Here is a 57,671-nt window from a genome sequence, read left to right as displayed (position 1 = left end):
TCGGTAACCCACTCGGAAACTTCCCTGGTTCCGTGACACAAGGTGTTGTATCTAGTGCGGACCGTTCGATTCCAGTTGATCTCGATCAAGACGGAAACCCAGATTGGCAAGCTGAAGTCATCCAAACAGATGCAGCGATCAACCCTGGTAACAGCGGTGGTGCTTTAATAAATATCTCCGGTCAGGTGATTGGAATCAACTCTTCTAAAATCGCACAGAACGAAGTAGAAGGAATCGGGTTCGCCATTCCATCTGATGTGGCAAAACCGATCATTGAAGACCTTGAGAAATATGGTGAGACACGCAGACCTTTCTTAGGCGTTAACATCATCCCGCTTTCTCAAGTGAACACGTATCAGCGTGAGCAAACACTAAAGATCCCAGACAGCGTAAAAGAAGGTGTCGTTGTTATGGAGATCACGTCAGCTTCACCAGCAGCGCGTGCGGGTATTAAGGAAATGGACGTTATTGTCGAGATGGGTGGAGAGAAGATCAAAGACCCAATCGCTCTTCGTAAGTTCCTTTATACAAAAGCGAAGATTGGTGATGAGGTGGATGTGACGTATTACCGTGATGGTAAGAAGAAGACCGTGAAAGTTGAATTGAGCGGCGGGAAGCAATCTCAATAAAAGTGGGAAACAGGGGGCTTTAGGGTCTCCTGTTTTTTTATGTTAGATGGTGCTTAGGTGACTTTGAGAGTGAGTTAATTTTCGTTACAGGTTGCTCGCTTTCCGCGGGGCAGGCGGTGAGCCACATTCGTACGTTTCACTCTTAAGTGTCTCACCTGCCCACCTGTCCCGCAGGAGTCTCGCACCTTACACTACAATCAACTTATCGGTGAAGGAAAATAAAAGATAAAGAGAAGAAAAACGTCCCCACCATTTAAGAAAAGAACTAATAGTTGATTCAACATGTGGACAACTTTATTTAAGCGGATTGTTTACACATAGCTGTAAATTCGTTAGTGTAAGAAGAAGGATTGTGGATAAGTTAGGAGTGAAAAGATTTGGTTATTATTTGCTGCAAAGACCATGCTGAGCTTGCGATTGACATCATTGTGGATGAGTTTGAAACGCCACCAGTTGTAGAGTTACTAACAGAGAATGACGAGTTATCAACAGGTTGTGAATACTGCGATAACAAAGGTGCATATAAAGTATCGAACATATGAACGCCTACAAGATATAGCACTAATTGTGCATATGTGGATAAGTTCTGGGGATAACTTATTTGAAAGGAAGTTTTCAACAAGTGAATATTTCAATCGTTTCCGTAGGGAAATTAAAAGAAAAATACTTAAAACTAGGTATTGATGAATACTTAAAGCGACTAGGACCTTATGCAAAAGTAGAAATCATCGAGGTTCCTGATGAAAAAGCACCTGAAACACTAAGTGATCAAGAGATGATCATGGTAAAAAACGCTGAAGGTGAAAGAATTCTAGCAAAGATCGGCCAAGATGTTCATGTGATTGCAATGGCGATCGAAGGAAAGGCTGTTTCATCTGAGGATTTGGCTAAGAATTTAGATCAGCTTGCGACTTATGGGAAAAGCAAAGTGGCATTTGTCATTGGAGGGTCATTAGGGTTAAGTGATGCTGTCATGAAACGTGCGAATGAGAAGATTTCTTTTGGTAAGATTACTTATCCGCATCAGTTGATGAAGCTTGTTTTGGTGGAGCAGATTTATCGTGCGTTTCGGATTAATCGAGGGGAACCGTATCACAAATAATTATTTCTTAAAGAAACAGCACCTAATAAAGAAGGTGCTGTTTCCTCTTGCATATTGTATTTTTTTAGTATTTAACTATTTGAAACAGGATACTTCAACCCATTTTTCTTAATCTTATCTTTAATAATTGTTTCAACATCCAAATCCAGTTCATTGCAGAGCATAAGTCCGTAGATGAAAACATCAGCGATTTCTTCTTTAATATTTTCAATGTTTTGTTCTACAGCCTCTTCACTGCTTTTCCACTGAAAATCTTCTAATAGTTCAGCTGCTTCAATGGAAATAGAAATAGCAAGATCTTTTGGATTGTGGTGAGGTTTCCATCCTCTTTCATCTCGAAATTCATTGATAGCGTTTATTAGCTGCTTAATTTCATTCATGTTGTTCATCCCTTTTAAGTTTGTTTGTTTAGTATCTAGCTTTAATACTTACCCCGATCTTCCGCAGCTACTTCTGCCTGACGAGGTGACAAATCCTGATAAACAACTGATTTTTTCAGTCGTTCTCTAAAATACTCATTTAAATCTGGATCTGTACAGAAGATGAAACATCCCTTTTGTCCTCTAGTCATTAGTGTACGGTATGTATTCCTAATAATTTGATCTGCCAGCTCATGAGCTTTTTCTGGATTTTCTTTTGCTAGCGTCTTAATACCTTTAAGAGATTGATCAGTTTTTGCGCGTTTTGTGTAGTCGGTCATTACCTGGTCATCCTGAAAGGCAAGGTCTGGCCCAATAATAACACCTACATAATCAAATTCAAGTCCTTGAGATGTGTGAATACAGCCTGCTTCAGAGACAGAATCCTGATGTATTGCCCATATACTGTCAGAGAGGTTCCAGCTGATATTAAAATTATATTCCGGAATAACAATGTCTTTATGAAGAGTATTCGTTCGGCCATTTTTTGGCCACTCCCAGCAGTAACCGGCAAGCATACGTGATTTATTGTTTTTCTTATTTAGCTCTTCAATTTCCTGCAGCATATTATTCGGGTCATCGTACACTCTAAAATCATAATCAACGCCTCTATCATTTGCATTCGCCGTTTTTCTAATTTGAAGTACGTCATCCAACCAGGCCATATATGCATCAGATCCATCACATCGAAATTGTGAAGTGAGTTTGCCTTGTACTATTTCAGCATCTAACTCATTGGCAAACTTTTTAATTAAATCTATACTGCCAATATCTTTTAGAGTCACTTTTTGGTTTTCATCTATAAAGAAAATAGTAAATTTAGATGAATGGATTACTTCTTTTATCTGGTTTTCGCCTAAGTTGCTGAACAATCCTGACTTTTCATTCAAACGATGAGCTTCATCTACTATGAGTACGTCAAACTCATTTTTTTCTGATTCATAGAAACTGCCTGAACCTTTAAATAGATTATCGATTTGTGTTTTCTTGATGGTGCCTTTCAGTTTAGAAGCATAAACGCTACGTGGAGCTGAATTTTTTGAGACATATAATGCTGTTAAGTCTTCATTGATAAGATTGACAAGAAGATTTATAGCCATAACGGATTTCCCGGTTCCTGGTCCTCCTTCAATTACCATTACTGTCTTCTGATTGCTTTTGATACTCTCAATTGCTAAGTGAAAGGCATCTTCGTAAAACACTTTTTGTTCATCAATAAGCACAAATTCTTGATTACCTTTTAATAAGCTTGCGAGTGAATTTTGTAAGGATTTAGACGGCCGAATTTTACCTCGCTCAATCTGATAAATCAATTGGTTATGGTCACCGTAACGAACATATTTCTTTATAAAATCTCTTAATTTCTGTATCTCACCTTTTGCAAACACAGGTGCTTTAGCGAGATGATCTGAATAGTGAGGATCCATCAATGGGTCATTTTCTAACTTTCGATAGTTATGTAAATAGGCACACGGTTTCAATGCAATATGTTGATCTTGTACATTCTGATTAAAATCTTCAATTAAAGCAGCGTATGACCAAGCTTGATAAGATGGATGCGTGACCGTTCTCATTTTTCCTCCAAGATAGGTAGACACAAGTGCATCTTTAGACGTTACCTTTTCAACCTCAGACCATTGTTTTAACTCTACAATCACCACATGATCTTGAGCACCGTCATGGCCAGCTATTAAAAAGTCGACACGTTTAGATGTATTTGGAATCTTGAATTCTATCGCGACAGATGTATCATCTGGAATCTCGTTATCCTGCATCACATTTGACATGCGGTGAAGAGAATTCTCCCATGAGTGGATTTCACTTTTAGAAGTACGGCCGATTTTCTGTTGGTATGACTCGTAAAGACGTTCGACGAGAAGCTCGTTTGTAACATCGGATATAAATTCAGTCTTGGTCGCTTCGTAAATAATCAAGTTAGCGTCACCTCTTTGGAATTCTTCTCCATATATTTTATCACTTTACTAAAAGGAACAGAGTTATCATTCAAAAATTTGTAAAAGTTTAATGTGAGTATAATTAAACTCAGTTTTATTTTTATTTGATGGGTTTTGTCGCTTTTATGATAAAATAATACTTGCATTTTACATATTTTTCTATTTAAAGAATCGATATAGGAGAGATCATCTTGTCCAAAAATAGTTTAACAGAAAGTAAAATAACTCAAGTATTAGATTGGGCCTATGAAAAAGCAGTAAATGGATTACCTGGAACCGACACGGCAGCAGAGCTAGCAGAAAACTATTTAAGAAAGCATACTTCTGTAGATGATGCTATTGATAGCTTAATCCGATGGCAAAATGCTAAAGGTGTAACAAGTGGTTTTGTAACTGGATTAGGAGGTTTAATAACATTACCTGTAGCCGTTCCATCAAATATTGCATCAGTTATGTATGTGCAAATTAGGATGATAGCTACTATAGCCTACATGAGAGGTTACGAGTTAAAAGATGACCAAGTAAAGACTTTTGTATTTGTATGTCTGACTGGACAAGCTGCTACAGATATTTTTAAACAGGCTGGAGTTAAATTCGGAACTGCTATCGCTAAAGAGGCCATAAAAAAAATACCTGGAGAAGTTATAAAAGCAATAAATAAAGCTGTAGGCGTCAGATTAGTAACGAAATTCGGAGAAAAAGGAATTATTAACTTAGGAAAAGCTGTACCTTTAGTAGGTGGATTAATTGGCGGGGCGGTTGATGGTATAGGTACTAATACAATAGGAAAGACAGCGAAGAAAGTATTTCAATAGGTAAAGGGTGTGTTTGATTGGACACAATTGTTGATCTACAGATAGTAAGCAAATCGTTTCAAAAGAAAATGATCTTAGATAATGTATCGCTTTCAATTCCACCTAACAAGGTAACGGCAATTGTCGGAGCAAATGGTTCGGGAAAGAGTACATTGTTGAAGATGATTGGCGGAATAATAAAACCTGATAGCGGTCAAATCCTATATCGGAACGATCCGCCTATTAAAATTGGTTATGTACCTGAGCAAACCCCTGTGTTTTTACCTTTTACACCGACTGAATATCTCATACATATGGGAACGATTAGAGGATTACCTATTAAGTGGCTGAAAAAACGTATTGATAGCTTACTTGAAGTTTTTCACTTGGAAGACGAAAGAAATACTCGAATCACTCATTTTTCAAAAGGAATGAAACAAAAAGTTATTATTATGCAAGCAATGTTAGAAGAATCTGATTTGTTAATTATGGACGAACCGCTTTCAGGCCTGGATTTAAAGGCACAAAATGATTTGGAAGAGTTATTAATTTCCTTAAAGAAGAGCAATATTAGTATAGTTTTAACGTGTCATGAAACCAAGCTACTAGAAGAGGTTGCGGACCAAATAAATGTCATTCAAGATTGTAGGATTATTCAAATCGATAATCAACAAGAACATAGTGAACCTTTAAATAGACTCGTATTCGAATTACCGAAAGCTGTTTCCATCGATGCATTGAAACATATTATTACCTATGAAAAGGAAATTGATGCCGGAAGAAGATTGATAGAACTGAATGTGAGTCAAAAACAAACAAATAAAATAGTTAGTGAATTTCTGGACCGCGGTGCTTTAATAAGGCTGTTAGCGCCTTTACATAAGAGAGAAAATGAATTCTTTAAGCAGTTTTAAGGAGGAAATTTAAACAGTGAAGGGTTTGATTTTATACCACTTTTCCACTTATTTCCGAACATATAAGTATATTCCGCCATTTTCAGTGTTTATTATGATGCTTGTAATTAACTATACCTACGTACCCAATCCAATCTTAGATAGCTACGCTTATACTTCAATTTTGCTCTTTTTTATTATGGGATGGTTTACTATTACTATTTTTCATGCAGAGGATGAGGGGCAAAAAAATATTACTATAATGCATCTTAAGAATAAGAAGACATATTATATTGCACTTGAATTAGTTTGTATACTAATCAGTGTGGTACTAAGTATTTTAGCTGTTTTATATCCTGTTACTTTTAATGCCTTTTCCCCAGGATTAAATAATGCTCATATTGCTATGGGATTTTTAGCACATTTTAGCCTGGCTATCCTTTCTGTAGCACTTTCATCTTTTTTTACGAGAGACCTTGTGAGAAGTAATGCAAACACTTGGTGGGGTGTAAGTAGTGTTCTTATAGGAACATTAGTAATAGCTGTGGCAAAAATCGAGATCCTACAATTTATTAGCTGGATTACACCACCTTTACGTTATTGTTTGGAAATTATGAGTATAGATGACAATCAAATAAATGTATTTCCTGTTCAGGCTTATGAAAAGTTTGGATGGATTATACTTTATAGCTTGTTCTTCCTATCAATTTTCATAGCTTTCGTACAAAAAAGAAGAGTGCAATGAAGGGTAAGAGAAATGTTCCTATGCATCTTTAGGCTTTGGTCTGTTAGTTTCAAGCCAACCCAATATTTATGAGCAAATGGTAAAAGTTAAAACCTTTAACCAGTATTGTACAGTTGACAAAACCTCAACTCCGTAATAGTATTGAAAATTATATTTAGAACTACTAAAAACTTATAGATAGCAAGCTATGATCGCTGTAGGTCGTATTACAGCAGGAGCAGCTTCTGGAGAGACCGCTTTGTTAGCGGCGCCGAAGGGTTCACCATCTCAGGCAAACGGACAGAAGAGTATTGAATTTTGACATTGTTGTGCCTGTCATTTATAGCGCAGTGAATGCTTTTTTCATATTCTAATGTACAAGAGATTGGAGATTCTTCCAGTCTCTTTTTTTTGCGTTTGATTTGCATCTTAGAAGGAGGATTCATACGTGTCACAGCAAGAGTTGAAGAGAGATTTAGCTAACCGCCATGTGCAGCTGATTGCCATTGGCGGAACGATTGGAACTGGGTTATTTTTAGGTTCAGGAAAAGCGATTCAGCTTGCCGGACCGTCTGTTATATTTGCTTATTTAATCGTTGGGATCGCGTTGTTTTTTATGATGAGAGCGTTAGGAGAACTGCTGCTTTCAAAGGAAGGCTATGAGTCGTTTACCGATATTGCGGAGGACTATCTTGGTCCGCGAGCTGCGTTTATCACAGGATGGACGTATTGGTTCTGCTGGATCATGACAGCGATGGCCGATGTGATTGCGGTCGGTGTCTATGTTCAATATTGGTTTGACATACCGCAGTGGGTCCCGGCGATTGTCTGTTTGCTTCTTTTACTTGGGCTGAATCTGTTAACGGTAAAGCTTTTCGGGGAATTGGAGTTTTGGTTCGCTTTGATCAAGGTGATTACGATTCTAGCGTTGATTGTGATTGGCGTTGTCCTACTCGTCATTGGTTACCAAACGGATGCGGGTACAGTCTCTATAAACAACCTGTGGGATCATGGAGGTTTGTTTCCTAACGGGATGACTGGGTTCTTACTCTCGTTCCAGATGGTCGTGTTCGCGTTTGTCGGAGTGGAGTTGGTCGGAGTGGCGGCAGCAGAAACATCTGATCCTAGAAAGAATATTCCATCTGCGATCAATAAGATTCCACTTCGAATTCTATTTTTCTATGTGGGTGCATTGATCGTGCTGCTATGCATCAATCCTTGGACACAATTGAACGCGACGGAAAGTCCATTTGTTAAAACGTTCAGCTTAATAGGAATTCCGCTTGCAGCTGGAATCATTAATTTTGTTGTGCTAACTTCGGCGGCATCTGCTTGCAACAGCGGGTTATTTTCAACGAGCCGCATTCTATTCACATTAAGCAAGAGTGAGCAGGCTCCTCGATCTTTTAAGAAACTAACGAAAAATTCTGTGCCTGGAAACGCGCTTTGGGTTTCGGCTGTTGTTGTTTCAGTAGGAGCGCTTCTCAGTAAGCTACTTCCAGAGCAGGCTTTTGGCATCGTAACGACCATCAGTGCCATCTGTTTCATTTGGGTGTGGAGCGTGATCTTGATCAGCCATATTAAATACCGTAAGACACGATCTGATTTGCACAAAAAGTCGGCGTTCAAAGCACCTTTTGCTCCATTCATTAACTATGTGGTGCTTGCGCTGTTCGGGATCATTTTAATTGTGCTGCTCGTGGCAGAAGCTACACGTCCGGCGTTATTGCTGACACCCATTTGGTTTATTTTATTATTTTTCTTGTATGCTTTTAAAAAACCTATGCTGAAATAAAAGGATTGGTTATTTGGAATGCATCATTGATCTGGATCTTTAGAGACATCTTACATTTTATAAGTAGCATCTTTAAGCAGGTGATAAGCAGGAAGCGACGAATTTTCCTTTAGAGTTAATTACAAGGAGGTTTTTTAGGGTGAATTTGTCAAGAAATCGGAGAACAGATACTGCTTCAAAAGTCATCCCAGTTCCACCTCAAATCGTCTATCTAGCTATTATAAATCCGGATTCACTCATTCAATGGCTTCCGCCTGAAGGGATGTCGGGTAAAATTGATACCTATGATTGCCGTGAAGAAGGAGCTTATAAAATGACGCTTACGTATGAATTGGATGAGTTGATTCTTGGCAAAACGTCGGACAACACCGATGTGGCGGAAGGAACATTTTTGGAGCTGGTCCCAAACCAGCGAATTGTCCAATCTGTTAACTTCAATTCCGAAGATCCTGCTTTCTCGGGTGAGATGATACAGAAATGGATATTGGAAGATGTTTCGGGAGGCACTAATGTTACCATCGTTTGTGAAAACGTACCAGAAGGTATTCGTAAGGAAGATCACGACACTGGACTAAGGTCCACGTTAGAAAATCTTGCTGCTTTTACTGAGAAATTGTAAACAGACACATGAAATTTATCGGATTAACAAGTCAGAGATTTTTTTAAATCTCTGGCTTGTTTCAGTTATTCTATTCATCAGCGCGTATCTTTTAGTTTTTTAGTTTAGGGGCGCGGGGACGGTTCTCGTGCTTCTTATTATATTATTAGATGGAAAGGTAAATCCTTTAGTGTTTACAGTTGTAAGTTAGGAAGCAGCAGAACCGTCCCTTTGCTTTCCCTACCGCCTCGCACTCCATCGATTTATCAGTCCAACTAGATGACCATTTACGAAAATAACCCCAAGGATAATGATTGCTCCACCTAGAATACTGGTATAAATAACCTTTTCATGTAGAAGTAGCACGGCTGCTATCAGTGTAGAGACTGGTTCAAGGTATAAGAAAACAGATACTTGAGTGGCCTCCAACACCTCTAATGCTTTTGCCCAGTACCAGTAGGCAATACCGGATACAAAGACTCCAAGGAAGATAAGATGAGCCCATTCTACTCCATCTAGAAGAGTAAGCTTTTCCCAGCTTTTGTTCTGATAGATGAATGGGAGAGTAAGCAAAAGTCCCAAAGTACTCATGTAAAAGGTGAGGACCAATGCAGGCAATGGCACTTTTAGGCTTTTTAGTAAAACTGAATAAATGGCCCAATTTAAGGTACTGAGAACCATCAGTAGATACCCGATGTTGATCGAGAATCCTAATGACCTGTCTCCACCTACTGTTGTGACCAGCAACACACCACTAATGGCCAAAATAATTCCAATAGCCTTTGAAAATGTCATCTTTTCATGCAGAAAGACCATGGAAAGAACGACGGTGAAAATCGGGGATAACGTAATGAGCCAGCCTGCAGAGGATGCATCAATGGATAAAAGCGCGCTTGCCTGAATAACTTGATGAAGAAAAACACCAAGAATCCCTAATACGATTAAGTGAGGGATATACTGTATCGGCAGCTTCATGGAATGTTCCTTTTTTACAAGGATAAGTACTAATAAAAATAATGCACCTATACCAAAACGGATGACCAGAAGAGTAAAGGGATCAAGCTTGTCCAGTACCGCTTTAGTCGAGACAAAGGATATTCCCCAAAGGCTGATGGACATGGTGGCATACAATGAGGCTCCTAGCATTTTTCGAAATGAAATCATAGATAGGCTTTCCTTTCCCAGTCAATTGTTCTACCATCTTATGCTTGTCCTCGAAAAAACATGAGGATGAGAAGTTAGCTAGGGTCAAGAAAGTTCTTGTGAAACGAGGGGAAGGAAGCGGCAGAACCGTCCCTTTGTTTCATGAATCCATAAATAAAAGGGCAGAAACGCATTTACTCCTGTGTTTCTGTCCTTTTAGCATGTAAGGCTATCTTAAATTACAGCATTAAATCAGCGATATTTGATGAAAATGTCTGCTGTCTTTCATTTCACGAATGGTGTGAGCTATTTTTTCTATTCCGGGTTGTATTTGATGTTTTTCAACTTGAGAAATGCACAAGCGAATGAGGTTATCTTGATTAAATTCAGGCAGAAACATTCTTTCGCCATCATCAAGTAAAAGGTGTTGTTTATTTAATTGAGTTGTAAGCTTTTTGGCTGATACGTGAGGAGGCAAATAGATGGAAAGGTAAAAACCCGTATCAGGCTTCGTATAGTGCGTCCCTTCAGGAAGTAACTGTTCACATGCCCTTTTTAGTTCATTTATCTTATGAAAATAGATGTCCTTAATCTTTTTCAGGTGGTTGTAATACATTCCGCTTTTTAAATAAATGTCTAATGCACCTTGTGAGAGAACGGGACTGTTAAAGTCGGCACTAAACTTATTACGCAAAAAGCTTTCGATCATGCTGTTCGGCAAGACAACACTCGCAATTCGGAGCCCGGGGAGAAAGACTTTTGAAAAGCTTTGTATATAGATGACTCTTCCTAATGTATCAAAAGCGAAAAACGGATCGGCTTTCTTATCACGCTCTAATTCGCCTAAAAAATCGTCTTCTACGATATATACATCATATTTAGCTGCCAGCTCTACGATTCTTTTCTTCTCACTATTTGTATAGGAATGGCCAAGAGGATTCTGAAATCTAGGAATGACATAGAAGAACTTAATCTCGTTATTTTTAAATATAAATTCAAGACGTTCTAAGTCGATCCCGTTCATGGATAGTTCAATGCCAAAGGTCTTCACTTTGTTAAGTTTAAGCGTTTCAATCATCCCGAAATAGGTTGGTTGTTCTATTAAAATATTCTTTTTGTTGTTAGGAAAAGAGAGGGAAGTTAATATATGAATCGCTTGCTGTGATCCGGAAACGATGACGACATGGCTAGGATCGGTAAACACTTGAGAAGATTGAAGATTTTTAGTAATTTGGGTTCGCAATGAAGGAAGACCTTGTTGATCGGTATAGGTGAAAATTTCTTCTTTATAGTGTTCGATCGCTTGATTTAAACAGTGTTGAAATTCTGTGTAAGGCAACAGCGTTTTATCCGGTCCAGCAGATAAGAAATCAATAACTTCGGGCTGATCTTCAGAACGTCGAAATTCATTAACGATATAATAGCCCTTTTGAGGCACCGTATAAATCAAATGCTCTTTTTCCAGCTCATTGTAAGCTTTGATAATTGTATTCTTGCTACAGTTATACCTATCAGATAGCTGCCGGATAGAGGGCAGCTTATGGCCGGCTGCTAGTTTCCCGTCTATTAGCTGCTGCTTAATGGCCTCTAAAATGATCCTGTATTTTGGACTCAATCGTGCTTCACTCTCCTCTAACTGTACCCTGACAGTGGATGAAAACAGCGATAGTATCATCTATCACGTTCTAATAGTATGTGATTATATCCATTATAGTCGGGGAGGAAGGAAATTGGAAAAAGAAAAGATAGGGTTATATCTAGGCTTAGCAGGTGTGATCTGCTTTAGCCTTACCTTGCCTGCGACGACTATCGCTGTTGAAAATTTCGGGACGACGGTCGTTGGGTTAGGAAGAACGGTGCTTGCTGCATTGCTTGTAGGGATCATACTGATTGCAAAACGGGAAAAAGCGCCTAATCTACAGCAGTTTAAAAGCATCCTGATTGTTGCAGCAGGTGCAGTTTTAGGTTTTCCTTTACTCACTTCATGGGCAATGAAGACGCTGCCGGTTTCACACGGCGCGGTGGAAGTAGCGCTATTGCCATTAGCAACTGCCGGCATCGCTATGTACAGAGCAGGAGAGAGACCATCTGTACGGTTCTGGATATCTAGTATGATTGGTTCAGGAGCAGTTATTTTATATGCAGGTTCTTTAGGCTTTGGTTCTCTTCAAGTTGAGGATGCAGGAATCTTAGCTGCCGTCATCATCTTAGGTCTTAGTTATGCAGAAGGAGGCAAGCTGTCAAAGGAGATCGGAAGCTGGCAAGTCATTGCATGGGCTATCGTGATAGGAGCGCCTTTTTTTGTCATTCCAGTAGGGCTGAGTATTTCTGCCGAGATGTTACATGCTCCCGTACAAGCTTGGGGCAGTTTAATCTATTTGGCGGTGGTGAGCCAGTTTTTAGCATATGTCGCCTGGTACGCGGGCATGGCATTAGGGGGAATTGCGCGGATTAGCCAGCTGCAATATTTACAACCGTTTCTGATGATAATGTTTTCAGCCCTTTTTTTAGAAGAATCCATCACGACGATGACAATCGTCACTGCTATCATTGTCGTCGTTTCTGTATACATGGGTAAAAACGCACCGATATCTAAGTACCAAATAAGTGCAAAGATTAGTGAGACAAGAATGAGCAATAAGGGATAAAGAGATCAATATTAAGAAAAAACACCTAATCCAGCTTGTCCCTAGCAATGTTTTGCCTCAGACATCTGATTAGGTGTTTTCATTTATCTATGCTTTTAATTTAACATCAAATCGATCAGCGTCCATCACTTTTACCCAAGCTGCGATAAAGTCACGTACGAATTTTTCTTGGTTGTCATTTTGCGCATACACTTCAGCGAGAGCGCGAAGTTCCGAATTAGATCCGAACACAAGATCAAAGCGAGATGCTGTTCGTTTCACTTCTCCTGATTTACGGTCGCGGCCTTCGTACTCGTTAAAGCCTGTTGATTTCCACTCTACGCCCATGTCGAGCAGGTTTACGAAAAAGTCGTTCGTTAACGTGCCAACGCGGTCGGTGAATACTCCTTGTTTCGTATTCTTATAGTTTGTCCCAAGAACACGCAGACCTCCGACGAGGACTGTCATTTCAGGTGCAGAGAGACCTAGTAGCTGTGCTTTATCGACGAACATCTCTTCAGGGCTTGTACTATATTCTTTCTTTTGATAGTTGCGGAACCCGTCTGAAACGGGCTCTAATACATCAAACGTATCGGCATCCGTTTGTTCAGGCGTTGCATCTCCGCGTCCAGGTGTAAATGGAACTGTCACATCAAAGCCTGCATCTTTTGCTGCCTTTTCAACGGCTGCACTTCCGCCAAGAACGATTAAGTCGGCTAGGCTCACCTTCGTGTCGAGCTGATTTTGTAGATCTTGATAGATTCCTAGAACTTTCTCCAGCTGCTCAGGTTCGTTTGCTTCCCAACTCTTTTGAGGAGCTAGACGGATGCGTGCACCGTTCGCACCGCCGCGCATATCAGAAATGCGGTACGTGCTTGCTGAAGCCCATGCGGTTTTTACAAGCTCGCTCACGGTTAATCCTGTATTCAGGATCTTTTCTTTTAACTGCGCAATGTCAGATGGTGATAGATCGTAATCTACACTCGGAACAGGGTCTTGCCAGATGAGATCTTCGTCTGGAACCTCAGGACCTAAGTAACGAACTTTCGGCCCCATGTCACGATGAAGCAGTTTGAACCACGCACGTGCAAAAGCATCGGCGAATTCATCTGGGTTCTCGTAATAACGACGAGAAATTTTTTCATAGTCCGGATCCATACGCAATGCCATATCAGCGGTTGTCATCATCGTCTTCACGCGAATGGAAGGGTCTTCTGCATCAGGAGCCATATGCTCTTCTGACATATCAACAGGACTCCATTGATAAGCGCCTGCTCTACTCTTCGTTAACTCCCACTCGTAGCCGAACAGAAGATCAAAGTATCCGTTATCCCATTGTGTAGGGTTCGACGTCCACGCTCCATCTACACCACTTGAAATAGTGTCGCGGCCTTTTCCACTGCCATGACGGCTCAGCCAACCAAGTCCTTGTGTTTCGATATCTGCTGCTTCAGGGTCGTCTCCTACAAGAGACGGATCGCCTGCACCATGTGCTTTTCCGAACGTATGACCACCTGCGATAAGTGCAACCGTTTCTTCGTCATTCATCGCCATACGGCTGAACGTATCACGAATATCACGAGCACTTGCGAGTGGATCAGGCTTTCCGTTCGGCCCTTCCGGATTTACGTAGATCAGACCCATCTGAACTGCAGCAAGCGGGTCTTCCAGCTCACGGTCACCAGAATAACGGTTGTCCGCTAACCATTCTTTTTCCGTTCCCCAATATACATCTTCTTCTGCATGCCATATATCTTCACGTCCGCCAGCAAAACCAAACGTTTTTAGCCCCATGGATTCGATAGCTACGTTACCAGTGAAAACAAGTAGATCTGCCCATGAGATCTTGTTGCCGTACTTTTGTTTGATCGGCCATAAAAGACGGCGAGCTTTATCTAAGTTTACGTTATCTGGCCAGCTGTTTAGAGGTGCGAAGCGTTGAGAACCTGATCCACCGCCACCGCGTCCATCAGCTGTACGGTATGTACCTGCAGCATGCCATGACATACGGATGAAGAAAGGACCATAGTGACCATAATCCGCCGGCCACCAATCCTGGCTGTCCGTCATCAATGCATGAAGATCTTTTTTCAGGGCATCGTAATCCAATTTAGAGAATTCTTCACGATAATTAAAGTCGTCTCCCATCGGATTCGATTTTTTGTCATGTTGGCGAAGAACATTTAGATTGAGTTGGTTCGGCCACCAATCCTTATTTGTCGTACCATGAGGAGCTCTAGATGTCGTAATCGCACTATCTTTGTGGTGGGTGACAGGACATTGACCTGCAGACGTGTGCTCTTTTTGATCGGGCTTGTTGTTGTTTTCCATTACAATTTCCCCTTCCTTTTTTGGAACTTAAAATTGCAAAACACGAAAAGCCAAGATGTTAAATATTTGATTATTATGATAACTCAATTATAGAGGACAGGTAGGTGGATTCAAAGCGTAATGCACTTTTGATGTTCACATTAAGGATTATGTATAAAACGATTGCTCTGAAAGAAATCTAGAGCCTTAACTAACTATGGTAAAATGAACAATAACTATAAGAAATGAGGACCACCTAGATGTCTAAATTACCAAACTGTCCGAAATGCAGCTCTGCTTATGTGTATGAGGATGGAGCTTTTCTCGTTTGCCCCGAATGTGCTCATGAATGGTCTCCCGAAACAGAGAGTCAATCTGACGAAAAAGTTGTGAAAGATTCAAACGGAAACATCCTTCAAGAAGGTGACTCTGTATCTGTTATTAAAGATCTTAAAGTCAAAGGTACATCTTCTGTGATTAAGATCGGCACGAAAGTAAAAGGCATTCGTCTCGTTGAAGGCGATCATGATATTGATTGTAAGATCGACGGATTTGGCGCGATGAAACTGAAATCTGAATTTGTAAAAAAGATATAGCATGTTTGAATAACCACCATTCCCCGGTGGTTATTTTTTTTCGCGAATTGAGCCTGCCTAACTCGTTAATCCCCGTCCTTCCAGTATTTAACGCTTATTTTTTCTCAAAAAAAGATGGAGAAACATAAATAAAAAAAGGTTAACAATCGAATACTTAGGGTATTTAAAGAAAGTATGTGTGCATAAAAATTTTAAATTCAAACTTTGTATTCTACTATAGTAATTATTCATAGATTGGTCGCAAAAGGAGAGGCAGAATGAATATACATTTTGAACAAAAGAAGCAGCAATTAGGTATTCGGGAAATTTGGGGAAGCAAACAGCAAACCATTTCTTCTGTCTGCTTTGATTCCAGAAACGTAACCAATAACTCTTCCTTTGTCTGTATAACTGGAGAACAATTTGATGGTCACACCTTTATCGAAAGTGCTATCGGGAACGGTGCTGTTGTGGTGGCTGGTGAAAATAAAACGATTTTAAAAGAGGCGAGCGAAGCCTATCGTGATGTTACATTCTTACTCGTTCAGGATGCTCGTGTATTTATGGCTCAATTGTCTATCCTATTTAATAACCGTATACATGAAAAATTAATTACAGTTGGTATTACAGGTACGAATGGTAAAACGACGGTCGCGGCGTATGTTAGATCGTTGATGAACCTATGTGGTGTTAAATCCGGTTCGATTGGAACTACCGGTATGATTTCCTCAACAGGAAACCTAAATATGAAACAGTCTACACCAACAACACCTGAAGCACCCGATCTTCATCACATCTTCAAACAGTTTGTAGAGAATGGAGATCAACTCGCTGCGATGGAGGTCACTTCTGTAGGAATCGAACAAAAAAGAACGGCAGGCATCCAATTTGATGTAGCGATTCACACAAACTTATCGCCAGAACATTTGGAGTTTCATCATACCTTTGAAAACTACAAACGAGCGAAGTTGAAGTTATTTAAACAAGCTAAAAAAGCGGTTGTGAACATTGATGACGAGGGTATGGGGAAAGAAATCGTACAACTATTTACAGGTCCTTTGCTAACGTACAGCATGAATGAAGAGAGCGGTGCAGATGTGATCGCAACGGATGTTAAACAGGTAGCGAACGGTACTTCATTCACTTTATCACTTCAAGGAAAACGTTATTCTGTAATAACACCTTTTTACGGATCTTATAATATCGCGAATCTGCTTTCTGCAATCTGTACAGGTTTGCATATCGGAATTTCATTAGAAAAAATGCTTCATGTTCTACCTGAAATGACAGGACCTGAAGGAAGATTTGAAATCATTCATAAGCAAAAGCGCAAGATTATTTTGGATTACGCGCACACACCGGTTGCATTACAAAACCTTGTAACAGAAGTGAAAAAGCTGCCATACAGTCGACTGATTGTGTTAGTAATGGGAATAGGTATTAGAGATAAAGAAAAGATGCCCAAAATGGCGGAAACGATTGAGAATCAAGCAGATGAAATCGTCGTATCTGTTGATCATCCAGGATACAACGACCCGAGTGAGATCGTTGGTCACGTGATGAAGGGATTCAAAAATCCAGACGCACCAAACATTCACTCAGAACTTACCCGTCATGATGCAGTGATTAAGGCATTGTCTCTGAGTGAAGAAAATGACATTGTTCTTCTCACAAGTGGCTGCATCAATGGTGCTCAAATTGTTAAAGGAGAGAAGATTCCTCACTCTGATAAAGACATTATTGCAGACTTCTTTAGAAGTAAAAAAGTTGCGAAGAGTGGGAGAATGTTTGCTTCTTCTAAGATAAAATGGGCTGCACCCAAAAAGCGAAACATTCTGTAAAAAAGATAGAAAATTTTAACCCCGTTATCGTGATAGCGGGGTTTTTAGTCGTTGTTTTTACAGTAAACGAAGCATCAAACACGCTGATTTTACAGTTATATGGCATAACCCCTGAACAAGCCGGGTATTGGTTATTACTTACAAAATGTCGAAGGAGCTGACAGCGTGAATACACTTTTCTTAGTTTCTTTTTTAGTGAGTTCCATTGTGACAGGTGCGAACTCGAGCGAAATGGCCTTGAATCGGACGAGCAATGAAGTAACGCAGAATGAAGAGGAAACACAAAGCATTTCTGAGCCGATCGATACGGAGAAACAGCAAGATGCTGTTTTGAAATTTATCAATGTGGATGTGGCAGCAGTCTCTACCTACGAAGTACAAGCCTTTGATTCTTTGGCTAGCGTTTCAGGCGGAAATTATACAGACGACGAGACCATGTATTTGGAGTTGGTGGAAACGACGATCCCTGCCTATGAAAAAGCAGTGGCAAAAGCGAAAACCATCGATGTTCAAGGAGAAGAATTAGTAGGAATGAAGAAGCAAATCGTAAAAGCTACCGAAACTTTTTACGAAAGCTTAATTCTGCAGCGACAAGCGTTAGAACAACAAGACGAAAACCTGATGACACAGTCTAATCTAAAATTAAAAGAATACTTTCAGTTGGTAGATGCTTATCACGCAGAGATGGAGTTGTTGAGCAAAAAATACGAAATTGAATATAAAGACGCTCCTAGTAAGCCAGAGCAATTGGAGCAAACAGAGGAAGGCGATTTCTTGTAATTGCAAATGAAGTGGGTTTTAGTTAGTGCTAAGACATAGACTTCTATAAGACTCCATGTATAAGTTGCTTGGAGCGTAAGGTGTGAGACTCCTGGGGGCTCACCGCACGCCCCCAGGAAAGCGAGCATACTGAAGCGCAAAAGCAGCCTCTCTCAAGACTTCTAGATATAACAAAAAAGTAGCTACCCTGTAAAAAGGATAGCTACTTTTTCTTAATATGCCTGTGATTCAATCGCTTCTTCATCACGCATTGAAAAAACTTCTTCGCAATCGTTAACGCGTTAAACAAGTCCTACTCGCTAAACGGCGAGAGCATCTTTATAAATTCCCGAGTCGCATACGTAACATATTTATCTTTCTTTTTTATAATACCTAGCTTATAAGGTAGTGAAGGATCAACGATCGGAATGGCTTTAATCAAATTTTGGTCTACCTTTTTTGCGATGGATTCTGGAAAGATAGAAACTCCTAAGTTCTCCCCGATCATGCCGCTGATGAAGTCCCATTGTGAGCTTTCATAGGAAATCTTCGGATGAAATCCAGCTGTAATACACTCTTCGATTACACGATCATGCAGGGTGAAGCCTTCTTTAAAGATAATAAAAGATTCTTCCTCCAATTCTTTCATCGATACTTTTTCTCTATTCGCGAGTGGATGTGAGTGATGAACAAACAACATGAGGTGCTCGGTTAAGAAAGAAACGATCTCGAGTTTATCTTCATTTAAGGGCATGACGACAACCCCGAGATCTAAGAGACCGTCATTCACTTCTCGCTGCACACGATTCGCCCCATGTTCAACGAGCTGAATCTGTATTTCAGGGTAAGAAGCTTTGAATTTCTTGATGATTTTAGGGAAAAATAAGAAGCCGATCAACGGGGGAATCCCAATTTTGATTTTCCCTTTTTTTAAGTTCATTAAGTCGTAAAGGTTAGATGATAGATTGTCCAAAGACTCTAGAATCATCTTGCTTTGCTCAAACACGATTTCGCCGGCTTCTGTTAGTTCAATCTGTCTTGAAGATCGGTCAATCAGTTCCATCTCAAGTTCATCTTCTAAACTTTTTACCATTTTACTGAGACTAGGCTGAGATAAATGCAGTACAGTAGAAGCTTTCGTGAAGCTTTTATGTTTGGCTACAGCATGAAAATAGGTCAATTGTCGAATATCCATATGGAGAACTCCATTCTATAACTTTTGTGCATACTATCTATAGTTATAATTCATTTTACTTAATAAATACACAGGAGTAAAATGTCCTTCGTGCAATGAAAACTTTTGAAAAGTAAGTGCTAATAGATGAAAGCGCACTCTTTCTATATAAAAAAGGAGGAAAGATTTTGATTAGTATCATAATAGGTCTGGCTCTACTCATGTTTTTTGCCTACCTGGGCTGGTCGATCATCTGGGTCGCTCCAATCGTAGCGGGTATTGTTGCTCTGATGAGTGGTTTAGACTTGATGGACGCGTATACCAATACGTATATGACCGGCTTTGTAAACTTCGCGAAAGCGTGGTTTCCGATCTTCTTGTTAGGAGCCGTACTCGGTAAATTGATGGAAGATACGGGAGCTGCTAAATCGGTTGCGATTCAGTTCACGAAGTTTATTGGTGAAAAACGAGCAATTCTCGGAGTTTTGGTAGCATCAGCTGTCTTAACTTACGGTGGCGTAAGTTTGTTTGTCGTTGTGTTCGCCATCTATCCGATCGCGTTGGCATTGTTTAAAAAAGCAGATATCTCTAGAAGATTGATCGCACCTACGATTGTTCTTGGGGCATTTACGTTTACGATGACTGCTGTACCAGGAACACCGCAGATTCAAAACTTAATACCGATGAACACGTTTAAAACGACGCCAATGGCGGGTACCATTATCGGTATTGTAGCTACGCTCATCATGGCAGTCGGCGGATATTTCTGGCTGAAGTTCAGAGAGAACCGTCTAACAGCAGCTGGTGAAAAGTATACAGAACCAAATAAGTCAAAAGAGAATGAAGATGAAAATGAGGAACACCTTCCAAACTGGATTCTTTCGTTAGTCCCTTTAATCGTTGTTGTTATTTTACTTAATTTCTTAAAAATCGCTCCAATTCCTTCGTTGTTAGCGGGAATTCTGGCTATTCTTCTTATCAATATCAAGCAATACAAAACGTTCATTCCTTCTATGAATGAAGGTGCCAAAGGTTCTGTAATGGCGATCATCAATACGAGTGCCGCGGTTGGATTTGGTGCGGTTGTAACGAGTGTACCTGACTTTGACCGAATTACTGATTTACTTTTAGGAATCTCAAGCAACCCACTTGTATCTGAATCCTTAGTCGTACAGCTTTTAGCAATGATCACTGGTTCAGCTTCTGGTGGTATGGGAATCGCGTTAGAAGCTCTTGGTGGAACATACTATGACTTATCTCAGTCAACAGGCATGAGTCCTGAGGCATTCCATAGAATGGCATCCATTGCATCTGGTGCATCGATCTTGCCTCATAACGGAGCATTGTTAACTCTTCTTGCGGTAACACAGTTATCGCATAAGGAAACATACAAAGATGTATTTGTAGTCGCTTTAATCATCCCTACCATTGCCGTAATTGTTGGAATCATTATGGCAAGCATGGGAATTATATAAAAACTTTTTAGGAGTGAGTATAGTATGGTAGAAAATAAAGTAGTCGTTATTACAGGTTCTGCAAGTGGTATCGGATTTGAAATCGGAAAAACATTCGCTCAAAACGGAAGCAAAGTAGTTTTAACAGACCTTAATGAAGAAGGCGTTAAAAAGGCTGCAGAAGAATTAAAAGGTCTTGGACTTGAAGCGATTGGTCTTAAAGCTGACGTTACAAGTGAAGAAGACATTAAGAGCATGATCGAAACAGCTCACAAAGAGTATGGCCGTGTTGACGTTTTGATCAACAACGCTGGTCTTCAGCACGTTTCACCAATCGAAGAGTTTCCAACAGCTAAATTCGAACTCATGATCAAAATCATGCTAACTGCACCATTCATCGCAACGAAGCATGTAATGCCAATCATGAAGCAACAAGGTTTCGGCCGTATCATTAACATCTCATCCATCAATGGTTTGATCGGATTTGCTGGAAAAGCGGCTTACAACAGTGCAAAGCACGGTGTAATCGGTCTTACAAAGGTTGCAGCCCTTGAATCAGCAGCAGAAGGTGTTACAGTTAACGCACTTTGCCCAGGTTATGTAGATACACCGCTTGTTCGCGGTCAAATGGAAGACTTGGCGAAAACAAGAAACGTATCACTAGATAAAGTACTTGAAGAAGTTATCTATCCATTAGTTCCACAAAAACGTTTGTTAGAAGTTAGCGAGATCGCAGACTATGCGATGTTCCTATCCAGCGACAAAGCGAAGAGTGTAACAGGACAAGCAATCGTTATCGATGGCGGTTATACAGCTCAATAATATTAAATTTCGATGAACCTCAGCCAAGTATTTTGGCTGGGGTTTTCTTTATGGATCTGAAGTGAGTGAGTGTGGAAGGTCGCTCCGATTTAATAGGCTTGATGGTATATGGATAGGGGATAAGAGTCGAATATTGTCGACTCGTCAATATATGAATAAAACTCGTGAAATTATGACCGATACTAGCGGAATTAATACCAATATTTTACGAATCAAGTCTGGAATTTCGGAATTTTTCTCTGTAGATACCCCTTGTGGTATCAACTAAAATCACTCATAAACCACCAAAAATATTCTACCTCATTTTGTAGAATATGAGTCGCAAACACAAAATTGTGACCTTAAACGAAAGAAAAAACCAACTAAAATCATCATGTTTTAGTCGGTTTTATCTTTAGGCTCAATTTGACACCAAAGCAAGTATCATGCTACAGCGCATCTCTAACCACTTTCTTATAATAAAGAACAGACAGCACCCCAAAGATTGAATAGAGGATCGTATACACGACCATGACGATGATCATGGGTGTCCAGAGTTCAGCTCCGAACAGGAACCAGCCAGATTGTACGGCGAAATAGCTGTGAAGCAAGCCGATCAACAGTGGAATGCCAAAATTAAAGAGCTGCTTAAACTGAATACCTTTCAACAGATCACTTTGTGTGTACCCTAGTTTTCGCAAAATCATATAGTTTGGTTTTTCACTTTCTCCTTCATCCATCTGCTTGAAGTAGAGGATACACCCTGAGGTGACAAGGAAAGTCAGTCCTAAGAAACCTACGATAAACATCATGAGTCCCATGTTTTTCTTTTGATTTGTGCTGATTTCATGACGAGATTCGTTGTCTAGCTTTTTGTATATTCCTGTGGATCTAAATAATTCATCCGCCTTTTCTATTTGTTCTTCATTTTTTATGTCTACCCCGATATAGAGCGTTGATTCCTTCTGTACCTTAGGATCAATATCTTTTTTCAACTTCGTAAAAATAGCATCATCAACGATGGCGGTAGGAACACCTCCAGCTGTAAAATACCAGGATACGGGGTAATCTTCCTTTAAGCCTGTATAACGTTGAGTGATCGTTTCTGTTTTTCCATTTATTTTAATTGTTCCAGAATTCTTTAAAGGCATAAATTTTTGAAGCAGGTCGTTATAGCCGGTGAAAACCACTTCGTCCGGTGAGAGATCCATGCCATCGACTGATTTTTCGCTGATTAAAGGAAGCGGCATCGCTTTTGGATCGATAGTGAGTTCATTTAAGCTTCGATCAATAAGCTGTGAGGCGTTTACCGTCACCTGGATGACTTCAATCGATTTTTCAGAATAAGGAATTTCGTTTTTCCTCAAAGCGGCTTGAAACGTATCTGCTGACTCTCTATTAATGATTGAAAAGTCATGCGGAACATTATTTTCAGCCGTCTTCTCTGCAGAATAGTACGAAATGTAGGCAAGGCATAACAAAGCGATCGAGAGCGCTGATACGGTTGTAATGATCATGAGCAGAAGTGCGTTCGACTTCATGCGGAACATAACAGATGCGAGTGACATCACTTCGTTAATGGACAGATATCCACCTTTTCTCTTTCTCGCTAGGTTTAAAAGAAAACTAACAGAGCCTTTATAAAAGAAGTACGTACCTAAAATGACGGCAGCCAGTATGAAGATCATTGCTCCAAATAATTGAGGCATCGTTGTAAAATCGCCGCCAAACAGTTTGGAAGATACGATATAACCTGTCGTGATCAGAACAAGACCTACGATTCCCATGACCATCTCAAAGCGAGATAGTTTTTTCACTGTAATTTCTGTAGAAGAAGTGACACGAAATAAAGATAAGATGGTCTGTCTTTTAATGAACGTGTAGTTCATGATCATGATCAACAGATAGATCGCGGTAAAAACAAGAACCGTTTGTACAAGCGCTTGTGGTGAAAATCGTAATGATGCGATGGAATCAACACCAGTCGTCTTGAACAGAACGAGAATCATTAATTTTGAAAACGAAAATCCTGCAAAGATTCCGATCAACAAGGAACCAAAGTAGAGGAATAAGTTTTCAATAGAAAGAATGCGAAAAATCTTACCCTTAGTCATCCCGATTAATTGGAACAATCCAATTTCTTTGCTGCGTCGTTTGATAAAGATGTTGTTCGCGTAAAGTAAAAAGACCGAAACGATCACGACTAGTAAGATAGAAGCGGCTCGAATCGCGGCTTCACCTTTTACAGTACCTTCAACAGAATCCATCGATGGATCATATTGCAGCGTCACAAAAGCAAAATAAAGGGCAGAACTGAACACTAAAGCAAAAACATATAGATAATAATTTCTTAAGTTTTTCTTTAAGTTACGAAAAATGAGTTGATTAATGTTCATGTTGAACACCACCTAAAACACCTTGCGTTTTCATAATATCCTTAAAGAAACTTTGCCGATCCTGTTCTCCTTTCATAAGCTGCGTGTAGATTTGTCCGTCTTTTATAAAAACAACACGACTGCAATAGCTTGCTGCTACAGGATCATGCGTCACCATAAGAATCGTCGCTTGTCTATTTTGGTTAAGGCCGCTTAGCTTGTTTAGAAGGTCAGACGCAGACTTGGAATCGAGTGCACCGGTCGGTTCATCCGCAAAGATGATACTTGGGTCATGAATGAATGCACGAGCCGCAGATGTTCTCTGCTTCTGTCCACCAGAGATCTCGTTCGGATATTTATCTTTTATCTCCGAAATACCGAGTTCTGTTGCGACTTGCTCAAACTTCTTTTCAGCTTCTTTTTTCGGTGTTTTGGTTATCGAAAGCGGCAGCAGAATGTTTTCTTTAACGGTTAGAGTATCTAAAAGGTTGTAATCTTGAAAGATAAAGCCAAGGTGATTCTTTCTGAACTCTGCCAACTGCTTTTCTTTCATGGCTGTCATCTCAAACGAGTTGATATGAATTGTCCCTTCGCTCACTTGATCGATGGAGGATAGGACGTTCAACAATGTCGTTTTACCAGAGCCAGATGCTCCCATGATGCTGATGAACTCACCTTTTTCAACGGAAAGATCAATGCCTTTTAGGACGTGTTGTTTATTATTTTTATTTCCATAGCTCTTATGAAGCTTCACTGCTTTCAATATACTCATGATTTAATACCCCTCTCTTATAGTTTCATTATAGAAAGCATTTCAGCTCTTTTCCTTCTGTTCACCGAACAAAACAGAAAAGCATGTGACACTTTCGTCACATGCCCATCGTTTGATCAAACTCATTTCTTTTTGGGAAAGCGAGCGTAACGGTTGTTCCTTCATTCCGCGTTGACTCTATAGAGAGTTGAATATGTAAGGAGTCTGCCGCTTTTTTGGCTAAATATAACCCCATGCCGGTTGAAGCTTGATCCTGATGTTCCGTCGTTGACGTGAATCCTTTATCAAAGATACGAGGCATATCCTTTGTGTCAATTCCACGACCAAAGTCTTGAATCGTTAAATAGTTTCTGTCATTTGAGTTGTAACTGTTAATGATAATCTCTGAAGAACGACTGTATTTCACGGCATTCGTTAAGATCTGACGAATGATAAAAGCTAACCATTTCGCATCGCTTAATACATGGGAAATTTGAAGATCAAAATCAAACCCAATCCCTTTTTGTATACACCACGATTGCAGCGTTTTTAGTTCGGAAAAAAGCAGCGTCTCAAGCTCCGTTACCTCCATATAAAGATCGTTCTTAATAAAAGGAATCCTTTTTTGATGAAGCTGTTGATCGAGAAGAAGGTGGATACGAAGCCACTCGTGTGTCAGATCTCCTTTTAATGGCGTATCGTCCATCCGCTGAATCATGAGATGCATGGCCGTCAGCGGTGTCTTAACCTCATGAATCCACGCTAGGAGATCGTCCTTTTCCTGTTCGACAAGCATACGATTTTCTGACGCTGTTCGTTTTAAATGCTTCGTTTGTTCGATGATGCTGTTTTCAACAATATGTTCAAAAGGTGAAGAAGGAGATGACAGATTAGAAAGATCAAAATCATTATCCCTCTCTTTAAGCTGGCGGAAGAAGGCTGTTTCCTTCTGATATCGATAAAAAAGAAAGATAACAAAGACGATTAGAGAAATGAAAACAACATAGCCAACAGCAGAAAGGGGAATCGATGGATCGAGATAGGCGATCAAAAGGAAAATGATCTGCTGTAATAAAAACAAAAAAATCCAGCTGCTGCGTTCGATTAGATAGCGCTTGATCATACAGAATCCTCTTCTACGGCCCTATAGCCTTGTCCCACTTTGGTCTCGATGAATTGTCCGAGTTCAATGTCGTCTAGTCTTTTTCTTAAACGATTCACATTCACGGTGAGGGTATTGTCACTTATGAACTTTTTATCGTCCCATAAGCTGTTAATGAGATTATCACGACTTACAATCTTATTCTTTTGCTCGATCAGGAGTTTCAGAATGAACACTTCATTTTTTGTAAGTTCAACCGAACCCTTCTTGTTCGTTACTATATTCTTTTCATAATCGATTTGAGCGCCGCACCACGTTTTGAGACTAACGGTGTCTGTATTGTAATTATAAACACGCCTGAGAATGGCATGAATCTTTGCGATCAATACTTCAAAATGAAACGGTTTTTGAACAAAGTCGTCTGCACCGAGCTGCATGGATAGGACCATGTCGCTCGGATGATCACGCGAAGACAGAAAGATGATCGGCACGTTAGAATGCGATCGAATATTTCGGCACCAATGAAAGCCATCAAACTTCGGCAGCTGTATATCGATGACAACCAGGTCAGGTTTAATATCTGTAAACTCCTGCATCACCCGTCCAAAGTCAGTAATGCCATATACTTCATAGGACCATTGTGATAATCGTTCTTTGATCTCGCTGAATAGCGTGTAATCATCTTCAATGAGCAAAATTTTAAACATCATTTATCACCACATCATTACTTGATATGTTTTTTAGTGTATAGCAAAACTTGGATATTTTCTAGGATGTGCATTTCTTAATTGGTTTTCATATGCTTCGGAGCTCTTGAAAGTGGTTGGTTTCCACTTCAGATCGCTCGCTTTCCGCGGGGTGTGCGTTGAGCCTCCTAGCGCTTTGCGCTGTTAGGAGTCTCAACTGTCCCACTGATCCAGCAGGACAAGAAAGGCTACGGCAGCGACACATCGCACGAAGAAAATTTGAAGTTTAATTTTCGAGGAGTCTCGCATCTTACGCTCCAACCAACTTCACAATGATGAAGGGAAAAGCGATGCAAAGTTACAGCAGAAAAAAGATGCCTTCTGTATATAGGCATCTTTTCTAAAAAACTTATGATGTTACAACCTCACTCATCAAAGCGTGTGTATTTCCTTCTGAATCCTTAAAGAACACCATCCATGTTTCCGTACTCTCCATCTTAGCGACGATATGAGGGGAGTCTAGGAAGGTTATCTCTTTGTTCTTAAGTTCTTTATAAGCTTCTGTTATGTTTCCTACATGAAAGTATATAACGGAGCTCGCTCCTGCAAATTCTTCTTTTTCAGGAAGGGTTAGAAGTATTCTTAGACCGTTACAATCAAAAAAGGCCATATTATCGGTGCTAAAAAGAAGTTGTAAGCCTAATACGTCTTTATAAAAGTGTATCGAGCGTTTAATATCTAGAACGGGCACAGCAACTTGTCCAACTTTTTGAATGACATTAGTTTGAATTGTCATGTTAATCTCTCCCTTATCATTTTTCTTCTTCATCATAAACCAGTAGTGAAACCTATTTCTTATCCGAAATCACCTTTTTACGATATTGAAGAGGAGAGATACCCATATGTTGTTTAAATAATCTGCTGAATGAAACAGGGTTATTCAAGCCGATTTCATAGGCGATGTCAGTCATTGAGGATTCGGAAGTCTTGAGCAATGCTATTGATTTAGCGATCCTTAATTCTGCGATATGCTGAAAGGGTGTTTTTTTATAAATGTTTGAGTAATTTCTTAGCAGATGATTAGGAGATAAGCATGAGATTGCTGCAATCTCATCTAGCGTAAGTCCTGTATCATAAAAGGCTCTTATGTATTCATGTGCTATGCTGACCCGTTTATAAATTTCTTCACGAGTCGATTTACGTACTAAATTTAGACGATCAATTTCTTTATAGGTTTTCATTTGTTCTTTTAATAGCGTGGTCATAATGGAATGAAATTGTTCATCTAATATGCTTGAATCATTTTGGTACTGATTTGTCATGTATTTTAATAGACTCATTTGGTGAGTGAGCATCTGGCTTTGTTCATAGGATCTTTCAAAAAATGAAGCAGATGTATTGTTTATAAAAGGATCATCTAATAATTGGTGGTTGGAATCTGACAGATTGCGAAATACATCGTTTGCAAAATCTTCTTGAAAAAAGACACAGAAAGATTCTACTTCTTTTTGTTCGTCTATGGTTATGGTGTAGGGACCTTGGTTGAGTAGCAGGTAATTTCCTTCGTCAACAGCGAAATATCCTCGATTGGTTTTGTAATAAGCTTTTCCGTTCGAAAAGGTTTTAATAGAGAGAAGTCCAGTGCCATCCCAATGAAATTGTGCGCTCTTTGCATGAAGAATGTAATTTGATTTGCGTACGTTTTTTTCTGCCATATGATGACTCCTAAAAGAGATAGTTATAAGGAAATTATACCTTATCTATCAAAATCTAATAGAAAATATTAATCATTGTTCCACATGAAACAATGAAAAAGAAGGTGATATTTTCACCTTCCAACGTTACTTAACCGATCTTTGCGCCCTCAAATCGAGTGGCGATTGGATTTACTTCTATTTCAATCGTTGCGCCTGATGGGCTTGAAGCGACTACTTGAACCTCATCGCCTCTTCTTAACTCGACGAGTGATGAAGTAGCTACGATTGCATTTGGAGAAGTAATTGTTTCTTGATTACCTGCAACAATTTCACCATTCACTCGAATGCCAACGAATGCAGAATACGGTGTTCCTGTATAAATCGGCAAAAAAATACTAGCTGTGAACGTATAAATGCCGTTGCTCTTTGGAACAAACGTTGATGTGTCTGGATTGTATTCATTATTGCTATCAAAAACTTCTACGGGATAGATCACTTGATTTGGTGTGGAGCCTAAAATAAATTGAAACAGATCTTTAACCGCTTTAAATGCGGAAACTTTTTGGCAAGGCTGAATCTTTCTATGCTTGCACTCACAATCTCGTTTCATATGTGCGTACGGATTTTGATCATAATGGTCGTACATACAAACTTTCCCTCCTATTTTCACTCTAATCTAGAAACTAGATCAGAGAATAATCTAATAGATTATTACTAGTAGATTATGCGGACAAGTTGTAAGTGGTGTATATAAATAGTGTAGGGGAAGGTGTTTTACTAGAAAGAATAAAAGAAAGCGATTAGAGGGTCCTAATCGCTGTTTAAAGGTGGCATTGTTTACTCCTAGCTAATCATATTTCACCACAGGCCATTTTTCTTTTCGAAGGGAATTCATGAGTTCAGGACTAGCGTTCACATTCGTTTGCACGATTTCTTTAGGTGTTAGAGCCATCCATTGGTTTAAGGACACATCTGCAAAACGGTCACTTTTGAACATTTCTAAAAACCATAAACTTTTATTTCCTGTATTCTGCACATAATGACCGAATGCAAACGGAACATATCCCACATCACCAGCTCTTACGTCAAACGTTCGTGCCGTTCCATTTCCAGCGAAAGCGGTCATCCGCCCTTGACCAGCTAAATAATATTGCCACTCATCATTATTCGGATGCCAATGCAACTCTCTCATTCCGCCAGGTTTTATTTCTACTAAAGCAGCAGCGATTCTTTGTGAGATCGGGAAGTTCGTAGAATCTACGATACGAACGGTTCCGCCGGGTGTAACGAGTGGTTTTTGAGCCATTAAGCGGTGCGTGAAGCTTAACGGAACCGTTCCATATGGATCAGCTATAGCTTGTGTTTCAATGGGACCCGGAACGGTAGACTGATAGATATAACGTTGTTCAGTCGGAATGTTCGCAAATGCGCTCTCAGGTATACCGAAGTTTGCTGAAAGAACTTCTTTCGGTGTGTGTGCAAACCAATCTGAAATAGAGAATGTGCTGAGATCAGAGAAATTCCCATCATCGAATACTAGTAAAAACTCACAGCCTTCTTCAAGTCCTTGAATCGAATGAGGAATGCCGGGAGGGAAGTACCAAAGATCGCCTTCACCCACATCGGCGATAAAATTCCGGCCGTTTTGATCAACCGATGTAATCCGAGCACGGCCTAAAATCATATAAGCCCACTCCGCTTCTTGGTGCCAATGAAGCTCCCTTACACCACCTGGGGTCAGACGCATGTTTACACCAGCAAGCGTCTTTGCGACAGGAAGCTCACGAACCGTAATCTCTCTCGACCAGCCTCCAAAGTTTAATTGCATATGTGTATCCGAATAGGAAAATCGTAAGTTCGGTACAGTTCCAGCATCTGTTGCAGGAGAAACTAACATATCCGGATTTTGTATATCACGCATAATGTCACGAGGTCCTAAGTCGGTCGCACCCGCACCATCACTGCGAATTGGTTGCGGAATCTGCATTTGTCTTCGTTGCTGTTGATCTTTATTATTCTTATCCACGTGATGAGCTCCTCTCTATAGAAGGTTCAAACGTCATCACTGTATTCATATGGAGAGGACATCTTAAACATGCAAATTTCTTGAGAAGGATCTTAACAAAGAAAAAAACACCTAAAAAGCTTACCGCCACTTAAAGGTGTTTTGTATGCGTAAAAATATCGTCTTGGTGGCTTTTAATGCGTTTTAATTGTGCCACGATAATGATACTGATGATTACGAGCAGAAACCATGAGCTGATCTTACCAATATGCACGAGAGACCAAGCTGCTTCCTGATTGGGGTACTGCCAGGCTCCGAGAAACGTTGTGATGTTTTCAGCAATCCAGATAAAAAATCCAATCAACAAAAAAGAAAGAAGGATTGGCATTTTATAAACCCGTTCGTTGATCGTATAATGAACAACGGTTTTATAAAAGATAGGAAATAAAAGCAGAATCAAAATCCATCTGGCATCAAACAAGTAGTGATGGGTAAAAAAGTTCGAATAGATCAGTACACAAATCCCGAAAGAAAAGAGGGGATTCGGCCACCCCTTGATCTGAAGGTCTAGCCTCCGCCAGCTTTGGCAAATATAGCTCGCAACACTAGCATACATAAAACCACTGTATAGAGGTACACCGTAAATCTTAGAATAGGCTTCTTCAGGATAGCTCCAAGACCCCATATGAACTTTAAATAGCTCTAGAGCCAGGCCGATCAAGTGAAAGACACAGATGACTTTTAGTTCATCTACCGTTTCAAGTTTCGTTACGATCATGGCAACCTGTGTGACGAGACAAAGAAGAAGTATGAAGTCGTATCGAGGGATGAACGGAATGCTGACGAATTTTGAAAGAGCTAACGCACCAAAGATAATGACTGGAAAGATGCAAGAAAGTGCTTGTAAATAAGTGAATGTAAGAAGCGCCCTCATGAGTAAACCACCTTTTATCAATATGGAAATATATTGTATCCATAATAACCTATGGTGATTTAAATCTCATCATACAAAAAAATGTTGAGTTTAACATGAATCTGTCAGTTGACTTCTATTACTTAAGCGCTGCATCTGCTAACGAATAAACAATCGCATCATCTGTTGGTGGATTATGAAGACCGGCTCTTACATCGCGAAAGTGCCGCTGAAGCGGATTTTGTACAGAAAGACTTCGAGCACCAACGATTCTCATTGCGAGGTCAACGACTCTGTTCGCACTGTTTGTTACAGAATGCTTAACGGCAGCGAGTTCGGTTCCTAGATTCTGCCGTTCTTCAGGGTGGTTTACCCATTTTTCAGCAACGGCATGCAGAATCGTTCTTGCTTGGAATAGCTCAAGTTCTATCTTGCCAATCTTTCTTCTCACTTCTGGCACGTCTGAGATCGGTCCAGATAAAGTGTTAGGACTATATTCAGATGCAAATTGAATCGCATAATTTCGCGCGGCTCTTGCAATTCCAAGGTATACAGCTGGCACTTGCAAATACCAGCCTTTAGGAACGATGTTCTTCCCATCTTCAACAACGAGAAGGTTCTCCTGGGGTACATAAACGTCTTTCAAAAGGAGGTCATCGCTTTTTGTCCCTCTCATCGAGATGCTATCCCAAGTCTCTTTTACAGAAACTCCTTTTTCCCGATGATTCACTAAGAAAAATCCTTTATGGTTGGTTTCTGAGAGGGTAGCTGTAACGATTGAGTAATCAAGGGCTTCTGCCATAGAAGTAAAAGCTTTGCTTCCGTTGATCAACCATCCGTCTGCTTTCTTGACTGCAATTGTAGTAGGAATACCGCCCCGAGAAGGACTTCCCGTCGCACGCTCTGTTTGTGCCAGGTTAATGAGTGCTTTTTGTTCAACAATTTTCCGGGTAAGATCAGCGAACGAGTTACCATTCCAATGCCGGTTTTCTGCCGCCTCTAAAAGAGTACCCAAATGCCACCCAAGAGAAAGAGCAGTAGGAGCATCCCCTTCAGCTAAATGCTCTTGAATCGTTAAGAACTCAACCAGATTTAACCCTTTACCACCATATTCTTTTGGAATGGTAAGAGAAAGAAAGCCTGCATCCTTCAAATCTTGAAAGTTCTCATAAGGAAAAACGCCTTCTTGATCTACAACACCTGCCCGATTCTTAAAAATTTCTTTCAGTGCTAAAGCGGTATTTATCGCTTCTTCAAAATGATTGATCTCAGTGGTTTTTCTCAAAGGTAAGCTCATGGTTCCCTCCTGATTTTTTTATCATGTAGTGATTTTTGTTTACATAGTTTTTATACTACAGTGACTTGTTGGTTGGAGTGTAAGGTGCGAGACTCCTGCGGGACAGGTGGGCAGGTGAGACACTTAAGAGTGAAACGAACGAATGTGGCTCACCGCCTGCCCCGCGGAAAGCGAGCACCTGAAACGGAAATCAACAGCTTTCAAGTACTTACTTTTAATAACAACAAACACAAAAAAGCCCTCTTTCAAAGACGAAAGAGGACGCAGATTCCATATGCTTACACGCTCTCTCATCTATCAGACATTCTAAAAACATCTGCTGGAATTAGCACCTTTCTTTTAACAAAGCGGTTGCTGCAGGATCGTAGGACCAGTTCCTCCCCTGACTCTTGATAAGATTTATTATTTAATTATTAGTCACCACTATAGAGGATAAAGCAAACCGCTGTCAACTAAAAACTGATTGTTAAGAAAATTATTTTATTTCTCTAAATTCCATTGACAGGCTATTTTTATTCCTGTATATTTCGTTACTAAATTGAATATTTTCGATTCCTTATCGAGAGAGGTGGAGGGACTGGCCCTTTGAAGCCTCGGCAACAACTATTTTTAGGACTGTGCCAATTCCAGCAGGCGAAAGCTTGAAAGATAAGAGGAGATCTATATACGTATGTTTATTTCACGTATTTTCAAACCTCTTCTCATTGCCGAAGAGGTTTTTTATTTTCTCTTGGAGCGGGTACAAAAAATTGGATATGGAGGAATGTATGTTGAGTAAAGAAATTTTGTTAAATGCGTTCGAGATGACAAGTGCCATGCACAATTCTCATGGCCTTTGGAAGCACCCGGAGAACAAGAGACATAGAAGTTATAAGGATCTGAACTATTGGATCGAGTATGCGAAGCTTTTAGAAAGAGGCAAGTTTGATGCTGTATTCTTTGCAGATGTGTTAGGGGTTTACGACGTTTATAAACAAAGCAAAGCTCCATCTATTCGTGACGGACTTCAAGTGCCTTTAAACGATCCGGCACTTCTCGTGTCGGCTATGGCTAGCGTAACAGAGAATCTGTCTTTTGCTGTGACGGTGAGCACAACGTATGAACAGCCGTTTGGCAACGCACGTCGTTTTTCTACGCTAGATCACCTAACAAATGGACGAATCGCATGGAATGTAGTCACTTCTTATCTGCCAAACGCGGCGAGAAATTTTGGACTGCAGAATATGATCAAGCACGATGAACGGTACAACATCGCGGATGAATACCTAGATGTTTCGTATAAGCTTTGGGAGAGCAGCTGGGAAGATGAGGCAGTTGTAGAAGATGTTGAAAACAATAAACTGGTGGATCCTGAAAAAGTCCATGAGATCAATCATGAAGGGCAATACTTCAGCGTTGAAGGACCTCACTTAAGCGAGCCTTCTCTGCAGCGGACACCTGTGATTTACCAAGCGGGAACGTCTGAGCGTGGTCGAGACTTTGCAGCAAAGCATGCTGAATGTATTTTTGTAGGTGGCCCGACGCCTGAGAGAATTCGCTTTTATGCGGATGATATTCGTAAACGCGCTATCAAACACGGTCGAAATCCAGAAAACATAAAGATCTTTTCTTTCTTAAACGTGGTGGTAGGAAGAACGACACAAGAAGCGGAGGAAAAGTTTAAAGCGTATGCAAGTGTTTGGAGTGCAGATGCAGCGAAAGCTCAATATGGAGCAAGTGGTTATGATATTGCTGAGTATGAAGAGTTAGATCCGGACCTTCCATTCTCGTACAATAAATCAACAGAAGGCGGACATTATAAAGCCGCTACGCTCACTACGGATGCTCCTAAACCGTTAACAGTGGGAGAGGTTTTAAATCGCTTCGAATCACCGGACAAAAGCTTTATAGTCGGCAATCCAGAAGAGGTAGCGGATGGCATTCAAAAGCAGTTTGAAGAGTCTGGCGTGGACGGCTTCAACCTAAATCACCTAGTAACACCAGGAGATTTAGAAGCTTTTGTAGAGCTTGTTGTACCCGTTCTTCAAGAAAGAGGATTATACAAAAAAGAGTACAACAGGGGCACCCTGCGTGAAAAATTATTCACACCCGGACAACCTTTGCTGCCTAGCGATCATCCGGCAGCTAGATTCAGACCGGTGTTAACAGAAAGTAAATAAAGAGTGAGTGAGGAGAGAAAACATATGAAACGATTGAATATATTCATCACAGCAGCTTTATTGATAGGTTTACTAGCAGGGTGTGGCGCATCGGGTGAAACAGAAAGTAAGAAGATCACGCTCGGCGCAACTGTGCCTTACAGCGACATGCTTGAAAAAGGCGTGAAGCCATACCTAGAGAAAAAAGGATACAGCGTTGAAGTGAAAGAGTTCAATGATTATGTACAACCAAACATCTCTTTAAAGAGCGGTTCATTAGATGCGAATTTGTTTCAGCATAAAGTGTACATGGACGCATTTTCAGAAGAGAATGATATGAAACTAGCATCAGTGATTACGGTACCTACTGCACCAATAGGTATCTATTCTAAAAAGTTCAAGTCTATAGACGAAATTAAGCCTGGAAGCACGGTTTCACTAGCCAATGATCCTACGAATTTAGCAAGAGGACTTACTGTTTTAAGAGACAATGGACTAATTGAGATCGATTCTTCAGCAAATCCGTTAAGAGTCTCAGAAAAAGATGTGACGAAAAATCCAAAGAACTTGAAGTTCCAGCCTGTTGAAGCCGCTCAAACACCAAGAACGCTAGACTCCGTAGATCTTGCGGCGGTTAACGGAAACTTTGCTCTATCATCTGGTCTAGATTTAAAAGATGCGCTTGTAAAAGATAAACTTCCAGAGGAGATCATCAATCGAATCGTGGTGCTAGAGAAAGATAAGAATTCACAGCTGGCAAAAGATCTTAAAGCCGCAGTAGAGTCAGATGCGTTCAAAAAAGTCATACAAAGTGATTTTGAAGAGTTTCATAAGCCAGATTGGATGAACAAATAACTTTTAAAAATTCGGCATCTTATTTCATGGAAAGTTGTACGAAAGCCGTTACCAACTCTCTTAAATGCACATAGAATACGTTATGTTGACTCAAGGGGGGATTAATATGAGTAACTGCCCGCACTGTGGCCTTTTCCGATATGATTTAAGTGGCTGTATCTGCTCTGATAAAGATTTTACTAGTGATTGGCATCAAAGATACATTGAAGAAATCTTCAATCCAAACAACAATCAGGTGAACGGATCTAAAAAGACGAGACGCCAGCAAAATCTCTTAGATCTGTAAGAACAATAAGACTTATTCATTCTTACTATAAACGTTAAAAAGCCGACTTAATGATTTGTTTTCTGCAAATCTTGAGTTGGCTTTATTATTTTTATTAGGTAAAAAAACGTAAACATACTCAATTTTTTTACAATTAAAATTACAAATTATGTTAAAATCCAAAGGGGAATTAGACAGAACATATTTTAATCTTTAAAGGGAGGGTTATAATTGAATACATTAGAGTATCGATTAGAAGATAAACAAACAATAAAAACATTTGAAGCAATATCTAGTTTAGAAACCAGTGTAAGATTCTTTGTTAACTATTGGGTAAACGAAGGAAAGGTTTACGAAAATAGGGGTAACTATTTTACAAATGGTAAATATTTTATTGATTTGTATGAATGCAAGGGTGAACAACCATATGCTGACACTATTGAAAAAGTACCGAACACAATTGAATATCGTTTGTTTCATTCAGATAGAAAGATAATTAAAGAATCTACCGAAACAAGCCTAGAGGGAATCATGCTAGCTTTATCATTAGACAGCGTTACAATTGATAACAATACATACAAGCGTTTATCTCTCGAATTTGATGAGGATAGAGAAGTGTATGTATACTATCTAAACGGGTAAATTAGACTGTTATTATGTGCATTGCCATTAAATGGCGATGCTTTTTTTGGTATTGGAAAAGTAATAATCTATACATGATCTTATTATTAAGGATTTCTTACTCCTTTCATGCAAGTTGATTGGAGCGGAAGGTTGCTGACTCCTAATGGCACGTAGTGGCAGGAGGCTCACCGTTCGCCCCATGGAAAGCGAGCAACCTGGAGCGGAAATCAACTACTTTCAAAGAGCATCAATGAAATAAATTAGCCTTTGAAATTTAATAAGCAGACCTTACATAGAAGATCTGCTTAAATATTATCCATTACTTAGCGAAGCGATGGAGGAGTTGCGAGCTTTCTTACGCTTGAATTCGTACGAACACCAGTCGGAGCTGATAAAGAGTTAGACGATGTAAGTTCTTTTTGGATAACAATGCTAGAACCTAGCTGGCCGTGAACTTTAAAGCCCCAATGTTGAAAAGTCTTTAGAGCATCAGTGTTCTCTTCATCAACCGTACCAAATACATTGCGAATACCTTGTTTCATAAGGTGACTCTCGAATACGGGCAGAAATGAAGTTGCGATCCCTTTTCCTTGATGCTTCGTATCTAACACTACATAATCCACAAAAATCGTCGGACCGATTCTGAATCGATAACATACAAAACCGATAATTGTGTCATTGCTATCACAGACAATCATGACCTCGTTGGCCATGTTTATAATCATTTCAATCACGTTTTTACGGACTTGAAAGTTACTTACTACCATATCTACTAAAAAAGGATCGTCCTTACCAGGTACCCGTTTGCGAATATACAATGATATTCCCCCTTATATTACTTTACGAAGGGAAGATATAAAGAAATAAATAGAAGATGATTCGCTTGCGAAAACCATAGGTTACATCAAAACATACCTATAAATTTTTTAAAAATCCCCCTTGCTTGTACTATATGTGCTTGTCCTTGAAAGGGTCTGGATACCGTCCTAATTCTTATGAAAAAGGCGCTATGTAAAAGAATGTTCTAAAAACATATAAAAGCCGAGGAAGATCCCCGGCTTTCAACCTGCTTATGCTACTTCAGGTCTTTTTTTACCTTTTTTTCTTTTCTTAAATCCTAATAGGCTACCGATTAAGCTCACTATAGACCCCCCCTTCTATAAGCGAACTGCTGAGAAAAGAACAATGATTCTTGTTTTCTTCTCTACTCTATCTTACGCAAGCTTGTCTTAATGGTTTGGACAATTCTTAAAAATGGATGCTAAAAAAATACATTTACAAATACATACAGAAATTCGTTTATAATTTAAGAACTAGCATGAAAAAGGAGTACAATTTATGTATGTTGAGCGCGAGCAACGAAAACAGATCTTCAGAGTTTTGGAGTATATTGAAGAGCATGTAGAGGATTCTCTGCCACTAGAGAAACTGGCTGGCATCTCTACTTATTCTCCTTTTCACTTTCAGCGGATTTTTAAAAATATCGTTGGGGAAACTCCAGCTGCCTATGTGAAAAGATACCGGTTGGAGAACGCTGCACATCGGTTAATCTATGAATCCTATATCCCTATCACTCAGATTGCGATGTTGTGTGGTTTTTCTTCTTTATCGTATTTCACGTATTCTTTCCAATCTTATTTTAAAACGAGCCCGAAAAATTGGAGAGAAGGAGCTTATCTAAAGCAATTTCCTCGGGAATATGAAGATAGCAAGAAATCTAAACAAGTTCGCAACCCATCGAAAGAAAAGGAGGACAATGCTCCTTATAATGAGTTTAAATGGCTAGATTTATCTAATATAAGAATCGAAACTTTTCCAAGCAGCACTACGATTAAAGGTCATCATTTTGGGATGTATACGAGCGGTGTTCCTGAAGCTTGGGAAGAAGTTCATAAATGGTGTGAATCAAGAAATCTGATTGATTCATATACGTTGTTTCTAGGAATACCACGAAACAATCCATACATAACTCCTCCTGACAAATGCCGATATGATTGTCATATTACAATCAATGATTCGATCGCTGAGTCAATCTCGGCTGATGATACCTCTAAGTTTGTTGGTGGAAAGCATGTAGTATATGAATTTGATGAGCCTGTCGATTATTCAGACCGCAATCTGATAATCGACTGTTACTCCGAACTGTACAGCTATGGGCTGCCAAGAAGTGGATTTAAATATTTAAGTAATCCAGTAGAAGTCATACAGATTCAACAGAACAGAGATACGTTAAAACGGGAAAGCAAGATTAAAGCAATTGCCCTAGCCATTGAACCAAAATAACGAGGGGGCCATTATGGAAGTAAACGGAGTGCTTTTAAACTTATCAGCGATTATCGCTGGGGGGCTTTTATATATGATCTACGGAGGCATTTACTATTCAACGATACTCGGTAAGAAAAAGGATAATGGTGAGACAGGACCTTTTAAATACATTTTTTCTGTAATCGTTGCCTTTGTCAGCTCATTTCTAATGTCTTATCTTATCGGATTAATTGGAGCTGAAAGTGCGGGAGAAGGACTCGTGGTTGGGTTTATCATAGGAATCTTGATCACGATGGTCTATTATAAAAACACCCTTTTCGGTCTAATGACAAGGAAGTCTTTTATCATTGCAATCGGAGATCATCTAGTGATTTTCACACTGCTTGGATTGTTGCATGGATGGATGAATTAAGGTTGAAGGAGCTTAGTATATAAGCTTCTTTTTTATGTTAAAGCTTAAATCATAAAGCATGTCGTTCATGTTTACTAAGGCACCATTGACAAGTTGATTGTAGTGTAGGGTGCGAGACTCCTGGGGGATCAGTGGGACAGGTGAGACTCTTAATAGTGCAAGGCACTAAGAGGCTCACCGCACGCCCCCCGGAAAGCGAGCACCTGAAACGGAGATCAACTACTTCTCAGAATAAAAAAACCACTGACATAATGGAGGACCATCACATCAGTGGTTTTACATGTAAGATTAACGAATACCTTTCATCTTCTCTTGAATTTTAGGCGAGATGACAAATAGGATCAGTGATAACACAATCGCAGCTCCACCGATTGTACCGAAGTACATCATTTCTGTTTCTGCAGAATAGAACTTAACGATTTGTGCGTTGATCGCTTGTGCAGCTGCACTTGCTAAGAACCATAAGCTCATTGTTTGTGCAGAGAACGCTGCTGGAGCAAGCTTTGTTGTTGCAGAAAGTCCTACTGGAGACAATAGAAGCTCACCGATAACAACGATAAAGTAACTAAGCACTAACCATAATGGACTTACTAGTGAATCTTCTCCACCAAAGTAAGCAGGAAGAAGAATAACTAAGAAAGATAATCCAGCAAATAACAAGCTTAGTGCAAATTTCTTAGGTACTGACGGTTGACGTGTACCAAGTTTCACCCACATCCATGCGAATAGCGGAGCAAGTGTAATGATGAATAAAGGATTTAGAGATTGGAACCAAGCTGGTGAAATCTCAAGTCCTGCAAATGTTAAATCTGTACGCTTGTCCGCATAAGCTGCAAGAATCGTTGAACCTTGTTCTTGGATTGCCCAGAACATAACAGCTGCGATAAATAGCGGGATGTACGCAATAATTCGTGAACGCTCGTCTGATGTCGTTTTTGGACTGCGGTACATAACCACGAAATAAATCGTAGGGATCGCGATACCAAAAATACCAACTAATGTAATGAATACTTCAAGCGTAAAAATACCTGCTGGAATGGTTGTTCCTAAGACAACAGCTAGTACAACTACAGAAATACCAACGATGATTGATACTTTCTTCTTCTCAGCTGGAGTTAATGGGTTAGGCACATACGTACCTGCAAGACCAAGATTCTTTTTCTTTGTTACAGCAAACACGATTAGTCCTAATAACATACCAACTGCTGCGATACCGAAACCTAAGTGGAAGCTCTTTTTAGCAACTTCCCCCACGATTAATGGAGATATGAAAGCACCAAGGTTGATCCCCATGTAGAAGATAGAGAATCCTGCATCGCGACGAGTATCGCCAGGAGCATAAATATCACCTACAACACTGGATACGTTAGGCTTAAGCAAACCTGTACCGATTACGATAAAGACCATGGAAATAAACAGCATAGTCAAATCGCCTGGTAATACGGCTAGGACGATATGACCAATCATGATCAGAATACCACCATAGAATAACGCTCTAGATGTACCAAAAACTCTATCTGCTAACCAACCACCGATTACACCGGACATATATACAAGTGAACCATAAATGGACATGATTGCGAGTGCAGTGGACTCTTCTAATCCTAGACCACCTTTTGAAACCTCATAGTACATGTAGTAAATAAGGATTGCACGCATTCCGTAGTAAGAAAAGCGCTCCCAAAACTCTGTGAAGAATAGTGTGAAAAGACCTTTAGGATGTCCAAAGAATCCCTTTTGTGGCACACTATCCACAATTTTCTGTCTATTGATGTCTGACATATGACAACCTCCTCTAGTACATTAATAATAATACTTTGAAATATTTATTATTGTCAAAAGTTTTCGGCTTATCTATTATTACAGGTTCTTATGCATACGTAAATGGAAATTACACCCTATATGGGCATAATGGCTTATATCTATGCATAAATCGGTTATAAAAGGTGTATAAAAGTAGTGCGAAAATTTACTTATGTAGTATGCTCAAAAAAATAAAAAAATTGTAAGGTGCTGGTAAATGAGTTCAACCATTGTGATTCTGGTGAAATTTTTAGTACTATAGAAGAATAAGTTTACAGGTAGTGAAAAGAGGTCTTTTTACATGAACAAAGATTCCATTTATGGATTGACGATAGAACAACTAACTGAATGGCTCGGGCAGCATGGATATAAACCGTATCGCGCTTCACAAGTATGGAACTATCTATATAGGGAGCGGGTAACCACTTTTTCAGAAATGATCGATATCAAAGACGATTGTATTGAATTATTAACCGAAAACTTTACCATTCAAACGCTACGAGAGCACGTTAAGCAGGAAGCTTCAGATGGAACGGTTAAATTTCTCTTCAAATTGAATGATGGTAACTTGATCGAAACCGTACTGATGAGACATAAATACGGCTTATCGGTATGTGTAACAACACAAGTCGGTTGCAATATCGGATGCAGTTTCTGCGCGAGTGGTTTGTTAACCAAAACGCGTGATCTATCGAGTGGGGAAATTGTGGAGCAGATCATGAACGTTCAGCATCATTTAGACGCGGCTGGTGAGGGAGAAAAGGTAAGTCATATCGTTGTAATGGGAATCGGTGAACCTTTTGATAACTTTGAGAACATGATTGATTTTCTTAAGATCATGATCGATCAAAAAGGTCTAGCGATTGGATCGAGACATATTACAGTCTCAACAAGCGGGATCGTGAACAAAATGTACGAGTTTGCAGATGTGAACATCCCAGTAAATCTCGCATTATCGCTTCACGCACCGAACAATGAACTTCGTACAAAAATCATGAAGATCAACCGTGCTTTTCCTGTTGAAAAGCTGATGGATGCGATCAACTATTATATCGAGAAAACGAATCGCAGGATTACGATTGAATATATCTTATTAAAAGATGTAAATGATCATGTAGAGGAAGCATTAGAACTTGCGGCTCTTTTCCAAGATAAAAAGAAAAAAACATATATCAATCTGATTCCATATAACCCAGTCGATGAGCACAGTCAGTATCAGCGCAGTGACCAAGAATCGGTTCTAGCGTTTTACGATACGCTTAAGAAAAACGGGATCAACTGTAAGATCCGTCAAGAGCATGGAACAGATATTGATGCAGCTTGCGGTCAGTTAAGAAGTAAGCAGATCAAAAAGGATAAAGATCAATCGATTAAGTCTTAATGGAAGGCTGTCTACTCCTAAAAGTGCGTGGTGAATGGAAGTGGACAGTAAAAATGGCTAAGTAGACAGTAAATTTGTAAAAGTGGACAGTAAGCACACTTTGAGGTGTTTGCGCGCTACCCATATGCCTGTCTACGCATTAAAACTGCTCCTATGTAGAGGTAGTTTTGTTGATGGTGATGGTAATCTGTCTGATTCGAAGATTAATCTGTCCGATTGGCCACATAATCTGTCCAATCTGCACCGTAATCTGTCCATTTCAGCCAATAATCTGTCCAATTATTTATATATTTCAAAAGCAGCATTGAATTCGAAAACAGCCTAATGAGAAGAGACCGGTTTTTCCAACTGGTCTCTTTTAATTAAGCTCATCTTTTATTAAGTTGACAACTGTAAAACAATTACATATGATAATGGTAATTCAATGGAAGGGATGGTGTGTTTGTGAGCGTTGTCGTTCTTAACTAAAACAATTTGGATATCGGTTTACAAAAGAAAAATGAAACGGATTGTCCGGTTTATTTGTGATGTCTTTTGTTTGCCACCAATAGTTAAGAACAGCGGTCAGATACAAGCCATCATACTCAACCCCTTGATGCTGCGGACTCTTCTTATGAGCCGATTTTTTTATGCATTTTTCTAGGGTGAAGTCTATCTATGAGGCAGAAATGACGTGTTCATTTCTGCCTTTTTTTATTGGCACGTTCCTGGCCTCTGTTAAGAGGAGGGATAAAAAACGATTCTTTTAAGTTAATTGTTTTTGCTATTAAAAAATTTGGAGGTAGTTCCATTGAATACACAAACCATAAACATGCTTGAATATAACAAAATTAAAGAACAACTTGCGTCTTTTGCATTAAATAAAGCTACAAAAGAACAGATAGAAAAGCTTGAACCATCTTCAAACCTGTCTGTGATTCAATCATGGATGCTCGATACGACGGAAGCTAAACGCATTTTAGAGAAGAGTGCTAGTGTTCCGATCGCTAATTTAAACGGGTTGGAGCAAGTTCTAGAGATACCGAAAAAGGGATTGAATCTATCTCCCGAACAACTCACATTGATATTCGGTCTTTTAGAAAACGTCAGCCGGATGCAGCGATTTATGAAAGACAAAGCTTCTGTAGGACCCAGCGTATCTTCTTATGCGTACTCTATGTTTGACCTAAGTGATTTAAAAGAGGAAATCTATCGTTGTATTCGTAACGGTGGAGTAGATGATCATGCTAGCAAAGCTTTATTAAAAGTAAGAAAAAAGATTACCGTTGTCGAAGAAAGAATTAAATCCAAGCTCGATAACATGATGAAGTCTTCTGTTTACCGGGATATGCTGCAAGATCAAATCGTTTCCATGAGAGATGGTCGTTATGTTATTCCTGTTAAGAGCAAATACAAGCGTAATATTGATGGTCAAGTACTTGATAGTTCCTCAAGTGGCGCTACCGTGTATATAGAACCTCATGATATTCGCAAACTTCAAACCGAAATCAGTATGCTTAGAGCGGAAGAGGAAATCGAGATCTCTATGATTCTAGGCGTGCTAACAGGTATGGTTGCGAGTTATGAGAGGGAATTGCATATTACGATTGAAGCAATGATACATTACGATTTTATCTTTGCAAAAGCAAAATATAGCCGAGTTTTAGATGCTAGTGCAGTAGCGTTAAATCAAGAGAACAAAATAAACATTATAAACGGCAAACATCCGCTGATCGGAGAAAAATGTGTACCATTGCATTTTAATCTCGGCAAAAACTATCAGTCACTCGTCATCACCGGCCCTAATACAGGAGGTAAAACAGTAGCCATAAAAACAGTAGGATTATTAACGTTAATGGTTCAAACAGGTCTGCATGTACCTGTTGATGAAGGCAGTGAATTTGCGGTATTTAGAGAAGTTTTTGTTGATATAGGAGATGGGCAAAGTATTGAACAATCGTTAAGTACATTCTCTTCTCATATGACGACAATTATATCCATTTTGAGAGATGCGGGACCACAAGATTTAGTGATTTTAGATGAACTAGGTGCTGGAACGGATCCTTCTGAAGGGATGGGGCTAGCGGTTGCTATTCTTGAGAGATTGTACAGCAAAGGAAGTATGATACTAGCAACCACTCATTATAGTGAAATAAAAGAATTCGCCTCTGTTACACCCGGATTTGAAAACGGATCGATGGATTTTAACCTTGAAACGCTTCAACCAACGTATTCTCTCATTATCGGTAAAGCAGGTAAGAGTCAGGCCTTCTCGATTGCAAAGAAGCTGGGGATGGACGATGAAATTATCCACCGTGCACAACTTATTACACAAAAAGAAAGTTATCCACATGTGGATAAGAATGAAGTTTCAGTGTTTTCCACAGATGATTTTGGGAAAATAGATGAGTTACGTTATAAAGCACAGGCTACTGTAAAAAAACAATTGGAGAAACCACGAAAAACGGAAGAGCAATTAGGGGAAGTTTTTCATATTGGTGACCGCGTATTTGTTTCAAGCCTAAAAGCCGCTGGAATCGTATACAAGTTAGAGAACGATCACGGAGAACTAGGTGTTGTGGTCGGAGAAACTAAGCATAACATTCATAAAAAGCGCCTAAAACTTCATATTGAGAGTAAAATGCTCTATCCAAAAAATTACGATATGGATATTGTATTCGAGTCAAAGGAAGATCGAAAAAAGAAAAACTCCATGAGAAAGCGTCATGTTGAAGGCCTATCTATAGAAAGAGAAGAAGATTAGGAGAGGGAGCTAAATGAAGAACCTTATTACGTGTAAAATAGTGAGCAATAGCGAATTAACGAATAATTTCTTAAGAGAATTTAACCGATTTCAAGAAACAAAACAGGTATTGTATGTAGAAGATAGTGCCTACAAAATAAAGGACGACTACTTTATTGATGACTGGTCTGATGGTAAAAAGGTACAGATAATCAAAGAGTTGAGGAAATGTGTAAGCAACGGGGGAGTGGTTGTAGCAGCATGGAATCACAAAAAGTTAGTGGGGTTTGCCAATGTTGAGGGTGAATGCTTCGGTTCAGATGAGCAATATGTAGAGCTACCTTATCTACATGTCTCAAAGGATGCTAGGGGAATGGGCATTGGTAAGAAACTTTTTGCTGTATGCTTTCAGGAAGCAAAGAGGTTAGGTGGGAAGAAACTCTATATTGCAGCACATCCCTCAATTGAATCACAGGCGTTTTATCACGCTGTCGGGTGTTTAGCAGTACCAGCCGAAGAAATAAATAAGAGTATCTTAAAAAGAGAACCATTAGACATTCAACTCGAAAAAACGCTATAACAAAAGGTAAGAGACATCTACGTAGTGCTAGATGTCTCTTTTTCAATAACAATCTCTTCTGCAATAGCATTTTCGATGTCAGAAGCAATTTCTATCGCTTTTGTAAAATAATGATTGCAACGAATGCCTTTAAGTGTAATATCATTAGCTCGATGAGGTCCTCCGTATACTTTTACAGCGGGTCCAGAGGTTGTAAAATCTTTTACGAAAATATTATTTAAAATTACGTTACGAGCTCGATATTGGATGGCTATAACCGGATTGCCTTCATAGTTATATGTGGGATCACCTAGTACGGTAAATCCGTTGATGACAACATGATTATATCCTGATACAACAAGTCCACGCGGTGTAGAATCTTTATAAAGCTCAGTATAGATAGGAGCGACGCTAATGAGATTGGTAGCCGATATATGATGAGCTGTTTTAGATTCAGGATCTATATCTTTATGATGGCCAATATGACGAAAATTGTAGGACCGATTATCGTTGACTGATAAATGACCATAGATATGCACATTTGTAGCTGCAGACGCATTATGATGTGCTTTAACCTCAACGCCTCCAAAGCAACGAGCTGTTGAGTTGTTAAGGAGCCAAACATTATGAGAACCGTCATCGATTTCAATGCCGTTAGAGTTCGAAAACCCTTTCTTATGGGACCTACCGCTTGGGTCGCTCATATGGGAGTTGGAAATAAAGATATACTCACTGTGGTGTGTAGTAATCCCATCATCACCAAACCCATGACCGTTGAGGTTATCTAACCAGATGTATTTACTTCCTCCTCTAGAACGAGTACCATCTCCTAGGTAAGTATATAGAGAAGAAGACACATCAAACCCGTGCAGCCCTGGATTAACGGCTTCTAAGTCAAACATCCAGCCATATGTGACGTTAGCGAAGGTTAAACAACTCGACCGATTGTTTCCTGCACTTGTTTTTTCCTCTTGTCCGAGCCGTTCTATGTTCCAATCAAGAGTCATTCCCTTTACGGCTATATTTCGATTACCTTTAAAATGGTTCTTATTCGTGATAAGCCACTGCGCTTTAGGAGAGTCATTATGCAATTGTAGGGTCGTTTTACCTTTTCCTTCTCCTAAAAGGATCGTCCATGAAGGCAATTTAATGCCTTTTGTTACGAATTTTCCTTCTGGAATACGTACGATTACTCTTCCTTTGCCGATTGCTTTTTTAAAAGCTTCAGTATTATCTGTTACTCCATCTCCTACCGCTCCATAATCTATTACGTTTACTTCCTCTTTTATATAACGATAAAGCATCTCGTACTGCTCATTTAGCTTCGAGATCCATTTTGGAAAGATGTTATCTTGCTCGTCTTTTTCCCAATCGGTTGTACATACGTCGTTATAGCGTGCTTTTTTAATCACCATACTTTTGGTTGCGTATTTAAACCAATCAAAAGTATTTCTGGTATTTTGACTATACTTTTTTGATGAATCCTTGAATAGATTCTCTGAAATTAGTAGGTCTTCTGATTCTGTTCGAGTATGCTTTTTTTTCAATTGTTTTATCAAGGTTTTGTTAGTAAGTGGATCATGGTGTTTATTAAGTGTAATCATTTAACGATCACCTCGTCTCATTTGAATAGATTATAAATCATGATTTCCCTATCTTAAATAATATAATCAGCATGTATTAGGAGTGGGGGAGTGGTATTTTGAACGCTATTTTTCGAATGCAAACAAATTAGTTTACAAGTTTACAAATATGTTTGCATTTGTTTGCTTATTTGTTTGCAAGTTTACAAAGTTGTTTACATGTTGATATGACAAGGTTTATTTAGCATTGATCGATTTGTTTACAACAATGTTTGCAAGTTTACAGAAAATGTTTGCGTGTTTACAAATATATTAAAAAGAAAAATAGGCATTGTTTAATTTCAGTTAACCCTCTAATCTATTTATATAGAAACAAAATAATAATTTGAAAAGAGAAAGGATGTACGCCCATGAGTAATTCTAGAATTGCTGCAGTTGATGTAGGTAACGATTCACTAAAAGGAATTTTCGGTACATTAGAACATGAATTAAACATCCCTAACGTAATTGCTAGAGATATTGAGGACCGTCCTGTAATCGGGATTGAGGAGTTAGACAGCAAAGATCCTTTAGAAGGCATACATATTAGAGTTCACTCCCCTGCCCTTAAAGAAAACAATGTAATTTATCGTGTTGGTCAGCTTGCTGCTAAGAGCGATAACTCTACTGAATTAGACCCAGGAAGCAGTAAATCGGAAGAAGATCAAACATTGATCATGCTTTTCGCTGCATTAGCTCTTGATGCTGTAAATGAAGATAATGCTAAATCATTTACTAAAAACAACAATGTGATTGATACAAGCTATATTTTAGGTACAGGCCTTCCTCTACGCGAAGTAAAAGAAGGTAAGGATGCTGGATATCGTTCAAAACTATTAGGATCTGTTCACCAAGTAGAATTCCTAGTAACGCCTAAGTACCAAGGAATTAAAGTTAACTTAAAGTTTGAAGAAGTTAAAGTATATCCAGAAGGTTTTGCTGCTTTTATTAACCTTGTTATGGATAACGACTTAAACATTATTAATAAAGACCTGATCGACAAGCCTATTCTAATTCAAGATATTGGTGGTCTATCTACAGATATCGCAGTTATTAAAAATAGAAACGTTGATGACGACAAAGCTCAAGGCTTTAATCTTGGTGTTTCAGAAGCGCTAGAACAAATTAGAGAAGAAATCCGCTCTAAGCATGGCGTAGAACTCGACAGCCGACGTGATGTAGTAGATATCATTACGAAGAAGACGAACCGCAACCACATCATGGTGCGTGGAAGCCGTACGAGTGTTCATGACATTACGGATCGTATTTTAGTAGACTTGGCGAAAAAGCAATATCGTCTTCTTCGCAACGTATGGCAAAAGAATTCGCAAACTGAAATCTGCTATTTTGTAGGTGGAGGATCTGCGGTACTTAAAGATTATATTAAGACGTTAAACAATAACCTAGATGGCTACAATATCGACTTTTTTGAAGATGAGAAAGAAAGCATCTGGATGATGGCAAACGCGTATTATAAGCTGATCTCTGATCACTTAAGAAGAACTGCGCCAAAAGAGAAAAAGAGCGAGGATAAAGACAAAAAAGCCGTTAAAGCTTAAACAAGGGTGATGAAATGGACAAAAAAGCATCCAATGAGATTACAAGAGGTAAAACGATTGCTTTTCGTATCCCCTCTGACACCCCAGATCACGTCATCAAACAGCTTCAAAAGCTGAAAGAGACGGAGAGGCGCAATTTTTCGAGCAAGATCTCAGAGTATGTTCTTCAAGGTGTCGGACAAGACATCCAAAGAGATCGAGAGACGATTACGATACCGTTGCCGAAAAATCTAAGTAAGATGCAGCGTGATTGGTTAAAGCATGAACATTCAGAGGCCTTGTTAGGCAATATTTTGTATCAGCTTATATCCAATCCTGTAAGAACAGCATCGTTACTGGCGGCTTTAAACAGCAATGCAACCGATATTGACCAGGCTTTATATTTACAGGAAGACATGCAGCGTGATGAGGATTCATTGGATCAGTTTGAAAATCCAATGGAAACCGAAAACTCAACCGATGACTTTGACGATGATGATCTTAGTCAATTTGATTGGGACAGCGCAAAGCGAGATGAGCCTGAAGAAAAAGAAGAAACACAAAATCCAGAGCAGGAAATGGAAAATCTGCTTGGGGATTTCCTAGCACATATGAATAAGTAAGTAGAAAGCGCAGCTGAATAATCAGCTGCGTTTTTTTATAAAAGTGAGGTTTCATGCTACGGGGTATGTGAGAGAAATTAAGGTGCGTAATTTGTCGAGGATTGTAAACTTGCGGATAAACCATTAAAACTTTTGGATTGAGCGACTAATCTCGTGGATAAACAGCCGAAATTTCTGGATTGCTTTCATAAACTTATGGATTGAACGAGTTGAATACCCATATAGGTATATGTAACGATCAGTTTCGGTACACGAAAAAGTAACTATTTTAACTTTGAGGGCGTAGGACTTTTATAAAAAATCAGTTTGCTTCCTAAATAGGTAGGGAAAGGTCTCTTTATGATGTGAAAATACATAAAGAGAGGATTAGTTAAATGAGCGATCAGAACAAAGTGAACGGCAACAGCAAGAATGAACAGCTGGAACAGTATCGTGCAGATGACAAAGGCAAAAAGTTAACGACCAATCAAGGGTTAAAAGTTGCTGAAGACGAATTCTCGCTTAAAGCGGGAGAACGTGGTCCAACACTTATGGAAGATTTTCATTTTCGGGAAAAAATGACTCACTTTGACCATGAAAGAATTCCTGAGCGTATCGTACATGCTCGTGGGTTCGCGGCTCATGGTGAGTTTGAATTATATGAGTCTTTGAGTGAATTTACAAAAGCAGATTTCTTAAATGATACCTCTAAAAAAACACCAACGTTCGTCCGTTTTTCAACCGTAGCAGGTTCACGTGGATCTGCTGAAACGGTGCGTGACGCGCGCGGCTTTGCAACTAAATTTTATACAGAAGAAGGAAACTACGATCTTGTTGGAAACAATATTCCGGTTTTCTTCATTCAAGATGCGATCAAGTTTCCCGATCTCGTTCATGCGTTAAAACCAGAGCCTCATAACGAGATGCCGCAAGCAGCAAGCGCGCATGATACGTTTTGGGACTTTGTGGCCAACAACCAAGAGTCTGCACATATGGTGATGTGGGCGATGTCAGACCGAGCGATCCCACGAAGCTTTCGTATGATGGAAGGATTCGGCGTTCATACGTTCAGACTTGTGAACGATGAAGGGAAAGCGCATTTCGTAAAGTTTCACTGGAAGCCAGTCTTAGGTACACATTCACTCGTGTGGGATGAAGCACAAAAGATTTCCGGGAAAGATCCGGATTTCCACCGCAGAGATCTTTGGGAATCCATTGAAAATGGAGATTATCCAGAATATGAGCTAGGACTTCAAATCATTGCGGAAGAAGATGAATTTAACTTTGATTTTGATATTCTAGATCCGACGAAATTGTGGCCAGAAGAGGATGTGCCGGTAAAAATTGTCGGCAAGATGACGTTGAACCGTAACGTGGATAACGTGTTTGCCGAAACAGAGCAAGTTGCTTTCCATCCGGGACATGTTGTACCAGGAATTGATTTTTCAAATGATCCCCTTTTACAAGGACGCTTGTTCTCCTATACAGATACACAACTGTCTCGTCTTGGAGGACCTAACTTCCACGAACTCCCGATTAATCGACCAGTTTGTCCGTTTCATAACAATCAACGTGATGGCATTTCACGACATACAATCAATAGAGGGCAAGTGAGTTATCACAAGAATTCCCTTGCAGCAAATACACCATCACCTACTCCAGAAGCAGAAGGTGGATATGTTCATTATCAAGAAAAAGTAGATGGAAGAAAAATCAGAGGCAGAAGCGAGAGCTTTAAAGATCACTTCTCTCAAGCCACGCTTTTCTGGAACAGTATGAGCGAGCCGGAAAAACAGCATCTAAAGAACGCTTTTAGTTTTGAGCTGGGTAAAGTGAAGAGTAAATCCGTGCAACAGCAAGTCGTAGATATGTTTGGAAACGTGAGTGTGGAGCTTGCGACTGCTTTTGCAGAAGCAATTGATGCAGTACCTCCTCAAGGAGAAGAATCTTCCGTTACGAAGTCTTCACCAGCTCTCAGCCAGCTGAATACGGTTAAAAGCCCTAAGACGAGAAAAGTCGGTGTCATTGTTGGCTCGATTGTAAGCGGTGAAGTGGCAGATATTTTACAGACTTTAAAGAGCAGTGGTATTCAGGGTGAATGTATCAGTGATAAGTTAGGTAGGCGCACAACGGATGACGGATCTGAATTAGAGATCATGCATACGTTCTTGACAGCGACTTCCGTTATCTTTGATGCGATCTACGTTGTAGGTGGCAGTGATGATGCTACGTTTAAGAAGAATGCTTTGCACTTCGTGAACGAAGCATACGCGCATTATAAACCGATCGGTGGTACTCACGAAGGTCTGCAATGGTTGAATGAAGCAGAACTGACTGGAGAGCCCGGTGTTGTTAGTGGAGACGGAAAAGATGATTTCGTAAAGAACTTTACGGAAGCTATTTCGGTTCACCGTCATTGGAACCGACAAGTATAAGGATTAGAGAACAGTGGGTGTAAGTGTTCACTGTTCTTTTTTTATTTCTAAGGAATGAAATGATGACAACGATACAAACTACATATGAACCTAACATGAAGGAGAGTTCATATGTATAGAAAAATAATTAAGATGATTATGGTGCTTGCCATAGCGTTTCCGATTTTTGCCTCACCATTAACAGCAGAAGCAAAGGCAAAACAAAGAGTGCAAGGACCGTGTTATAGCCAGAACGCGATTGATTTGTATTCATTGCAACGAAGACTGTGGAAAGACCATGTGTATTGGACAAGAAGCTATATTGTGAGCGCTACTGAAGGAGCTAAAGATCAAGACGCGGTGCTAAAGCGACTGTTGCAGAATCAAACCGATATCGGTAACTCCATCAAGCCATATTACGGAGATAAAGCTGGGAACGAACTCGGCAAATTATTAACAGAGCATATTGTAATCGCAGGGCAGTTGGTTGATGCAGTAAAAAAAGGCGATACGGCGAATGCAGCAAAAATAAATAAAGAGTGGTATCGTAACGCTGATGATATCGCCAAATTCATGAGTAAGGCGAATTCGAATTGGTCAGAACAACAAGTGAAAGAAATGCTTTATACCCATCTGAAATATGTCACGGATGAAGTTGTAGCAAGGCTTAAAAAAGATTATGCTGGTGAGATCGTGATCTTTGATAAGAACAAGAACCATATGGTGATGTTTGCTGACGAAATAACGAATGGCATCATGAAGCAGTTTCCAGACTCATTTAGAACGTCATAAGAAAAAGCCTCTCGGGAATGAGAGGCTTTTTCGCTATTAATCCTTCTTTTCTTTTTTGTTAATTTCTTTCTGATCAATTGTACCTTCGTTAAATGTATCGTTGATCTGATCGTGAACTGTTTCTAGGTCCTTATCTGTTTTAGATTTGTTTTTCTTATCGAGCTCAAAGTTTTTCTCTGCAATGTCCTCTGACTGCTTTTGTTTGTCTGTTTTGTCACTCATGAATGATTACCTCCTATTTTAGAAAAAAGGGTCTACTTATCCTTTTCCCTATCAGTTTTCCCTGAAACATGCTGAAATAAAATAAGCCTTATCCGATGGTGGATAAGGCTTGTTGAAGGTAGTTGATTTCCGCTCCAGGTTGCTCGCTTTCCACGGGGCGAACGGTAAGCCTCCTGTCTAGTTGCAGTGACTAGCCCCTCGAGGTCAAAAGGTAAACGGTAAAGAAGGCAAAGTGCGCCTTTCAAGCCCATTTCCCTTTTGCTTGTCGGGGCTGAACGAGTCACTTCCACTTTTCGGACTGCCGCTTTGCGCCCATAGGAGTCTCCACCTGACCGCTCGTCCCGTAGGAGTCGGCAACCTTCCGCTACAATAAACATGCATGGGAAGAAAAAGAAGCATCCCAAAGCAATAACTTTTAGAAAAGAGCTTTTTTAAAAGAAATCAAGAAAAGCTGCAGGCTTGTTAGTAATGATTTCTTCAAAACGTTTAACGTCTTCTTGGTTTCCTTTGATCTTTCCACATGTAAATAAAAACTGGGGCTTTTGTGAGCCTAGAAGGGCAGCTGCTAGCGTTTGTACATCCATGGCTAGTACTTCTGATACGGTCTCTGATTCCCTCGTGAGGCCATTTGCATCGATTGTAAACGTACCGTTGTTCCATTCAGCTTTTTCATCCGAGATGGATAGAGTAAGTCTACCTTCCATGTTCTTGAATGGATATTGCCTTAAAAAGCTTTCAACATCAACGATACGTGCCATGAAGTATGGATAATGCTCTTGGTGGATGCGTGGGTTGTTTATTAAAAATGGAAGCTGATCATTAGACGGCGCGACTATTTTTACTTTGTCTACCATAGAATCGTGCTGACAGATAAAATTCCATAAAGCTCGACGCGCATCATCACTTACATAGATAAACTCTTGTACATCAAGTAATTTATCTGCTACTTTGCAACATAAATATCCCTTTGGTACGCCGTTTTCATCTTTATAAAGGATACGGTTGTACCCTTCTGTAAAAACATGATTGTTCCACCAATAGTCTGAACGAACAAGCAGATGATTGTATGTACGGAACCATTCCTCATAAACCGTGTTCAGTAAGTCATTTCCGTCTTCCTCTGTTAGCCTAGAAATGGTTCCAGGAACATCTTCATAGCGTACAAGATCGCTTTTATTGAGTGTATATTTGTTCACAGAGGCAGTGAGCTCCCAGCCGAACCGACGATAAAATTGGATATTAAAAGGATGGAGCAAGCTGATGCTTTGACCATTTTCCTTCATTCTTAAAAGAGCTTGTTGTAATAGACGGGTAACAGATCCTTTTCGGCGATGCTCTGGCCAAGTAGCTACACCTGCGATTCCTCCCATAGGAAAACGCTGATTTTCAATAGAGATCTCCAAAGAGTGAATGTGAAGCTTAGAAATAAGCTCTTCGTTCTCAAATTCTCCCCAAATTTCTTGTCTCTTCATCATTTCATAACGTTTTGGCAGATCTTCTTTCTTTACTATGTACTGAAAAGCATATTGAGAAAGCTGTATGGATTTTTCAAATTCTGACTCTGACAATACTCTAAGTGTCATTTTGATGACCTCCCTTTCCTCCTTCATAGTACAAGTAAGGAGAGAGGATTGAAAAGGATATCTAATAAAAAGTTTAGGGTGCTACGTTTTCAAGAGCAAAGGTATGAATAAATAGCCTAAAATAGAAATGGTAGTATGAATATAGATGTGAAAAATAATGGATATTTATAAAAACTATCGAAATTATATTCATTTGCAGTTATAATTATAAGTCGTTGTGCATAATCACAACGCTGAAGTGAGGATTAGCATGCGCATTCATAAATATATAAGCTTAACGGGTTTTTGTTCTAGAAGAGAGACGGATCGGCTATTAAAGAATGGCCGGATTACTATAAATGGAGAGGTCGCGAACAAAGATAGTTTTGTACATGAGACAGATACTATCCTTATCGATGGTAAAAAAATTCCTCAAAAAACATCAGCGATTTACCTCGCCTTCAACAAACCAGTTGGCGTCACGACCACTTCCAATCCTAATATTGATGGAAATATTCTAGAGTATATTGATTTATCAGAGCGCGTATTCGCTGTTGGTAGGTTAGATAAAGCTTCTCAAGGTTTGATTTTATTGACGAATGATGGGGAGTTAGCTAATCGAATTTCACAGGCCGATTATGGTCATGAGAAAGAATATGAAGTGACGGTCGATCAACCTGTTACTGATTTGTTTCTTCAAAAAATGGCTCAAGGCGTTTTTATTTTAGATTCAGTAACCAAACCTGCGAAAACAGAGTTTGTAAGCAAGTATGTTTTCCGAATCACACTTACGCAAGGATTGAACCGGCAAATTCGGCGTATGTGTAAAACGCTTGGGTATAAAGTGGAGAAGCTAGAGCGTATACGTATTATGAATATACATCTTCATGCATTAGAAGTCGGGAAGTGGCGTTATTTAAGGGATGACGAGCTTATTGAACTCAAAAAAGGTTTAGAGATTTAGTTAAAAAGGAAAGAAAAACTAGTATTTTATAAGAATTCTAGCATTTCTTACAATATTGCGAAAATTGTAGAATAAACATATACTTGGAAATGGAAAGTATATGAAAGCGCTTTACATCCTAGAAAGAGAGGCATAACATCATGGGTTTACCAAAGCAACAAATGAATTATGACATGAAGCAAACGAATTTTTCGAGTTTGATTAAATTTATTATTCCGTCTTTGATCGGTATATTTTTATTTATGATTCCCATCTCATACGGTGGGGAAATTACCATTCCAGTAGCCATTTTAGCTGGAATCTTGCAGGATGGAATCGGTGCGTATATTCCGAAAATCATGACGGCTATCATAGCGATTACGGTTGTAGGTTCTTTAGGAACATACTTTTTTAAGCCAAAAGCTATTATTAATAAACCATTTTTAAACACATTGTTTAATGTGAATATCGTATGGCAATTGATTCGTTTGGTGGGATTGATTTTTGCTGTGATGACGTTGTTTAAGCTCGGGCCTAAAGCCGTATGGTCTGAAAATACAGGGCAGCTTCTACTTTTCGACTTGATACCTGTATTATTTTCGGTCTTCTTATTCGCTGGTTTATTTTTACCGCTTTTATTTAACTTTGGGTTGTTAGAGCTGTGTGGAGCATTACTTGTTAAAGTGATGCGTCCTGTATTTAAATTGCCAGGACGCTCTTCTATCGACTGTTTAGCATCATGGCTTGGTGACGGAACGATTGGCGTTCTTTTAACAAACAAGCAGTATGAAGAAGGCTATTACACGAAACGTGAAGCAGCTGTAATTGGTACAACGTTTTCTGTCGTATCTATCACATTCGCGATTGTTGTTCTTGCTCAAGTTGATCTAGCTCATATGATCGTTCCTTATTATTTAACAGTCGTATTAGCAGGCCTCGTGTGTGCGATTATTATTCCACGCATCCCGCCTTTGTCGAGAAAACCTGATACGTATTATGAGGGCGCAAAAGAAAATGTAGTTGATGAAGTAATTCCTGAAGGTGAGACACCTTTTGGATTTGGTCTTAAAAAGGCGGTTGAACGCGCTGATCAAAATAAAAAAGCTGCGCCGTTAGTAAAAGAAGGAATTCAAAACGTACTTGATATGTGGATGGGCGTTGTTCCTATCGTAATGGCAATCGGAACATCAGCATTGATGGTGGCAGAGTTCACACCTTTCTTCACATACTTAGGAGCACCTTTTGTCCCGATCTTAGAGTTCCTGCAAGTTCCATATGCATCAGATGCAGCACAAACGATCGTAATCGGATTTGCGGATATGTTCCTTCCTTCTATCATTGGAGCAGGGATTGAAAGTGAGCTGACTCGCTTCGTTGTTGCAGCCATGTCAGTAATTCAATTAATCTATATGTCTGAAGTTGGTGGATTGTTATTAGCTTCTAAGATTCCAGTGAACTTTAAAGAACTAGTCATTATCTTTTTCTTGCGTACATTCATCTCACTTCCAATTGTTGTCGGAATGGCACATCTATTGTTCTAAACTAGAAAAGCAGTTCAGAGGGACATTCCTCGAACTGCTTTTTTGTGTACTAGAGAAGTTCTTGTATATGTTTTTCAATCGTTTCGGGCTTATCTGTTGGGGCGAAGCGCTTTACAACTTGTCCGTTTCGATCTACTAAAAATTTAGTGAAGTTCCATTTGATCGCTTTAGATCCTAAGATGCCTGGTGCTTCGGCAGCTAAGTATTTAAAAAGGGGATGCGCTTCATCACCGTTTACGTCTACTTTTGCGAACATCGGAAAGTTAACACCATAGTTCAACTCGCAGAACTCCATAATCTCGTCACTCGAACCTGGTTCTTGTGCACCAAATTGATTACATGGAAATCCAAGAACAGATAATCCTTGCTCTTTATGGCTTTCATAAATGGATTGAAGTCCTTTGTATTGTGGAGTAAAACCGCATTTACTAGCTGTATTTACAATTAAGAGAACATCGCCTTTGTAATTGTCTAGGTTGGTTTTCTCGCCTTTGATCGTTTCAACTGAAAAATCATATACAGACATTTTCTCAAGCTCCTTATTTTTCGTATTTTTAATTAGTTTAACGGTAAATGGAATGGCTTTCACTGAAAATGCTCGAAGTGGTAAAATAAGGAGCTAACTTAAAGGGGGAAGATAAAATGGACGCAGTGTTTCATGTGGAACATCAAGTTTTTAATTACCGTGTAGCAGCCGTGATGATTAAAGAAGGTCGAGTTCTCATGCACCGGGCGAAAGCAGAAACCAATTGGTCATTACCTGGAGGACGGGTGAAGCTTGGTGAAGATGCCAAATCGAGCTTAAAGCGAGAGATGAAAGAAGAACTGGATTTGACTGTGAACATTGAAGGTTTCTTATGGGCAATTGAAAACTTTTTTACATATGCAGAAAAAGAAATTCATGAGGTTGGAATATATTTTAAAATCACAGCTGAAAACTTGTTGCCGCTTCATGATGGTGAGGAATTTACTGTGTTAGAAGCAGATCGGCT

52 protein-coding genes and 3 riboswitches (2 of these 55 only partly in view) are annotated in these 57,671 nt (G+C 39.5%); of the genes, 30 read left to right on the top strand and 22 right to left on the bottom strand.

What is annotated here, in order from left to right:
• The 3 genes from I5J82_RS16995 to rlmH all read left to right on the top strand — a co-directional run.
• A protein-coding gene (locus tag I5J82_RS16995) for a S1C family serine protease (RefSeq protein WP_198768829.1) crosses the window boundary here: on the top strand, positions 1-629 show its 3' portion. The gene continues 580 nt to the left of window position 1, outside the view; the window shows 629 of its 1,209 coding nt (coding positions 581-1,209); the start codon falls outside the window, past its left edge; its stop codon occupies positions 627-629.
• Between the two features lie 377 nt (positions 630-1,006).
• The gene (locus tag I5J82_RS16990) at positions 1,007-1,171 is read left to right on the top strand and encodes a CxxH/CxxC protein (protein ID WP_137791296.1); all 165 of its coding nucleotides are present in this window, start codon (positions 1,007-1,009) and stop codon (positions 1,169-1,171) included.
• Positions 1,172-1,251: 80 nt separating this feature from the next.
• Positions 1,252-1,731 (top strand): 23S rRNA (pseudouridine(1915)-N(3))-methyltransferase RlmH, encoded by a 480-nt coding sequence (gene rlmH / locus I5J82_RS16985; protein WP_197190387.1) that lies wholly within the window; start codon positions 1,252-1,254, stop codon positions 1,729-1,731.
• A gap of 71 nt (positions 1,732-1,802) precedes the next feature.
• Here rlmH and I5J82_RS16980 read toward each other — a convergent pair whose 3' ends face one another.
• The gene (locus I5J82_RS16980) at positions 1,803-2,111 is read right to left on the bottom strand and encodes a nucleotide pyrophosphohydrolase (RefSeq protein WP_198768828.1); all 309 of its coding nucleotides are present in this window, start codon (positions 2,109-2,111) and stop codon (positions 1,803-1,805) included.
• Positions 2,112-2,152: 41 nt separating this feature from the next.
• Positions 2,153-4,084 (bottom strand): DUF2075 domain-containing protein, encoded by a 1,932-nt coding sequence (locus tag I5J82_RS16975; RefSeq protein ID WP_198768827.1) that lies wholly within the window; start codon positions 4,082-4,084, stop codon positions 2,153-2,155.
• A gap of 212 nt (positions 4,085-4,296) precedes the next feature.
• Between I5J82_RS16975 and I5J82_RS16970 the strand changes: the two genes are divergently transcribed.
• The 5 genes from I5J82_RS16970 (at position 4,297) to I5J82_RS16950 (ending at position 8,930) form a co-directional block, all read left to right on the top strand.
• Positions 4,297-4,920, top strand: a complete 624-nt coding sequence (locus I5J82_RS16970; RefSeq protein WP_233096519.1) for an EcsC family protein — start codon at positions 4,297-4,299, stop codon at positions 4,918-4,920.
• Positions 4,921-4,937: 17 nt separating this feature from the next.
• A complete protein-coding gene (locus I5J82_RS16965) occupies positions 4,938-5,813 on the top strand; it encodes an ABC transporter ATP-binding protein (RefSeq protein ID WP_198768826.1) in 876 nt (291 codons plus the stop codon).
• Between the two features lie 16 nt (positions 5,814-5,829).
• On the top strand, positions 5,830-6,537 hold the full coding sequence (locus tag I5J82_RS16960; RefSeq protein ID WP_198768825.1) for an ABC transporter permease: 708 nt from the start codon (positions 5,830-5,832) through the stop codon (positions 6,535-6,537).
• Between the two features lie 214 nt (positions 6,538-6,751).
• A riboswitch (glycine riboswitch) is annotated at positions 6,752-6,830 on the top strand.
• Between the two features lie 134 nt (positions 6,831-6,964).
• Positions 6,965-8,311, top strand: coding sequence for an amino acid permease (locus tag I5J82_RS16955; protein ID WP_198768824.1), 1,347 nt, complete (start codon positions 6,965-6,967; stop codon positions 8,309-8,311).
• Positions 8,312-8,450: 139 nt separating this feature from the next.
• Positions 8,451-8,930 carry an SRPBCC family protein gene (locus tag I5J82_RS16950; RefSeq protein WP_198768823.1) on the top strand — a complete coding sequence of 160 codons (480 nt, stop codon included), beginning with the start codon at positions 8,451-8,453 and terminating at the stop codon, positions 8,928-8,930.
• A 219-nt stretch (positions 8,931-9,149) separates the two neighbouring features.
• On the opposite strand, the gene I5J82_RS16945 is transcribed toward I5J82_RS16950, so the two are convergent.
• Both I5J82_RS16945 and I5J82_RS16940 read right to left on the bottom strand, forming a co-directional pair.
• The gene (locus tag I5J82_RS16945) at positions 9,150-10,073 is read right to left on the bottom strand and encodes a DMT family transporter (RefSeq protein WP_198768822.1); all 924 of its coding nucleotides are present in this window, start codon (positions 10,071-10,073) and stop codon (positions 9,150-9,152) included.
• Between the two features lie 226 nt (positions 10,074-10,299).
• Entirely contained in the window at positions 10,300-11,667 is a 1,368-nt protein-coding gene (locus I5J82_RS16940; protein WP_198768821.1) for an aminotransferase-like domain-containing protein, read from the bottom strand.
• A 115-nt stretch (positions 11,668-11,782) separates the two neighbouring features.
• On the opposite strand from I5J82_RS16940, the gene I5J82_RS16935 reads away from it, so the two are divergent.
• Positions 11,783-12,700 carry a DMT family transporter gene (locus I5J82_RS16935; protein ID WP_233096518.1) on the top strand — a complete coding sequence of 306 codons (918 nt, stop codon included), beginning with the start codon at positions 11,783-11,785 and terminating at the stop codon, positions 12,698-12,700.
• 87 nt (positions 12,701-12,787) lie between these two features.
• Here I5J82_RS16935 and katG read toward each other — a convergent pair whose 3' ends face one another.
• Complete coding sequence (katG, locus tag I5J82_RS16930) at positions 12,788-15,010, bottom strand: catalase/peroxidase HPI (RefSeq protein ID WP_198768820.1); 2,223 nt, start codon at positions 15,008-15,010, stop codon at positions 12,788-12,790.
• 239 nt (positions 15,011-15,249) lie between these two features.
• Here katG and I5J82_RS16925 point away from each other — a divergent pair, with 239 nt between their 5' ends.
• The 3 genes from I5J82_RS16925 (at position 15,250) to I5J82_RS16915 (ending at position 18,185) form a co-directional block, all read left to right on the top strand.
• Complete coding sequence (locus I5J82_RS16925) at positions 15,250-15,585, top strand: zinc ribbon domain-containing protein YjdM (RefSeq protein ID WP_198768819.1); 336 nt, start codon at positions 15,250-15,252, stop codon at positions 15,583-15,585.
• A gap of 257 nt (positions 15,586-15,842) precedes the next feature.
• On the top strand, positions 15,843-17,405 hold the full coding sequence (locus I5J82_RS16920) for a UDP-N-acetylmuramoyl-L-alanyl-D-glutamate--2,6-diaminopimelate ligase (RefSeq protein ID WP_198768818.1): 1,563 nt from the start codon (positions 15,843-15,845) through the stop codon (positions 17,403-17,405).
• A 165-nt stretch (positions 17,406-17,570) separates the two neighbouring features.
• The gene (locus tag I5J82_RS16915) at positions 17,571-18,185 is read left to right on the top strand and encodes a hypothetical protein (RefSeq protein ID WP_198768817.1); all 615 of its coding nucleotides are present in this window, start codon (positions 17,571-17,573) and stop codon (positions 18,183-18,185) included.
• A 292-nt stretch (positions 18,186-18,477) separates the two neighbouring features.
• Here the strand turns inward: I5J82_RS16915 and I5J82_RS16910 are convergent, their stop codons facing one another.
• Positions 18,478-19,359 (bottom strand): LysR family transcriptional regulator, encoded by an 882-nt coding sequence (locus I5J82_RS16910; protein ID WP_198768816.1) that lies wholly within the window; start codon positions 19,357-19,359, stop codon positions 18,478-18,480.
• A gap of 167 nt (positions 19,360-19,526) precedes the next feature.
• Between I5J82_RS16910 and I5J82_RS16905 the strand changes: the two genes are divergently transcribed.
• Together I5J82_RS16905 and I5J82_RS16900 are read left to right on the top strand one after the other, a co-directional pair.
• Entirely contained in the window at positions 19,527-20,813 is a 1,287-nt protein-coding gene (locus tag I5J82_RS16905; protein WP_198768815.1) for a GntP family permease, read from the top strand.
• 24 nt (positions 20,814-20,837) lie between these two features.
• A complete protein-coding gene (locus I5J82_RS16900; RefSeq protein WP_066399431.1) occupies positions 20,838-21,614 on the top strand; it encodes a 3-hydroxybutyrate dehydrogenase in 777 nt (258 codons plus the stop codon).
• A gap of 428 nt (positions 21,615-22,042) precedes the next feature.
• On the opposite strand, the gene I5J82_RS16895 is transcribed toward I5J82_RS16900, so the two are convergent.
• From I5J82_RS16895 to I5J82_RS16850, 10 genes are all read right to left on the bottom strand, one after another.
• Positions 22,043-23,989 (bottom strand): ABC transporter permease, encoded by a 1,947-nt coding sequence (locus I5J82_RS16895; RefSeq protein WP_198768814.1) that lies wholly within the window; start codon positions 23,987-23,989, stop codon positions 22,043-22,045.
• Positions 23,979-24,740, bottom strand: a complete 762-nt coding sequence (locus tag I5J82_RS16890; protein ID WP_198768813.1) for an ABC transporter ATP-binding protein — start codon at positions 24,738-24,740, stop codon at positions 23,979-23,981. The genes I5J82_RS16895 and I5J82_RS16890 overlap by 11 nt, the downstream gene beginning before the upstream one ends.
• A gap of 97 nt (positions 24,741-24,837) precedes the next feature.
• Entirely contained in the window at positions 24,838-25,842 is a 1,005-nt protein-coding gene (locus I5J82_RS16885; RefSeq protein ID WP_198768812.1) for a sensor histidine kinase, read from the bottom strand.
• Positions 25,839-26,528 carry a response regulator transcription factor gene (locus I5J82_RS16880; protein ID WP_198769058.1) on the bottom strand — a complete coding sequence of 230 codons (690 nt, stop codon included), beginning with the start codon at positions 26,526-26,528 and terminating at the stop codon, positions 25,839-25,841. Before I5J82_RS16880 ends, I5J82_RS16885 begins: the two co-directional genes overlap by 4 nt.
• A 388-nt stretch (positions 26,529-26,916) precedes the next feature.
• A complete protein-coding gene (locus tag I5J82_RS16875) occupies positions 26,917-27,297 on the bottom strand; it encodes a VOC family protein (protein WP_198769057.1) in 381 nt (126 codons plus the stop codon).
• A gap of 58 nt (positions 27,298-27,355) precedes the next feature.
• A complete protein-coding gene (locus I5J82_RS16870) occupies positions 27,356-28,222 on the bottom strand; it encodes a helix-turn-helix domain-containing protein (protein WP_198768811.1) in 867 nt (288 codons plus the stop codon).
• A gap of 130 nt (positions 28,223-28,352) precedes the next feature.
• On the bottom strand, positions 28,353-28,850 hold the full coding sequence (locus I5J82_RS16865; RefSeq protein WP_198768810.1) for a C1q-like domain-containing protein: 498 nt from the start codon (positions 28,848-28,850) through the stop codon (positions 28,353-28,355).
• A gap of 201 nt (positions 28,851-29,051) precedes the next feature.
• Positions 29,052-30,191 (bottom strand): oxalate decarboxylase family bicupin, encoded by a 1,140-nt coding sequence (locus tag I5J82_RS16860; protein ID WP_198769056.1) that lies wholly within the window; start codon positions 30,189-30,191, stop codon positions 29,052-29,054.
• 169 nt (positions 30,192-30,360) lie between these two features.
• On the bottom strand, positions 30,361-31,143 hold the full coding sequence (locus I5J82_RS16855; RefSeq protein WP_198768809.1) for a DUF817 domain-containing protein: 783 nt from the start codon (positions 31,141-31,143) through the stop codon (positions 30,361-30,363).
• Between the two features lie 118 nt (positions 31,144-31,261).
• A complete protein-coding gene (locus tag I5J82_RS16850) occupies positions 31,262-32,419 on the bottom strand; it encodes an acyl-CoA dehydrogenase family protein (protein WP_198768808.1) in 1,158 nt (385 codons plus the stop codon).
• 287 nt (positions 32,420-32,706) lie between these two features.
• Positions 32,707-32,818: riboswitch (SAM riboswitch) on the bottom strand.
• Positions 32,819-32,972: 154 nt separating this feature from the next.
• Positions 32,973-33,074: riboswitch (SAM riboswitch) on the top strand.
• Between the two features lie 115 nt (positions 33,075-33,189).
• Between I5J82_RS16850 and I5J82_RS16845 the strand changes: the two genes are divergently transcribed.
• The 4 genes from I5J82_RS16845 to I5J82_RS16830 all read left to right on the top strand — a co-directional run bounded on the left by I5J82_RS16845 (position 33,190) and on the right by I5J82_RS16830 (position 36,319).
• Positions 33,190-34,578: an LLM class flavin-dependent oxidoreductase gene (locus I5J82_RS16845; protein WP_198768807.1), complete on the top strand. Its 1,389-nt coding sequence runs from the start codon at positions 33,190-33,192 to the stop codon at positions 34,576-34,578.
• A gap of 24 nt (positions 34,579-34,602) precedes the next feature.
• Positions 34,603-35,412 (top strand): MetQ/NlpA family ABC transporter substrate-binding protein, encoded by an 810-nt coding sequence (locus I5J82_RS16840; RefSeq protein WP_198768806.1) that lies wholly within the window; start codon positions 34,603-34,605, stop codon positions 35,410-35,412.
• A 106-nt stretch (positions 35,413-35,518) separates the two neighbouring features.
• Positions 35,519-35,698 carry a hypothetical protein gene (locus I5J82_RS16835; protein ID WP_198768805.1) on the top strand — a complete coding sequence of 60 codons (180 nt, stop codon included), beginning with the start codon at positions 35,519-35,521 and terminating at the stop codon, positions 35,696-35,698.
• 210 nt (positions 35,699-35,908) lie between these two features.
• The gene (locus I5J82_RS16830) at positions 35,909-36,319 is read left to right on the top strand and encodes a hypothetical protein (protein ID WP_198768804.1); all 411 of its coding nucleotides are present in this window, start codon (positions 35,909-35,911) and stop codon (positions 36,317-36,319) included.
• Positions 36,320-36,624: 305 nt separating this feature from the next.
• On the opposite strand, the gene I5J82_RS16825 is transcribed toward I5J82_RS16830, so the two are convergent.
• Positions 36,625-37,119, bottom strand: a complete 495-nt coding sequence (locus tag I5J82_RS16825; protein WP_198768803.1) for a GNAT family N-acetyltransferase — start codon at positions 37,117-37,119, stop codon at positions 36,625-36,627.
• A gap of 520 nt (positions 37,120-37,639) precedes the next feature.
• Here I5J82_RS16825 and I5J82_RS16820 point away from each other — a divergent pair.
• Both I5J82_RS16820 and I5J82_RS16815 read left to right on the top strand, forming a co-directional pair.
• On the top strand, positions 37,640-38,584 hold the full coding sequence (locus tag I5J82_RS16820; protein WP_198768802.1) for an AraC family transcriptional regulator: 945 nt from the start codon (positions 37,640-37,642) through the stop codon (positions 38,582-38,584).
• 13 nt (positions 38,585-38,597) lie between these two features.
• Positions 38,598-38,978, top strand: a complete 381-nt coding sequence (locus tag I5J82_RS16815) for a DUF1761 domain-containing protein (protein WP_198768801.1) — start codon at positions 38,598-38,600, stop codon at positions 38,976-38,978.
• A gap of 288 nt (positions 38,979-39,266) precedes the next feature.
• On the opposite strand, the gene I5J82_RS16810 is transcribed toward I5J82_RS16815, so the two are convergent.
• Positions 39,267-40,760 (bottom strand): peptide MFS transporter, encoded by a 1,494-nt coding sequence (locus tag I5J82_RS16810; RefSeq protein WP_198768800.1) that lies wholly within the window; start codon positions 40,758-40,760, stop codon positions 39,267-39,269.
• A 322-nt stretch (positions 40,761-41,082) separates the two neighbouring features.
• On the opposite strand from I5J82_RS16810, the gene rlmN reads away from it, so the two are divergent.
• From rlmN to I5J82_RS16795, 3 genes are all read left to right on the top strand, one after another.
• The gene (rlmN, locus tag I5J82_RS16805; RefSeq protein WP_198768799.1) at positions 41,083-42,162 is read left to right on the top strand and encodes a dual-specificity RNA methyltransferase RlmN; all 1,080 of its coding nucleotides are present in this window, start codon (positions 41,083-41,085) and stop codon (positions 42,160-42,162) included.
• 790 nt (positions 42,163-42,952) lie between these two features.
• Positions 42,953-44,905 carry an endonuclease MutS2 gene (locus I5J82_RS16800; protein WP_198768798.1) on the top strand — a complete coding sequence of 651 codons (1,953 nt, stop codon included), beginning with the start codon at positions 42,953-42,955 and terminating at the stop codon, positions 44,903-44,905.
• A gap of 13 nt (positions 44,906-44,918) precedes the next feature.
• On the top strand, positions 44,919-45,464 hold the full coding sequence (locus I5J82_RS16795) for a GNAT family N-acetyltransferase (RefSeq protein WP_198768797.1): 546 nt from the start codon (positions 44,919-44,921) through the stop codon (positions 45,462-45,464).
• A 17-nt stretch (positions 45,465-45,481) separates the two neighbouring features.
• On the opposite strand, the gene I5J82_RS16790 is transcribed toward I5J82_RS16795, so the two are convergent.
• Complete coding sequence (locus I5J82_RS16790; RefSeq protein ID WP_198768796.1) at positions 45,482-47,047, bottom strand: glycosyl hydrolase family 28-related protein; 1,566 nt, start codon at positions 47,045-47,047, stop codon at positions 45,482-45,484.
• Between the two features lie 389 nt (positions 47,048-47,436).
• Between I5J82_RS16790 and I5J82_RS16785 the strand changes: the two genes are divergently transcribed.
• From I5J82_RS16785 to I5J82_RS16770, 4 genes are all read left to right on the top strand, one after another.
• Complete coding sequence (locus tag I5J82_RS16785) at positions 47,437-48,624, top strand: ParM/StbA family protein (RefSeq protein ID WP_198768795.1); 1,188 nt, start codon at positions 47,437-47,439, stop codon at positions 48,622-48,624.
• Between the two features lie 14 nt (positions 48,625-48,638).
• The gene (locus tag I5J82_RS16780; protein WP_198768794.1) at positions 48,639-49,226 is read left to right on the top strand and encodes a hypothetical protein; all 588 of its coding nucleotides are present in this window, start codon (positions 48,639-48,641) and stop codon (positions 49,224-49,226) included.
• Between the two features lie 374 nt (positions 49,227-49,600).
• Positions 49,601-51,640: a catalase gene (locus tag I5J82_RS16775; protein ID WP_198768793.1), complete on the top strand. Its 2,040-nt coding sequence runs from the start codon at positions 49,601-49,603 to the stop codon at positions 51,638-51,640.
• A 111-nt stretch (positions 51,641-51,751) separates the two neighbouring features.
• Complete coding sequence (locus I5J82_RS16770; protein WP_233096516.1) at positions 51,752-52,411, top strand: glycosyltransferase; 660 nt, start codon at positions 51,752-51,754, stop codon at positions 52,409-52,411.
• A gap of 36 nt (positions 52,412-52,447) precedes the next feature.
• On the opposite strand, the gene I5J82_RS16765 is transcribed toward I5J82_RS16770, so the two are convergent.
• Positions 52,448-52,633 (bottom strand): YozQ family protein, encoded by a 186-nt coding sequence (locus I5J82_RS16765; protein WP_198768792.1) that lies wholly within the window; start codon positions 52,631-52,633, stop codon positions 52,448-52,450.
• A gap of 431 nt (positions 52,634-53,064) precedes the next feature.
• On the bottom strand, positions 53,065-54,216 hold the full coding sequence (locus I5J82_RS16760; RefSeq protein ID WP_198768791.1) for a GNAT family N-acetyltransferase: 1,152 nt from the start codon (positions 54,214-54,216) through the stop codon (positions 53,065-53,067).
• A gap of 250 nt (positions 54,217-54,466) precedes the next feature.
• On the opposite strand from I5J82_RS16760, the gene I5J82_RS16755 reads away from it, so the two are divergent.
• Both I5J82_RS16755 and I5J82_RS16750 read left to right on the top strand, forming a co-directional pair.
• The gene (locus tag I5J82_RS16755) at positions 54,467-55,159 is read left to right on the top strand and encodes a pseudouridine synthase (protein ID WP_198768790.1); all 693 of its coding nucleotides are present in this window, start codon (positions 54,467-54,469) and stop codon (positions 55,157-55,159) included.
• Between the two features lie 140 nt (positions 55,160-55,299).
• Complete coding sequence (locus I5J82_RS16750) at positions 55,300-56,679, top strand: YjiH family protein (RefSeq protein WP_233096515.1); 1,380 nt, start codon at positions 55,300-55,302, stop codon at positions 56,677-56,679.
• Positions 56,680-56,728: 49 nt separating this feature from the next.
• Here the strand turns inward: I5J82_RS16750 and I5J82_RS16745 are convergent, their stop codons facing one another.
• Positions 56,729-57,205, bottom strand: a complete 477-nt coding sequence (locus I5J82_RS16745; protein ID WP_198768789.1) for a glutathione peroxidase — start codon at positions 57,203-57,205, stop codon at positions 56,729-56,731.
• A gap of 116 nt (positions 57,206-57,321) precedes the next feature.
• Between I5J82_RS16745 and I5J82_RS16740 the strand changes: the two genes are divergently transcribed.
• Positions 57,322-57,671: the 5' portion of an NUDIX hydrolase gene (locus I5J82_RS16740; RefSeq protein ID WP_198768788.1), read on the top strand. 124 nt of this gene lie beyond the right edge of the window; the window shows 350 of its 474 coding nt (coding positions 1-350); the start codon lies at positions 57,322-57,324; the stop codon falls past the right edge of the window.

The organism is Fictibacillus halophilus, assembly GCF_016401385.1.
GTDB classification, from domain to species: domain Bacteria; phylum Bacillota; class Bacilli; order Bacillales; family Fictibacillaceae; genus Fictibacillus; species Fictibacillus halophilus.
The sequence above is the reverse complement of the archived record's forward strand: the minus strand, read 5'-3'. Positions and strand labels throughout refer to the sequence as shown.

What these genes read in the sequence shown, in the direction of transcription:
- I5J82_RS16745 (WP_198768789.1), bottom strand. Translation starts at nt 57,205, where the DNA reads ATGTCTGTATATGATTTTTCAGTTGAAACGATCAAAGGCGAGAAAACC.
- I5J82_RS16810 (WP_198768800.1), bottom strand. Translation starts at nt 40,760, where the DNA reads ATGTCAGACATCAATAGACAGAAAATTGTGGATAGTGTGCCACAAAAG.
- I5J82_RS16895 (WP_198768814.1), bottom strand. Translation starts at nt 23,989, where the DNA reads ATGAACATTAATCAACTCATTTTTCGTAACTTAAAGAAAAACTTAAGA.
- I5J82_RS16840 (WP_198768806.1), top strand. Translation starts at nt 34,603, where the DNA reads ATGAAACGATTGAATATATTCATCACAGCAGCTTTATTGATAGGTTTA.
- I5J82_RS16980 (WP_198768828.1), bottom strand. Translation starts at nt 2,111, where the DNA reads ATGAATGAAATTAAGCAGCTAATAAACGCTATCAATGAATTTCGAGAT.
- I5J82_RS16785 (WP_198768795.1), top strand. Translation starts at nt 47,437, where the DNA reads ATGAGTAATTCTAGAATTGCTGCAGTTGATGTAGGTAACGATTCACTA.
- I5J82_RS16765 (WP_198768792.1), bottom strand. Translation starts at nt 52,633, where the DNA reads ATGAGTGACAAAACAGACAAACAAAAGCAGTCAGAGGACATTGCAGAG.
- I5J82_RS16835 (WP_198768805.1), top strand. Translation starts at nt 35,519, where the DNA reads ATGAGTAACTGCCCGCACTGTGGCCTTTTCCGATATGATTTAAGTGGC.
- katG (WP_198768820.1), bottom strand. Translation starts at nt 15,010, where the DNA reads ATGGAAAACAACAACAAGCCCGATCAAAAAGAGCACACGTCTGCAGGT.
- I5J82_RS16880 (WP_198769058.1), bottom strand. Translation starts at nt 26,528, where the DNA reads ATGTTTAAAATTTTGCTCATTGAAGATGATTACACGCTATTCAGCGAG.
- I5J82_RS16820 (WP_198768802.1), top strand. Translation starts at nt 37,640, where the DNA reads ATGTATGTTGAGCGCGAGCAACGAAAACAGATCTTCAGAGTTTTGGAG.
- I5J82_RS16855 (WP_198768809.1), bottom strand. Translation starts at nt 31,143, where the DNA reads ATGAGGGCGCTTCTTACATTCACTTATTTACAAGCACTTTCTTGCATC.
- I5J82_RS16795 (WP_198768797.1), top strand. Translation starts at nt 44,919, where the DNA reads ATGAAGAACCTTATTACGTGTAAAATAGTGAGCAATAGCGAATTAACG.
- rlmN (WP_198768799.1), top strand. Translation starts at nt 41,083, where the DNA reads ATGAACAAAGATTCCATTTATGGATTGACGATAGAACAACTAACTGAA.
- I5J82_RS16925 (WP_198768819.1), top strand. Translation starts at nt 15,250, where the DNA reads ATGTCTAAATTACCAAACTGTCCGAAATGCAGCTCTGCTTATGTGTAT.
- I5J82_RS16815 (WP_198768801.1), top strand. Translation starts at nt 38,598, where the DNA reads ATGGAAGTAAACGGAGTGCTTTTAAACTTATCAGCGATTATCGCTGGG.
- I5J82_RS16900 (WP_066399431.1), top strand. Translation starts at nt 20,838, where the DNA reads ATGGTAGAAAATAAAGTAGTCGTTATTACAGGTTCTGCAAGTGGTATC.
- I5J82_RS16775 (WP_198768793.1), top strand. Translation starts at nt 49,601, where the DNA reads ATGAGCGATCAGAACAAAGTGAACGGCAACAGCAAGAATGAACAGCTG.
- I5J82_RS16755 (WP_198768790.1), top strand. Translation starts at nt 54,467, where the DNA reads ATGCGCATTCATAAATATATAAGCTTAACGGGTTTTTGTTCTAGAAGA.
- I5J82_RS16780 (WP_198768794.1), top strand. Translation starts at nt 48,639, where the DNA reads ATGGACAAAAAAGCATCCAATGAGATTACAAGAGGTAAAACGATTGCT.
- I5J82_RS16910 (WP_198768816.1), bottom strand. Translation starts at nt 19,359, where the DNA reads ATGGATATTCGACAATTGACCTATTTTCATGCTGTAGCCAAACATAAA.
- I5J82_RS16885 (WP_198768812.1), bottom strand. Translation starts at nt 25,842, where the DNA reads ATGATCAAGCGCTATCTAATCGAACGCAGCAGCTGGATTTTTTTGTTT.
- I5J82_RS16945 (WP_198768822.1), bottom strand. Translation starts at nt 10,073, where the DNA reads ATGATTTCATTTCGAAAAATGCTAGGAGCCTCATTGTATGCCACCATG.
- I5J82_RS16760 (WP_198768791.1), bottom strand. Translation starts at nt 54,216, where the DNA reads ATGACACTTAGAGTATTGTCAGAGTCAGAATTTGAAAAATCCATACAG.
- I5J82_RS16870 (WP_198768811.1), bottom strand. Translation starts at nt 28,222, where the DNA reads ATGGCAGAAAAAAACGTACGCAAATCAAATTACATTCTTCATGCAAAG.
- I5J82_RS16920 (WP_198768818.1), top strand. Translation starts at nt 15,843, where the DNA reads ATGAATATACATTTTGAACAAAAGAAGCAGCAATTAGGTATTCGGGAA.
- I5J82_RS16860 (WP_198769056.1), bottom strand. Translation starts at nt 30,191, where the DNA reads ATGCAGATTCCGCAACCAATTCGCAGTGATGGTGCGGGTGCGACCGAC.
- I5J82_RS16865 (WP_198768810.1), bottom strand. Translation starts at nt 28,850, where the DNA reads ATGTACGACCATTATGATCAAAATCCGTACGCACATATGAAACGAGAT.
- I5J82_RS16850 (WP_198768808.1), bottom strand. Translation starts at nt 32,419, where the DNA reads ATGAGCTTACCTTTGAGAAAAACCACTGAGATCAATCATTTTGAAGAA.
- I5J82_RS16890 (WP_198768813.1), bottom strand. Translation starts at nt 24,740, where the DNA reads ATGAGTATATTGAAAGCAGTGAAGCTTCATAAGAGCTATGGAAATAAA.
- I5J82_RS16750 (WP_233096515.1), top strand. Translation starts at nt 55,300, where the DNA reads ATGGGTTTACCAAAGCAACAAATGAATTATGACATGAAGCAAACGAAT.
- I5J82_RS16790 (WP_198768796.1), bottom strand. Translation starts at nt 47,047, where the DNA reads ATGATTACACTTAATAAACACCATGATCCACTTACTAACAAAACCTTG.
- I5J82_RS16770 (WP_233096516.1), top strand. Translation starts at nt 51,752, where the DNA reads ATGTATAGAAAAATAATTAAGATGATTATGGTGCTTGCCATAGCGTTT.